Below are 56,593 nucleotides of genomic sequence, written 5' to 3'. Positions count from 1 at the left end.
GGCGGGGTCGTTGGCGAGCCGGGCCCGCAGCGTGGCCAGCAGGTCCTCGGCGCTCCGGCCGCTGGCACACACCAGGTAGACGTGCCCGAAGCGTTCCTCGTAGGCCCGGTTCCCCTCGGCCAGGGCGTCGAGGACCTGCGCGGACGCCGTGGCGACCGCGCCCTGCTCGCGCCGCGCCGTGCCCCGCGCCGAGCGGGCGCCGATGCGGGGGTGCCCGGCCAGGGCGGCGTCGAGGTCGTCCCCGGTGAGCGCGGCCCCGGCTGCGTGCTGCAGCGCGGCGAGGCTGCCGTAGGGCCGCCCGGCGGCGACCTGCCGCGCCCACCGCGGCGCGGAGCAGACCTCGCGGAGCAGCTCCTCGGCGCGGGCGGCGGGCAGGTCGTCGAAGCCGCGGACCGTCAGGGGCTCGAGGGCCGTCATCGGGCGCTCGACCCGAAGGCCCCGGCCCGGGCCGTCGCGATCGGGTTGGCCTCGGCGACCAGGTCCTCGAAGCGGCGGTTGGCCACCTTGGCGATCTCGATCAGTGCGGCGGCATGTTCCTGGGCGGGCGAGTTGCCCAGCCGGCGCCGGCCCTCGCGCAGGATCGCGGCGCGGTCCGGGTGCTCGCGCACGCAAACGATCAGCGGGATCCCGAAGCGCTCCCGGTAGGCCGCGGCGAGCTCGGCGAACTCGGTGCGGTCGTCGTCGGAGAGCCGGGTCAGGCCGGCCGACGCCTGGTCCTCGCGGGAGTCGTCGCCCTCCTCGCCCTCGGCGACGCGGTCGCCGCCGAGGTCGGGGTAGACGGCCATGAGCGCGCGCTGCTCCTCGCGCGGCGCCGCGAACAGCGCCTCTTGGAAGGCGGTGCGCAGGGCCGCCGTGTCGGCGAACGGCTTGCGGTCGTACGCCCGGGCGACGACGTCCGTCGGGCCCTGGAACAGCCGGTCGAAGGCGGCGACGAACTCGTCGCGGCTCATGCGGTTGACCTGGTCGAGCCGGATCGTGGGGGTGCCCGGCGCGCCGGCGACGGCGGGGCCGAAGTCCTTGCCGACGTGGTGGAACACCAGGTTCAGCACGATCGCGGTGATGCTGCCGACGGTGATCCCGGAGCCGAACACGATCTGGGCCCAGGGGGGCAGGGCCTTCGCGACGTCGGGCTGCGCGGTCACCAACATGGCCAGCCCGAGGCTCGTCCCGACGATCACGACGTTGCGGTGGTCGTGGAAGTCCACGCGCGAGAGCGTCTGGATGCCGACGACGGCCACGGTCGCGAACATCGCCAGGGCCGCGCCGCCGAGCACCGGGTGCGGGATGCCCGCGACGACGGCACCGGCCTTGGGCACCAGGCCGATCAGGATCATGAACACGCCCGCGGCGGCGACGACGTACCGGCTCTTGACGCGGGTCAGCCGGACCAGCCCGACGTTCTCGGCGAAGCAGGTGTAGGGGAAGGAGTTGAGGACGCCGCCGATGGTGGTGGCCAGGCCGTCGGCCCGCAGCGCCCGGGCGATGTCCTCGCGACCGACCCGCTTGTCGACGATCTCGCCGGTGGCGAAGACGTCGCCGGTGGTCTCGACCGCGGTGATCAGCATGACGACGATCATCGAGACGATCGCGGCGCCGGCGAACTTCGGCCAGCCGAAGTAGAAGGGCGTGGTGACGCCGAGCCAGGAGGAGTCGCCGACGGCCGCGAACGACGCGTCACCCAGCAGCCAGGCGACGCCCGTGCCCAGGACCAGCCCGATCAGCACGGCGACGGTGGCGGTGAAGCCGCGGAACACCCGCTGGATCACGACGATCACGGCGAGCGTCCCGAGGGCGTAGGCGAGGTTGCGCGCGCTGGTGGGGTCGGGCGTGGAGCCGCCGCCGACGGCGTCCTGCGCGGCGACGGGCAGCAGCGCGAGGCCGATGATCGTGATGACCGTGCCCGTGACGACCGGCGGGAAGAAGCGGATCAGCTTGCTGAACCAGGGGGCGATGAGGAAGGTGAACAGGCCGCCGACGATCACCGCACCGTAGATCACCAGGAGGCCGTCCGTGCCGCCGCCCGCCGCGAGCCCGATCGCGATCATCGGCGACACCGCGGTGAACGTGACGCCCTGCAGCAGCGGCAGCCGCACGCCGATCTTCCAGAACCCGAGGGACTGGATGATCGACGCGATACCGCAGGTGAAGAGGTCGGCGTTGATGAGGTGGATCAGCTCGCGCTCCGACAGGCCGATCGCCGAGGCCAGCAGGATCGGCACGATGACGGCGCCGGCGTAGAAGGCGAGCACGTGCTGCACGCCGTAGACGGCGAGCTTGCCGGCAGGCAGCACCTCGTCGACCGGGTGCGGCCTGCGGCCGGTCTTGCGCGGACGGGATCGGGCGGTAGCGCGCACGGGCACCTCGCAGGGTGTGATGTGGGACGCGTCATACCTTCCGTCGCCGGTCCCCGTCCCGGCAGGCACCGCGAACACGAACGCGCCGCGCTGCTCCGCACCGTCCTTTGTGCGATCCGACAGTGCTCCCGGAGCCCGGCGACGAGGTCGGTACGGGCGCCCACCGCCGCATCGCCCTGCGCGCCGACCGGGATCAGTCTCCGTCGAGGCCGGCGAGCCGCCCGTAGACGGCGACGAGCTCCGCCGCGGTCCGGTCGAGCGACGACGGGTCGGCGGCGACCTCCTCCGCCAGGTGCAGCAGCGCTGCGGTCACCACGGTCGCCACCACGGTGTCGCCGGCTGCGGGCTCGGCGCCCCGCGTGCGCCGGAGATCGGCCAGGAACCGGGCGTCGATCTCCGTGGGGACGTCGACGAGCTCCCGCCAGAGCGCGGCGGCCTCCGGATCGTGCAACGCCTGGTGGCGGATCACCGTCAGCAGGCGGGCCTTCCGGGCGTAGACGGCGAGGGCGGCGCGGATCGAGGTCTCCACCACCACGCGCGGATCGGCCGAGGCCCGCCCGGCCTCGCGCTGGACTCGGGTGATCTCGTCCCGGACGCGGTGCGCGAGGGCGTGGAACACCTCCGCCCGGGAGGCGAAGTAGACGTAGAAGGTGGCGCGGGAGACCTCGGCACGCTCGGCGATCTGGCCGACGGGGGTCTGGTCGCAGCCCTGCTCGGCGAAGAGCTCCTCGGCGGCGTCGAGCAGCGCGGCGCGGGTGGCGCTGTCCTGGCGGTCCTTCGCCGTCCGGGTGCTCCACTCGCGTCGGGCCGGCCTGCTCATCCGCCGATCCTCCCGTGTCGGCCGGGCATGTCAGCCGGCCGTACCGACGGTGTCGGCGGGACCCCGGTACGGCGCGCGGATCTCCCGCTTGAGCAGCTTGCCCGAGTGGGCGCGCGGGAGGGCGTCCACCACGGCGTAGGACTTCGGGCGCTTGTAGCCGGCGAGGCTCGTGGCCGCGGCCTCGCGGGCGCGACCCTCCCAGTCCTCGGCGTCGGTACCGGACGCGAGGACCGCGACGGCGTGCACGGCCTCGCCCCACCGCTCGTGCGGGATCCCGACCACGGCGACCTCCTCCGTCCCAGGGACGGCGAGGAGGACCTCCTCGATCTCGTTGGGGTACACGTTCACCCCGCCCGAGATGATCATGTCCTTCTGCCGGTCGACGAGGTAGAGGTAGCCCTCCTCGTCGAGGCGCCCGAGGTCGCCGGCGGTCGCCCAGCCGGCGGCCCCGATGATCTCCGAGGTCAGCTCGGGATGGTCGAGGTACTCGCGCATCAGGACCAGGCCGCGCTTGCGGACGAGCCCGATCTCGCCGACCTCGCACGGGGTCCCGTCCTCGCGCACGACCTGGAGGTCGACGCCCGACATCGGCTGCCCGACGCAGCGGTGCTTGCGCAGCTGGTCCCGCGGCTCCAGGAGCGTGGTCCAGCCGGTCTCGGTGGCGCCGTAGTACTCGTAGAGGTTCGGGGTGAGGACGTCGAGCAGCCGCTGCTTGGCCTCCGTCAGCAGCGGTGATCCCGCCGAGATGCAGAAGCGCAGCGTCGAGAGGTCGGCACGGACCTCGGGCTGGGCGCGGACCAGGTCGCCGTAGATCGTGGGTACGGCGGCGAGCCAGGTGACGCCGTGACGCTCCAGGGCCGGGAGCACCGCCCGGGCGTCGAACTCGCCGAGGACCACGACGGTCCCGCCGCAGTAGAGCTGCATCAGCGAGAAGTAGAGCGGCAGCATGTGGCCGTAGGACCCGCAGGCGAGGGTGACGTCCTCGCGGCCGAACCCGAACTGCAGCGAGCAGAACAGGATGTTCTCGGTGAAGGTGCCGGCGTCGACGACGCAGGCCTTCATCGTGCCGGTCGTGCCCCCGGTGAAGGCCAGCCAGATCGGCGCCTCCGGGTCGTCGGGCACCGGGAAGGGCACGGCGCCCGCCCTCGCCGCGCGATCCACCAGGTCTCCGTCCAGTACGGTGAGCAGCGGGGCCTCGGCCCCCTCCGCCCCGGCCAACTCCGACACCGCGGCCGCCGCGACCGTGACGTGCTCGGCCGACGCCACGAGGACGGCCGGGCGCACGTAGGCCACCGCCCCGGCGACCTCCGCCGCCGTCCACCGCGGGCTCATCGGCACGGTCGCGGCGCCCAGCGCGGACACCGCGGCGAAGAGCACCAGGTAGTCGGCGCTGTTGCTGGCCAGGACAGCGACCCGGTCGCCGGGGCCCGCCCCGAGCTCCCGGAGGGCGCGGGCGAGGCGCCACATCCGGTCCGCCGTCTCCCGGTAGGTCCAGCTCGTCGTGGGCCCGACGAGGGCGGGCTTGTCCGCCTCGTGATGACGCCGTGCGGTCTGCTCCAGGATGCGGGCCAGCGGAACCACGATGTCCGTCCTCTCCGTCGGGAGGAGCAGTGTGCGGGCTCGTTGACAGAAGTGTCAATGCAGGTGAGGATCGGGCACGATCGACCGGCTCGGGTCGACGGACGGGGAGGTCGCGGTGGTCGGTGCGGAGCGCCCGGAGATCGAGGAGCTGCGCCGGCGGCGCGCCCTCGTGCAGGACCTCGGGCGCCCCGAGGCGGTCGTGCGGCAGCACGCCCTCGGCAAGCTGACCGCCCGTGAGCGCATCGACCGGCTCGTCGACGAGGGGACCTTCCGCGAGTTCGGCGCCCTGGTCGACGCCGCCCGCGGGACGCCCGGACAGGAGCGGCTGGCGGCGCCCGGGGACGGGGTGGTGACGGGCGTCGGAGAGCTCGACGGCCGGCCCGTCTCGATCATGTCCTTCGACTTCAGCGTCTTCGGCGGGTCGAACGGCACCACCGGCGGCCTCAAGGTCGCCCGCTGCTGCGAGCGGTCGCTGCAGGAGGGTATCCCGCTGGTCATGCTGCTCGACGGCGGCGGGCACCGGATCCAGGAGGGCCTCGACAGCCACCATTTCGCGTTCGGCTTCGACGTCTTCCAGCAGATGGTCGACCTGTCCGGGTACGTCCCCGTGGTCGCGGTCATGCTCGGACCCGGTTTCGGCGGCCCGACGAACTTCGCCGCGCTCGCCGACTACACGGTGATGGTGCGGGGCATCTCGACCATGGGCATCGCGGGTCCGGCGCTGGTGGCGGCGTCGACGGGGGAGAAGCTCACCAAGGAGGAGCTCGGCGGCGCCGACCTGCAGGCCCGGCTCGGGCTGGCCGACCTCGCGGTGGACATCGAGGGCGAGGCGCTCGACGCGGTGCGGGTGTTCCTGGGCTACCTGCCCTCCAGCGCCGACCAGCGGCCACCTCACGACGAGGAGCCTCAGGAGGGCGACCCGCCGGTCGCCCACCTCGTCCCGGCATCGACCCGGCAGGCCTACGACGTCCTGGAGGTCGTCGACGCGCTCGCCGACCCGGAGACGGCCTTCGAGGTCAAGCCGGAGCACGCGCCGAACATCGTCACGGCGCTGGCCCGGATCGGGGGCCGGCCGATCGGGATCGTGGCGAACCAGCCGATGCACCTCGGCGGCGCGCTCGACAGCCCGGCGTGCGAGAAGGCGGCGCACTTCGTGTCGTTGTGCGACGCGTTCGGGGTGCCGCTGCTCTTCCTGATCGACGTCCCGGGCTTCCTCGCGGGGACCGAGTCGGCGACGACCCAGCTCGGGCGCCGCAGCGGCCGGCTGCTCTTCGAGCTGGGCCAGGCCACGGTGCCGCGGTTCAGCGTGGTGCTGCGCAAGGGCTACGGCGCCGGGTACATCGCCATGTGCGGGGGCCGCAGCTTCGCCGCCGACCTGGCGCTGGCCTGGCCGACCGCCGAGATCTGCGCGATGTCCGTCGAGGGGGCGGTCGACATCGCCTACCGGCGCGAGGTCGAGGCCGCCCCGGACCCGGCGGCCCGCCGCGCGGAGATGATCGCCGGCTTCCGCGAGCAGATCGGTCCGTTCCTCGCCGCGCAGGGCTTCGGGATCGACGACGTCGTGGACCCGGACGAGACCCGGGCGCTGCTTCGCGCGGCGCTGCGCCGGGCCCAACACCGCCGCAAGGCCCGCGCGCCGCGCAAGCAGCACGCCGTCTCGCCGATCTGAGGAGGAACCGGTGCGCAAGGTCCTCGTCGCCAACCGGGGCGAGATCGCGGTGCGGATCGTGCGGACGTGCGCCGAGCTGGGCATCGCCTCCGTCGCCGTGCACTCCGATGCCGACGCCGCGGCTCTGCACGTGCGCCTCGCCGACGAAGCCGTCGGGCTGCCCGGCGTCGCGGCGGCGGACACCTACCTCGACGCCGGCCTGCTCGTCGACGCCGCGCTGCGGTCGGGTGCCGACGCCGTGCATCCCGGGTACGGCTTCCTCGCCGAGAGCGCCGGCTTCGCCGCGGCCGTCGAGAAGGCCGGCCTCGTCTTCGTGGGACCGCCGGCGTCGGCGGTCGAGGTCCTCGGGGACAAGTCCCGGGCCCGGGCGCTCGCGGAGGCGGTGGGGGTGCCCGTGGTCCCGGGCAGCACGGAGGTGTCCCCCGAGGCGGTGCGCGCGCTCGGCGCGGCGGTCGGGTGGCCGCTCGTCGTCAAGGCGGCCCGGGGCGGCGGCGGGCGTGGCATGCGCGTGATCCCCGGGCCGGAGCAGGTCGAGGAGGCCGTGACGGCGGCCCGGTCGGAGGCACGGGCGGCGTTCGGCGACGACACCGTGCACGTCGAGCGGTTCCTGCCGGCGCCGCGCCACGTCGAGGTCCAGGTCCTCGCCGACACCCACGGCACGGTGCTGGCCCTCGGCGACCGCGACTGCTCGGTGCAGCGGCGGCACCAGAAGCTGGTGGAGGAGGCTCCAGCACCCGGGCTCGACGCCGGGGTGCGGTCGGCGCTGGCCGACGCCGCGGTCCGGCTCGCACGCGAGGCCGGCTACGTCGGCGCCGGCACGGTCGAGTTCCTGGTGCAGGACGGGGAGTTCTGGTTCCTCGAGGCCAACACCCGGATCCAGGTCGAGCACCCGGTGACCGAGCTGGTGCTGGGCGTCGACCTGGTCCGCGAGCAGCTCCGCGTCGCCGCGGGGGAGGCTCTCGAGGAGGCCGGGCCGACCCGGGGCCACGCCGTCGAGTGCCGGATCAACGCCGAGGACCCCGGGGCGGGTTTCGTCCCCGCCCCGGGCCGGCTGTCCGCGCTGTCGGTGCCCTGGGGGCCGGGTGTCCGCTTCGACGGCGGCTACGAGGCCGGGGACACGGTCCCGCCCGACTACGACAGCCTGGTCGGCAAGCTCCTCGCGTGGGGGCCGACCCGGGAGATCGCGCTGCACCGGCTGCGGGGGGCCCTCGCCCGGACCGTCGTGGCCGGCGTGAGCACGACGGTGCCCGCGGCAGTAGCCGTGCTCGGGCACCCGGACTTCGTGCGTGGAGGCGTTCCGACCAGCTGGTTCGACGCGGTCGTCGCGCCCGACCTCGCCGGGCCCGCCGAGCGGCCCTGCCCCGGGCCGGAGCCCGACGACGAGGCCGCCGATGCCGCAGTGGTCGTCGCCGGACGGCGCTATCGCGTCCCCCGGCCCGCGGGCCCGGGAGCGGTCCCGGTGCGGCGACGGACCGGCTCGCGGGCGTCGGCCCCGCGCCGGGTGGTCCGCACCGAGGGCCCGGATCTCGTGAGCCCGATGCGGGGCACCGTCACGGCCGTGTTCGTGGCCCCCGGCGACCGGGTCGCCGCCGGCCGGACACTCGTGACGATCGAGGCGATGAAGATGGAGCACCCGCTGCGGGCGGCCGCCGACGCCGTCGTCGAGCAGGTGCTGGTGCGGGCCGGGGACGGCGTCGCTCCCGGCGTCCCCGTCGTCCGGCTGCGGCCGGACGACCGACGACCCTGACCGGACGGAAGGACATCGCTGATGCTGCCCTCGGACACCGTGCTGCCCGTCCTGCTCGGCACTCGTGCCGCCGAGCGCCCGGACGCCCCGTTCGTCGTGGTCGCCGAGTCCGGCGACACGTGGACCTACGCGCAGGCGCACGCCGACACCACCCGCTGGGCCGCCGCGCTGGCCCGGGCCGGCGTCGCCGCCGGCGACACCGTGCTGACCATGCTGCCGCCGTGCACGGAGGCCGTGGCCGCATGGCTCGGGACCGGACGCCTACGGGCGATGGAGGTCCCGGTCAACACCGGCTACATCGGCACGATGCTGCGCTACCTCGTCGACGACTCCCGGGCCGCGATCATGATCGCCCACGTCGACCACCTCGCCGCGATCGCCGACGCCGCGGCGGGCCCGGGCCGGCTCGGCACGGTCGTGGTGGTGGGTGCGCGCGGGCCGTTGCCGGAGAGCCCGTTCGAGCTGGTCCACGCCGCCGACTTCCTCGCGGCCGCGGCGGACGACCCGGCGCCGGAGGGCCCGCTGCCGACCGGCCGGGACATCGCGTCGATCCTCTACACGTCCGGCACGACCGGGCCGTCCAAGGGCGTCCTCGTCACATGGCGGCAGGCGGAGCTCACGGCGACCGGCATCATGCCGTCGGAGCTGTTCGACGCGACCGACGCCTTCTACTCCGGGTTCCCGCTCTTCCACATGAGCGGGAAGGGCCCGCTGTACGCGTGTGCCCTGGTCGGGGCCAGGGTCGTGATGCGCCGACGGTTCGACACCAAGGCCTTCTGGGACGACGTCCGCACCTACGGCGCGACCACCACCATCCTGCTGGGGGCGATGGCCAACTTCCTGTACCAGCAGCCCGCGCGGCCCGACGACGCCGACTCGCCGCTGCGCGACGCGCTGTTCCTGCCGCTCATCCACGACCTCGACGGCTTCCGCAGCCGGTTCGGCGTGCAGGCGCGCACGACGTTCAACATGACCGAGACGGCCTGCTGCATCCTGAGCGACGGCGCGGACCTGGCGAACGCCACGAGCTGCGGTCGCGCGCGGCCCGGCTTCCACGCCCGCGTCGTCGACGCCGACGACGTCGAGGTCGGGCCCGGCGAGCTTGGAGAGCTGGTGCTGCGCGCCGACGAGCCCTGGACGCTCATGGCCGGGTACTGGCGCAAGCCCGAGGCCACGGTGGAGGCCTGGCGCAACCAGTGGCTGCACACCGGCGACGGCTTCACCCGCGACGCGGAGGGCAACTTCTACTTCGTCGACCGGATCAAGGACGCCATCCGCCGCCGGGGCGAGAACATCTCGTCCGCCGAGGTCGAGGCCGAGGTCAACGGCCATCCCGCGGTCCTGGAGAGCGCCGCCGTCGCGGTCCCGTCGGAGTACGGCGAGGACGAGGTGAAGATCGTCGTGGTGCCGCAGCCCGGCCACGACCTCGACCCCGCCGAGCTCGTCGGGTACCTGTCCGCGCGGATGGCGCGGTTCATGGTGCCCAGGTACGTCGAGATCGTCGACGCGCTCCCGAAGACCCCGACGGAGAAGATCCGCAAGGTCGAGCTCCGCGCCGCGGGGATCACGCCCGCCACGTGGGACCGCTCGGCGGCCCGCTGAATCCGGCGCCGCTTCGTACGAACGCGCGATGTGGCGGGCCCGCCCACCCGGCATGCTCGGGTGCTCCGAGGAAGGGGGCGCACGATGGCTGTGGTGTCGCGGGTGTTCCACGGACGCGGGCGGCGCGACCGGCGGCTGCCTCCCGGACAGCGCGACATCGGCGACAGGTTCCCGGTGCTCACCGCCGGGCCGACGCCGCACACCCCGCTCGACGCGTGGGACTTCGTGGTGCAGGGACAGGTCGACGGGCTGCACCGGTGGACCTGGGAGGAGTTCCGAGCCCTGCCGCACGAACCGGTCACGGTCGACATCCATTGCGTGACCAGCTGGTCGAAGCTCGACACCCGCTGGTCCGGCGTCCCGGCGCCCACGACCTCTATCCCGACGCCCCGGCGCTCGTGGTGCGCTGCCCGTCCTGCACGGCGGTCGTGCTGCGGTTCGGGAGGGGCGGCGGCCGGCTGCGGCTCGACCTCTCCGGGACCCGGCTGCTCACGGTGACGGTGCCGGAACCCTCGGCGGGCTGAACGGCCGCGACCTGCTCAGGTGTCCGCGCCGTCGGCGGCCGGCACGGCGGTGGGGACGGGGGCGGGTGCCGTCGCCCGCGCCGCCACGACCGCCGAGCCGACGAGGCCGGCCACGAGCTGGGCGAGGGCGACCCGCCACCCCGAGCGCTCGATGCCCAGCGCGTGGTCGAGCGACAGCCCGCCCGGCCCGGTGTCGGCGATCGCGAACGCCGCGGCCAGGATCACGGCGTTGTACTCCCAGCCGCCCTGCGTCGCCCACGGCCCCTTCGGCCCGTGCACGTGGTAGACAGCGGAGCCCATCGTCCCCGTGATCAGGCCGGTGGCGAGCGGGGTGGCGAGCCCGGCGGCGAGCAGGGCGCCCCCGGCCGCCTCCGAGACGCCCGCGGCCATGGCGTTCTGCCGGCCCGGGCGCAGGCCCATGGCCTCGAACCCGGCCGCGGTCTGCGTGAGGCCGTGCCCGCCGAACCGCTCGGTCAGCTTCTGCAGCCCGTGCCCCAGGAACAGCAGCCCGATCACGGCCCGCAGGACGAAGATCCCGATCTTCATGCGCCTACCTCCCTGTCGTCGAGAGCGACAGGTTCCCGCTCAGCGCCGCTCCAACCCGCCCGGCGCCGTTCGTCCGCTCAGCCCGCCTGCGACTCCGGGCCGCGCCGGACGACCTCGTCGAGGCCGCGGCAGAGGCCGAGGACGTCGGCGACGCCGGTGAGGTGGAGTGGCCGCAGGACACGCGGGTTCTCGCCGGCGACGAGGTGCAGCGCCGTTCCGGTGGACGCGGCACTGCGCCGGGCCAGCAGCAGGTCGGCGATGCCCTGGGAGGCGAGGAGCGTGACGCCGGTGAGGTCGACCACGACGGTCGGCAGGCCGGTCGCGAACGCCTCGGCGAAGGCGGCCCGGACCCGACCGCCGGTGTCGTCGTCGATCTCGCCGACGATCCGGACGACCACGGCCTCGTGCCCACCGAAGCCGTGACGGTGCACGGTCACCTGGACCTGCGGTCCCCTCCACGGTGACGACGACATGAACGACCACGGTACAGAAGGGGTGCCGGGACCTCGCGACTCAGTCCGTCCTCAGCAACCGATTTCCGGCCCGGCTCCGCGTGGGATCTACTCGCGTTCCCGCTCCCCGCCCCGGAAGGCCTCGATGACCTGGCTCGCCCGTCTCAGCCTGCGCAACCGGGCGATCGTCGCGCTCGTGACGATCGCCCTCGTGGTCTTCGGTGTCGTCAGCACGACCTCGCTGCGGCAGGAGCTGTTCCCGTCGCTGGACGTGCCCGTCGCCTCGGTGGCCACGCAGTACGTCGGGGCCTCGGCCGCCACCGTCGCGGATCAGGTCACGACCCCGATCGAGAAGGCCGTCGGTAACCTCACCGGCGTCACGGGCACCAGCTCGACGAGCAGCTCGGGCTCCTCGGTCGTCACGCTGTCCCTGGACTACGGGACCGACCAGGACACGTTCCGCTCGCAGCTGCAGCGCGCCCTCGACGGTGTGAAGCTGCCCACCGACGTCACCCCGCAGATCGTGACGGGCGGCCTCGACAACCTCCCGGTCGTCCAGCTGGCGGTCTCGTCGAACCTCGGCCCGGACCGGATCGGCGAGGTCCTCCGCGACGAGGTCCAGCCCTACCTGCAGGGCCTCGCCGGGGTGTCGTCGGTCGGGCTGACCGGGCTCGCCCAGGACCAGGTGGTGATCGACGTCGACCCCGCCGCGGCCGCCGCGCGCGGTGTCGCGGTCGCGTCGATCGGCCAGGTCCTGCAGGCCAATGGCGTGCGCATCCCCGCCGGGCAGCTCACCCCGGACACGAACCCCCTGACCGTCGAGGTCGGCAGCCCGATCACCTCGCTCGACGACGTGCGCAACCTCTACGTCGGCGGCCCGGGTACGGGCGCCACGGGCCGCGGTGGCGCCCCGGTGCGCCTCGGCGACATCGCGACCGTGACCTCCCAGCCGGCCCCGGCCACCGGCTACACCCGTACCAACGGGCAGCCCAGCATCGGGATCAGCGTGGTCAAGCTGCCCGACGCGAACACCGTGTCCGTGTCCGACGAGGTCCGGAACGACCTGGGCCGGATCACCGACGCGCTCGGCGGCGCCGCGCAGAACGCGCAGGCCACCGTCGTGTTCGACCAGGCGCCGTTCATCACGCAGTCCGTCGAGTCGCTGACCACGGAGGGCCTGCTCGGGCTGGCCTTCGCGGTGCTCGTCATCCTGCTGTTCCTGCTGAGCGTGCGCGCGACGCTGGTCACCGCGGTGTCGATCCCGCTGTCGGTGCTGATCGCGATGATCGTGCTCTACCTCGGCGGCTACACGCTCAACATCCTGACCCTCGGGGCGTTGACCGTGGCCGTCGGGCGCGTGGTCGACGACTCGATCGTCGTGATCGAGAACATCAAACGGCACGTGGGCGCGCGGAGACCGACCGCGCGGCGCGTCGTGGAGGCCGTGCGCGAGGTGGCCGGGGCGATCACCGCCTCGACCCTGACGACCGTCGCGGTCTTCGCGCCGATCGGGCTGGTCGGCGGGCAGGTGGGGCAGCTGTTCCGGCCCTTCGCCGTGACGGTCTCGGCCGCGCTGCTCGCCTCGCTCGTGGTCTCGCTGACCGTGGTCCCCGTGCTGGCCTCGGTGGTGCTGCGGTCCCGCGAGGCGCCGGTGGACCCCGCTCCTGATTCCGAGTCCGATCCCGCCTCGGCCGCCACGGACGCCACACCCGAGAAGACCACGCGCCTGCAGCGGGGCTACCTCCCGATCCTGACCGGCGCGCTGCGCAGGCCGGTGCTGTCGCTCGGGATCGCCGTCCTGATCCTCGCCGGGACCGTGGCCCTGGTCCCGCGGCTGACCACGAACTTCCTCGGCGACACCGGCGGCAACACCGTCTCGGTCACCCAGGAACTGCCCGCCGGGACCGGGCTGCCCGCCGCCGACGCCGCCGCGAAGCGGGTCGAGGGTGTCGTCGAGGGCACGCCGGGGGTGGCGAGCTACCAGGTCACGGTCGGCTCGACGGGCGGCGGCCTCGGCCGCGCGGGCCCCGCCGGCGGCACCTCCCCGACGCGCTTCTCGATCACCCTCGCCGACGGCGCCGACGCCACGACCGTGCAGGACGACCTGCGTACCCGGATCGCGGGCCTCGGCGGCACGGACCAGATCGGTGAGATCACCGTGTCCGGCGGTCAGGGCGGGCTCGGCTCCGGCAACCTGCAGGTCTCGGTGCGGGCCGACGACCCGCAGGTGCTCGCCGACGCCGCCGGGCAGGTCCAGCAAGCCGTCGCCGGCATCGCGGGCGTGACCGACGTCCGCAACGACCTCGCCGCGGACCAGCCCGCGATCGACGTCCGGGTCGACCGGCAGAAGGCGGCCGCGACCGGGCTGACGGAGTCGCAGGTCGGGCAGGCCGTCACGGCGGCGCTGCGGGGCAGCAGCGCCGGGCAGGTGACGATCGACGGTGTGGCCCAGGACGTCGTCGTCCGGACCGGGCAGGCCCCGGCGGACGCCGGGCAGCTGCGGGCGCTGACCCTGCCGACCGCCCGCGGCCCGGTGCCGCTGTCGGACCTGGCGACCGTCATGGAGACCACGACCCGCCCCACGGTGACGCATACGGACGGCGTGCAGGCCGCGACGATCACCGCCCGGCCCACCGGTGACGACGTCGGCGCGGCCAGCCGCGACCTGCGGACCGTCGTCGACGGCCTGCGGCTCCCGTCGGGCGCGACCGCCGAGATCGGCGGGGTCAGCACCCAGCAGAGCGACGCCTTCCGGCAGCTCTTCCTGGCCCTCCTCGCCGCGGTGGCCGCCGTGTACCTGGTGATGGTCGCGACCTTCCGGAGCCTCGTGCAGCCGTTGCTCCTCCTGGTCTCGGTGCCGTTCGCGGCGACGGGCGCGATCGGGCTGCTCCTGCTCACCGGCACCCCGCTCGGCGTGCCCGCACTGATCGGCATGCTCATGCTGGTCGGGATCGTGGTGACCAACGCGATCGTGCTCATCGACCTGGTCAACCAGCGCCGACGGGCCGGGCTCGGCGTGCGCGAGGCGGTCGTCGAGGGGGCGGTGCAGCGGCTGCGGCCGATCATCATGACGGCCGTCGCGACGATCTGCGCGCTCGTCCCGATGTCCCTCGGCCTGACGGGCGGAGGGGTGTTCATCTCGCAGCCCCTGGCGGTCGTCGTCATCGGCGGGCTGATCTCGTCCACGCTGCTGACGCTGGTCCTCGTGCCGGTGCTCTACCTGCTCGTGGAGCGGGCGCGCGGGCGGCGGAGGGCCGTCCCGGGGGACGACCTCCAGGACGAGGACGCCGGGGCTCCACCCGCGGTGGCGGGACCGGACGACCCGGAGACCGACACCGAGACCAACACCGACACCAACGCCGACACCGACACCGACCGGGCCGGCATCCCGGTCGTCGTGCCGGCGCAGAGCGGGAACGGGCGCCGTCCCGCCCACGCACGGGAGACCTGGACCGTCGGCGCGCCGCTGACCTCGGCGCCGCCGTCCAGCTCTGTCCCGTCCACCTCCGTGCCGTCCAGCTCGGCCCCGGCTGTTTCCGCCCCCCGGCACGCCGCCGGACCGGTCGTCGCCTCCGTCGTCGAGCGACGCCCGGTCCCGGCACCGCCGACGGACGCACCGGGCGTGCACGGAACGGTGCGCGACGCCGACGGCGTGCCTCTCCCGGGCGCCACCGTGAGCGTGTTCGACCCCACCGGCCAGCAGATCGGTCTCACGATCGCGGACGGCCGCGGCGAGTTCGCCCTCGCGCTCCCCCCGATGGCCGAGTACCTCGTCGTGGTCCACGGCGGCGGACGCGAGCCGGTGGCGACGTGGGCCCGGGGATTCCGGCGGTCGACCTGGCACGACGTCACGGTGGGGTGAGCGCGGGCGAGCGGCTCAGTCGCCCGCCACGGCCACGGGCGCAGGTCGGTCGGCGTCTCCCTTCAGCTCGTCGTCCACCCGTTCGCAGGCGGCCAACGCGTCGACGAGGTCGTTCAGCTCCTGCTCCCGGGCGCCGGGGAAGCCGAAGCCGATTCCGTCGACGGCCGCGATCGAGCGGTCGACCTTCGCTGCGCCGCTCTGGGTCAGGACGGCGAGGGTGCTCCGGCCGTCGGCGGGGTGCGGCTTGCGCTCGACCCAGCCCTCACCCTCGAGCCGGTTCACCACGTAGTTGCAGCGGGCGGGGGAGATCAGCAGGCGCTCGGCCATGCGACTGAGCGGGCTGCTGTGGTCGGGGGCCATCGCAAGGTGCAGCAGCGCCGAGTGCTCGGTGATCGAGAGCCCGTGCTGCTTGAGGGCCTTGCGCACCGTCTCGAGGACGCGCTCGTGCGTCCGGAACAGCGACATGAAGGCGCTCATGGCGGTCGGCTGAGGCCATCCGAGTTCGCCCCAGCGCTGCCGGTCCTGGGCCACGATCGGGTCGACGGGCCGGGCGGCGGCTCCGGTGCGGGCGGTCACAGGGCGGGCGGAGTCACCGGTGTCGGTGGTGTCGGTCGCCCGGCGTCCCAGCTGGTCGATGAGGTCGGCCGCGTCGCCGTCGAGGTTGGTGATGGCGAGCATCGGCGTCGTGATCCCGGCGTCGACGTAGTCCTGGATGCGCGAGCGGCAGGCGGCGGCGTCGCCGTGGATGAACAGCTCGTCGACCAGCGAGTCCGGGATGGCGGCCAGTGCCGCCTTGCGGTCGCCGGCCCGCCAGGCGCCCCACATCTCGGCGAGCTCGTCGCCACGCCCGAGCCACTCGTGGAACTTCGCGTAGGCCTCGACGTTGAGGTACGCGGCGATGGCGCGCTTGGCGTGTTCCCGGACCCTGTCGACGTCCGACGAGCAGACGACGAACAGCCTCGCGACGATCTCGGGGGCGGTCGAGCGGCCCTCGTACACGTAGGGCACCACCGTGCGGACGTCGTCGGGCGAGAGCCAGTTGAGGATCGCCCCGTCCGACCGACGCCCGGCGAGCCGGAGCATCCCCGGTCGGAGGCCTGCGACCAGGACCTTCGGCCGGTTCTGCGGAACCACGCCGAGCCGGAAGCCCTTGATCGTGAAGCTGGGCGTCTCCATGTCGACCTTCTCGCCGGTGAGGGCGCGGTCGAGGAACGACACCACGTCCCGGACGCGGCCGTAGGGATCGTGGAAGGGCACGCCGTTCCAGCGCTCGACGATCACGTCGGACGACGAGCCGACGCCGAGCAGGACCTGGCCGTCGGTGGAGTCGGCCAGCGAGGCCGCGCTCATCGCCAGCAGCGCGGGCGACCTGGTGTAGGCGGGGGTGATCGCCGTGCCGAGCCGGAGTCCGGGGTAGCGCTGGGCCGCGAGGGCGAGCGGGGTGAAGGCGTCGTGCCCGTTGACCTCGCTGCTCCAGACGTCCGTGTAGCCGGCCATCACCGCCCGGTCGAGCACGGCGGCGTGGTCCTTCAGCGTCCGGCCGCCGAGGGGGATCGACAGTCCGTAGTTCACGAGGGCTCCTCGATCAGGTCGGGGGTCCGGGTTGCCGGCCCGTGCAGTACGTGCGCTCTCTCGAGCTCGTCGATCCGCGCGTCGTCGAGGTCCAGGACCTCCCGCAGCACGGTTCTATTGTCGGCGCCCAGCTCCTGGGCGCGCAGGTCGCGTTCGGTCATGCCCGCGAAGCGGATCGGCAGACCGGGGACCGTGAGCGATCCCCACACCTCGTCCGGGACCTCCCGGACGACCCGCCGCGCGAGGTTGTGCGGGTGCGTGAGGGCCTCGGGGAGGGTCCGGATGAGCTCGCAGGCCACGCGGTGCTCGGTGAGGACGCGGATCGCCTCCTCCGGGTCGGCGAAGGTCGCGAGCCAGTCCTCGATGAGGGCGTTGACCTCCTCGCGGTGGGCTGCCCGCTCGTCGTTGGTCGCGTACCCGCGTGCCTCTGAAAGCTCGGGTCGTCCGATCGCGGTGGCGATCCGCGGCCAGTCGCCCGGCGAGACGCAGGCGACGAACAGGTACCGGTCCCGGCACCGGAAGAAGCCGGCGGGGCACACGGTCGCGTGGTAGTTGCCGCTCGCCTCGGGCACCTGGGTGCCGCGAGACCCGCTGTACGCCTGGATGTTGATCTCGTGGAAGGCGATGTAGGTGTCGAGCAGGGAGACCTGGACCCACTCACCGAGCCCGGTCCGTTCGCGCTGGAACAGGGCGGCCGCAACCCCGCCGAAGCCGTAGACACCGGTGGCGGCGTCCCCCATCGCGGGGCCGGGCAGCATCGGTGGGCCGCCGACGGGTCCGCTGACATGGGCGACCCCCGACATCGCGGCGCCGATCGTGTCGTAGCCCGGCTTGTGCGACAGGGGCCCCCCGTAGCCGAGCCCGGTCACGGAGCAGAGCACCAGGCGCGGGTTGACCTCGCGGAGCACCTCCCAGCCCAGGCCCATCTCGGCCAGCACCCCGGGCCGGAAGCTCTCGACGAGCACGTCGCTGTGCCGCGCCAGGTCGAGGATCAACGCCTTGCCCTCGTCCGAGCGGAAGTCCAGGCAGACGCTGCGCTTCCCCCGATTCGCCTGGATGTAGTAGCCGGACCGGCCGTCGCGGAGGTAGGGCAGCCCGCGAGCGGGGTCCCCGGCGGGTGCGGGCTCGACCTTGATGACGTCGGCACCGTACTCGGCCATCAGCTGCGCCACCGTCGGCCCGGCGAGGACCCGCGCCATCTCGACGACCCGGACGCCGTCCATGGGCCCGCTCACGAGCCACCGATCCGGACGCCCTGGCGGCCCACGTGCACGTCCGCCGCCTCGCGGTCCCAGGCGTCCGCGACGCCGTCCTCGCGGAGCGGTCGTTTGCGGATCTTCCCGCTGGGGGTCCGCTCGAGCTCGTCGACGACGCGCACGTAGCGGGGCACCATGAAGTGCGGCAGGCGTTCCGCCGCCCAGACGATCAGATCCGTCCTGTCGAGCTCGTGCCCCGGCCGCAGGACCACTGCGGCGAGGACCTCGTGCTCGGACTCGCCCGGGACGCCGACGACGGCGCACTCGAACACCGCGGGGTGCGCGTTCAGGGCCGACTCGACGTCGGCGGAGGGCACGTTCTCGCCCCGCCGCCTGATCGCGTCGCCGAGCCGGTCGACGTAGACGTACTGGCCGTCGGTGTCGACGTACATGGCGTCGCCCGTGTGGTACCACCCGCCACGCCAGGCGTGCGCGGTCTCGTCGGGCAGGCCGAGGTACTCGCTCATCATGATCGCCGGCTCGGAGGTGCGCACGACGAGCTCGCCCGTCTCGCCGTCGGGCAGGGGTCGGTCGTCCGCGTCGACGATCCGGGTCTCCAGCTCGGGCCGGGGCCAGCCACAGCCGCCCGGTCGGGCCTTGCCGAAGTCCGCCGTGAAGACCGTGCCGGCCTCGGTGGAGCCGTACCCGGTGCCGATCTCGACGTCGAACCGCGCCGCGAACTGCTCGGCCTCGCGGAGCACCGGTGCGACGAAGAGCCGGGTGAAGGTGTTGTCGGCGTCGTCCGGGCGGGGTGGTTGCTGATGGAGGTACTGCGCCATCGCCACGACGAGCAGCGCGTAGGTGCAACCGTGCTCGCGGGCCTCGTCCCAGAACGTCTCGCCGGCGAACCGCGGTGCGATGTACGCGGCGCCCCCGCCGATCAGGGCGTTGTAGGCGCCCGCCCATTGCCCACCGACGTGGAACAGCGGCAGGACCACCATGGCGGTGTCGTCGGGGCCCGCGGCGCCGAGCAGCTGCGGCGCGCCGTAGGTGTAGGCGTGGGCCTGCGTGACCACCACGCCCTTGGACCGTCCCGTGGTGCCCGACGTGTACATGAGTGCCATCGGGTCCGTGCCGGTCACCGGGGGCAACGAGGTGGGCAGGGAGGCATCGTCGAGGAGTTCGCCGCCCGCGACGGTGATCCCGTTCGACCCGGTGCGTCCGCGCCCGCGCACGACGACGGTCCGCACCGCGCTGCCGTCGGCGGCCTCCAGGAAGCGGTCGAGGCACTCGGCCTCGACCACGGCCGCGGTGGCGCCCGAGTCCTGGATCTGCCGGGCGAGCACCGCGCCGCGGTAGGCGGTGTTGACCGGTACCTCGGCCATGCCGCCCGACGCCAGGCCGAGCCAGGTCAGGGCCCCGTCGACAGTGTTGTCGGTCATGGTCAGGACGCGCCCGCCGATCCCGACGACGTCGAGCAGTGCCGAGGCCCGGCGCCGCGCGATGTCCCAGACCTGGCCGTAGGTGAGCGAGGTGGTGCGGTCGAGGAGGGCGAGGCGATCGGGTGTCCGGAGCGCGGCGCCGGCGAGGACCTGGGGGACGGTGCGTTCCCCGATCGGCGGCAGCACCATGCCGGACGGGGACGGTTCCGGTGTGGTCGTCGGCGGGGTCATGCGCTGCGCTCCGCCGCGAAGGCCGCGTGCCGCTCCTTCTTCTCCGCCGTGTCGCTCAGCATGAACAGGCGGTACTGGTCGACCCGCAGCGCCGCGGCGAGCGGGAGATCCGCCGCCTGGAGCAGCGACTCCTTCGCGAGCCGCTGCGCGGCCGGGGGCGCGGCGGCGAGGACCTCGGCGATCTCCGCGGCCCGCTGAGCGAGGGTGTCGCGAGGCACGATCTCCGAGACGAGGCCGATCCGCAGGGCGACCTCGGCTGGCAGCTTCTCGCCGAGCATCACCAGGCGGTGCGCCCACGTCGGCCCGACCTTGCGCAGCAGCCTGCTCATCCCGCCCGCTCCGGGCACGATGCCGAGGGCGACCTGGGGGAGGAAGAACTTGGCGTCGTCCGCCACGACGGCGATGTCGGCGGCCAGGACGAGCTCCACACCGGCGCCGACGCACCAGCCCTGGGCCGCGACGACGACCGGTTTGGGGCAGGCCGCGACCGCCCCCAGGCCGCTGCCCTCGGCGGGCTCGAGATGGGCCAGCAGGTCGTCCCCGGAATGCGTGTTCGGGTCCTTGAGGTCGGCGCCGGCGCAGAAGGCGCGGCCTTCCGCGTCGAGAATCACGACCCGGACCGCCGGGTCGGCCACGGCCCGACCGAACGCGGCGCCCACGCCCCGGGTCAGCTCGGCGTTGACCGCGTTCAGGTTGTCGGGGCGGTTCAGGGTCACGCGGGCGACGGAACCGGAGACGTCGTAGGACACGAGGGACATGCGCAGGGCCGCCTTTCGAACGGATCGCGGGAGATCAGAAGGTCTGTTGGCGCGGGTCGAGCTCGCGCCGCAGCGCGTCCCCGACCGCGATGAAGCAGTAGGCCGTCACGACGATCGCGATGCCGGGCGCGAACACCTGCGTCGGTGCCTGGGACATGTAGCCGTAGGCCTGGCCGAGCATCGAGCCCCAGCTCGCGGTCGGCGGCTGGACGCCGAGCCCCAGGAAGCTCAGGCTCGCCTCGGCGAGCAGCGCCGTGCTCATGAGCAGTGACATCTGGATCACGACGGGAGCGACGGCGTTCGGCAGGACGTGCCGCACCGCGACCCGGAGCGGATGGGAGCCGTAGGTGACGGCGGCCGGGACGTACAGCCGTTCCCGGGTGGAGAGCGTCTGGCCGCGGATGAGCCGGGCGACGCTCGGTGCGAAGACGATGCCGATCGCGCACATCGACGTCACGAGCCCGGGCCCGACTACGCCGGTCACGCCGATCGCGAGCACGATCGCCGGGAAGGCCAGGACCGTGTCGAGGACCCGGCGGAGGACGGTGTCGACGACGCCGCCCGCGAAGCCGGCGGCCAGGCCGAGGGGCAGCCCCACGAGCACGGCCACCCCCATCGCGAGCACCGACGCGACCAGCGAGGCCCGTGCGCCGAAGAGCAGCCGGGACAGGACGTCCCGTCCCAGGTCGTCCGTGCCGAGCAGGTGCGCGGCGGACGGCGGGGCGAGCCGGTCGGCGATCTCCTGCGCGTTCGGGTCGTGCGGTGCGAGCACGGGGGCGAGCACCGCCACGAGGACGAGGACGACGAGGACGATCGAGGCGACGAGCGCGGCCTTCTCCTCGTGCCGCCAGCGGTCGAAGGCACGCCGCAGGCCTTCGGCGCGTGGGGACGTCGCCGCGGCGACGGTGTCGACGGTGGTCACGACAACCTGATCCTCGGGTCGATGCGGCGGTAGAGGATCTCCACGATCGCGTTGGCGACGAGCACGATCACGGCCATGACCAGCACGACCGCCTGGATGACGGGGTAGTCGCGCTGTTTGACGGCGTCGACGACGAGCGTGCCCATGCCCGGGATGGCGAAGACGACCTCGACGACGACGGTGCCGCCCACGAGCCGGTTGATCAGCAGCCCCAGCACGGTGACGACGGGGACGCCGGCGTTGCGCAGGGCGTGCCGGACGAGCAGCGCCGTCCCCGAGATCCCCTTGGCACGGGCCATCCGGATGTAGTCCGCGGTGAACACCTCGAGGAGCGCACCGCGGAGCTGCCGCGCCACCTCGGCGACCCCGGCCGCGCCGAGCGCGAGCGTCGGGAGCACCGCGAACCGGAGGAACTCCCCGGCGCCGTCACCGGCCCGGGAGAACCCGGTCGCGGGAAGCCACGGGTTCCAGATCGCGAACACGGTCACGAGGACCAGCCCGAGCCAGAAGTTCGGGATCGCGATGCCGAGCGTCGCCGCGCCGGTGACGACACGGCCCTCGGGGCGCTTGTTCCGGACCGCACCGACGATGCCGGCCGCGACGCCCACGACGACGGCCAGCAGGAGCGAGCAGAACACCAGGGACAGGGTCACGGGCAGGCGCTGGGCGAGCAGCCCCGCGACGCTCTGGCCCGAGTAGAGCGAGGTCCCGAAGTCGCCGTGCAGGACCCCCGCGGCCCAGTCCCCGTACTGCGCGAGCAGGGGCTTGTCGAGGCCCAGCTGCGCGCGGATCTCCGCCAGCCGTTCCGGCGTGGCGTTCTCGCCGGCGATCGCGGTCGCCGGATCACCGGGAACCAGCTTGATCAGCCAGAACGCCACGAAGGTCGCCATCACGAGCGTGGCGAGGAAGGCTCCGGCCCGGAGCGCGACGGTCCGTGCGGCTGCCGCGCGGCGGCCGGGCGGCCGGGCCGCCCCGTCCCGCTGCGGGCGCAGCGGGACGGGCGACACCGAGACCGGTGCGGTGGACATCAGGCCCCGCTCGACTTGTTCAGGAAGGCGACCTTCGGCTTGCCCAGCAGGCTCGCCGTGTAGCCGGTCACCGACGTCGAGTAGGCGGTGACGTCGCCGCGGAAGTACAGCGGCGCGTAGGGGGCGAAGTCGGCGATGAGCTTGTCGGCCTGTGCGTAGGCCGCGGCACGCTGTGTCGTGTCCTCCGTCGACACCGCCTGCGTGAGCACCTGGTCCAGACCGGGGACCGCGACCTTGCCGGGGTTCTGGTAGCTGTTCTGCGCGAACAGCCGGTTGTAGGTCTGACCCGGGTCGGGACGCCCGGACCAGGCGTACTGCGCCGCGTTGGTGCCCTGCTTCTCGAAGTACAGCGAGACGCCCTGGTTGGTGTCCATCGGCGTGACCTTGTAGTCGATGCCGATCTGGGCCAGCTGCGACCGGATGATCTCGTTGCGGCGGATCTCGAGCGGTGAGGCCGTGGCCACCGAGGTGAGCGTGACGCCGCCGGCATAGCCCGCATCGGCCATGAGCTGCTTGGCCTTGGCCACGTCGTGGGGCCAGATGCCGTCGTTGGCCTTGTCGTAGGCCCAGTGCGAGGTCGGCAGCGGCTGGCGGGCCGGCTCGCCCTGCCCGTTGACGGTCCCCTGGATGATCTCGTCCCGGTCGAGCGCCAGGTTGATGGCCTGGCGGACCCGGACGTCGTCGAGGGGCTTCTGGGAGAGGTTGAAGTAGATCATGTCGAACCACAGTCCGACCGGGCTCTCGACGGTGAGCTTGCCGCTGTTCTTCAGCTGCGGGATGTCGTTGGCGTCGAGGTTGTCGGCGAAGTCGATCTGGCCGGAGAGCAGGGCGTTGGCCGCGGCCTTCGGATCGGTGATGATCCGCATCTCCAGGTTCTCCATCGGGGCCGCCGTCCCGAAGTAGTTCGGGTTCCGCTTCAGGACGAGCCGGTCACCGGGGCTGTAGCTGACCAGGGTGTACGGGCCCGCGCCGACCGGCTTCTGGGCGAAGTCGGCGTTCGCGGCGGTGGGGCCGACGATCATGCCCGCGCGGTCCGCCAGGACCAGCACCAGCGAGCTGTCCGGAGTCTTCTCCCGGATGACCACGGTCGTCGGGTCGGGCGCGTCGACCGCGGTGACGTTGGAGAGATCGGCCTTGTTGGTCTGGGTCCGGTACCGCTCCAGGCTCGCCTTGACCGCGGCGGCGTCGAGCGGGCTGCCGTCGGAGAACTTCAGCCCGGACCGGAGCTTCAGCTGCAACGTGGTCGGATCGGTGAAGGACCACGACTCGGCCAGGCCCGGGGTGGCCTTGAGCGTCGCCGGGTCGAAGTCCACCAGGGTGGCGTAGATCGGGTACAGCGCCACGTGGTCGGTGCCCGACGGTCCGGCCTGGGGATCGAGGGAGGACGGGTTGTTGCTGATGGCGACCGTCAGGGTGGTGTCGGTGGTGCCGCCACCCTGCGCGGGTGCGCCGCACGCCGCTGTCACGAGCAGCGCCACGCCCAGCAGGCCGAGCAGTGCGCGCCTGACGACAGCGGACGCCGTTGTCCGGTTCGGGGTCACGATCGTGCCTTTCTGAGGAGGGACGACGGGGGCGGGACGAGCGGGTCCGCGGTGCGGCCCGGCGTCTCGGACTGCGGGCCGAGCAGGTGGCAGGCGGCCGAGTGGGCCGGTGACACCGCGACGGCCGCGGGCTCGAACTCGGGACAGCCGTCGACCGCCACCGGGCAGCGCGGGTGGAACCGGCAGCCGGTGGGCGGGTTCGCCGGGTCGGGGATCTCCCCGCGGACGGGGCGGTCGGCCCCGCCCGCGGCGTGGGCGCCGGGCAACGAGGACAGCAGGCCCTGCGTGTACGGGTGCTGTGGATCGACGAGCACGTCGCGGGCCGGGCCCGACTCGACGACCTGACCGAGGTAGAGCACCCCGACCCGATCGGCGACGTAGGGGAGCAGGGCGATGTCGTGGGTGATGAAGACGTACGTCAGATCCCGCTCGGCCCGCAGCTCGACGAGCAGGTTCACGATCTCGGCCTGCAACGAGACGTCGAGCGCCGACACGGCCTCGTCGCAGATCACCAGTCGGGGACGCGAGACGAGGGCGCGCGCGATGGCGACCCGCTGCCGCTGCCCGCCGGACAACTGGTGCGGGAAGCGCTCCTGCAGCGGTCCCTCCAGGCCGACCCGGTCGAGCATCGTCCCGGCCTGCTCCCGCGCCTGCCGCAGGGGCTTCCCGGCGACGACGAGCGGTTCGGCCACCGATTCCCGGACCCGCCACCGCGGGTCGAGCGAGGAACCGGCGTCCTGCGGCACGAACTGCATGCGGTGCCGCTCCCGGCGGAGTGCGGCACCGCGCAGCGACGCCCAGTCCAGGCCGTCGAACTCGACGGACCCGCCGGCCACCGGAACCAGCCGGAGCAGTGCGCTCGCGATGGTCGACTTCCCGGACCCGGACTCGCCGATCACGGCGAGGGTCTCGCCCTGCTCGAGATCGAGGTCGACGTGGTCGACGGCGCGGAGGCGCCCCCGGCCGACCCGATAGTCGACGGTCAGTCCGCGGACGCTCAGCAGCGGGGCCGTCATCGGATCCCCGCCCCTGCTGCGACACCCGAGTCGTGCAGGTCCGCGGCGCGCACGCACCGCACGCTCCGGCTCGTCCCCAGGGCCACGAGCTTCTGCGGTTCGACGCACTCGTCGCGCGCCTCGCGACAGCGCGGCCGGAACAGACAGCCCTCCGGTGAGGCCGACGGGGAGGGCACCCGCCCGGGGATGACGTCGAGGTGCTCGCCCCATCCGTCCACCCGCGGACGGGCGGCCATCAACCGCGCCGTGTAGGGGTGACGGGGCTGGTCGAGGACCCGGGTCGTCGGTCCGATCTCGACGACCTCACCGGCGTACATCGTGACCACGTCGTCGCAGACGGCGCCCACGGCGCCGAGATCGTGCGTGATCAGCAGCACGGACATGCCCTCCTCGTCGCAGAGGGTGCGGAGTAGACGGAGGATCTGCGCCTGAATGGTGAGGTCGAGGGCGGTCGTGGGTTCGTCGGCCACCAGCAGCCGCGGCCGGCAGGCGATGGCCGCGGCGATCATCGCCCGCTGCCGCAGGCCGCCCGACAGTTCGTGCGGGTAGCGGCGGTACCGACCGGCCGGGTCGGGCATCCCGACGCGGGCGAGCACCTCGATCGCCTTGTCGCGTGCGGCGCGACGGTCGAGTCCTTCGTGCGCCCGGATCGTCTCGCTGACCTGGGTGCCGATCGTGAGCAGGGGGTTCAGGGCCGTCATCGGGTCCTGGAAGATCATCCCGACCGCGGAGCCGCGGAGCCGGTCGGCCGCGGCGGGGGAGAGGCCCAGCAGATCGACGTCGCCGAATCGCGCGCGGCCGCCGACCGTCGTCGTCGCCGGGTCGTGCAACCCGAGCAGAGCCAGCCCGGTCGCCGTCTTCCCGCTGCCGGACTCGCCGACGAGGCCGACCATGCGGCCGGCTCCGACCTCGAAAGAGGCGTCCCTGACCGCGGCATGAGTGCCGGTGCGAGACCGAAAGACCACTGACAGGTGATCCACGACGAGGTCGTCGCCCCCCATAGGGCCTCCTCATGATCTCAATCACTTCAGACTTTAAAGATATTCGTTCAAGAGTTCAGGAGTGTCAACGTGCGGGTGAAAGTTGGCCCGGCGTGTGACCGGCGCGGGCAGCATCGACAATTCGTTGACAGTGTGTCAAGCGAAGCGTTGACACTCTGTCAAACCACCCGTAGAACAGGAATCGAGGTTCGCGCCACCGGTGTTCGCGGCCGGTCGTCGCGCGTCCGCCTCACTCGCGTACCCCCAGTCCGACCGGACCGAGGAGATGTCCTGTGCTGACCGGTGAGGAGTACCTCGCGTCCCTGAACGACGGGCGCGCCACCTTCTTCGAGGGCGAGGAGGTGAAGAACATCCCCGAGCACCCCGTCATGGGTACCGCGGCGCGCCTGACCGCGGCGACGTACGACCGGTTCCACAACCCGGAGCCGGGGGCGGTGAACCTGCTGATGACGCCGCCCCGCAGCCCCGGCGACCTGCGTGACCTCATCCCGGTCCTCAGCGAGGCGGACATCGTCACGCGGGTGACCTTCGGGTCGCTGATGGCCCTGTTGACCGCGGCGGACCGGCTGGCGGAGGCGGGCGCGGGGCACGTCGACGCGATCCTCGCCTACCACGAGCAGGCGAAGAAGGCGGACGTCCGGATCACGGAGTGCATCACGGACGCGAAGGGGGACCGGGCCCGTCCCCCGCAGAAGCAGACCGATCCCGATGCCTACGTCCACGTCGTCGACCGGTCCGACGAGGGCGTCGTGATCCGGGGTGCGAAGCTGCACATCACCGGCGCCTCCTACGGCCACGACCTGATGGTCATGCCGACCAAGCGGATGGGCGCCGAGGCCGGGGAGTACTCCATCGCCTGTGCGGTCCCGGTCAACGCCTCCGGGGTCAGCATCATCAACTCGTCCTACGCCCCGCGGGGCGAGGACGTCCGACACTTCCCGCACACCAGCCACGACCACATGCCCGACGGGTTCGTGGTGTTCGACGACGTGTTCGTGCCCCGGGAGCGCGTCTTCCTCGACGGCGACCCGCAGTACGCCGCGGTGTTCGCGCACTCGCTCGGGCTGTGGGAGCGCATCGGCGGGGTGTCCCAGATGACGCGCAACGCCGAGCTGCTCGTCGGGTTCGCCCACCTGATCGCCGACGCGAACGGGCTGCTCGGCGTGGCGCACATCAAGGACAAGCTCGCCGAGATGATCATCCACGCGACGATGCTGCGGGCCGGGCTCGAGGCGGCCCTGCACAACGCCGTGGTCACGCCGCAGGGCTTCGTGCACCCGAACGAGCTCTACACGAACGCCGCGAAGTACCAGGGTGCGGCGAACTACAGCCTCATGGTCCGGCACCTCCACGACATCGCGGGTGGATCGCTGCTCACCGCACCGACCATCGGTGACCTGGAGAACCCGCAGACCGGCGACTACGTCCGGAAGTACATGCAGGGTCGCCCGGGCGTGCCGGCCGAGAACAGGCTCAAGGTCTTCCACGCGATCCGCGACCACACCGCCGACGCCTACGGCGGCTGGCACGCCGCGACCAACGTGCTGTCCGGCGGTGGTCTCTACGCGCAGCGGAGCGTGGCGTCGAACCACTTCGACGTCGAGGCCGCGCGCGAGATGGCGCTGGCCGACGCCGGCATCGAGAGCTGGACGGCGTGACCCCGCGCCTGGCCCCCGTCGCGCCCGACGAACGGATGCGCACGGACCTGCAGCGCGGCGCGGAGCCGCTCAACATCTTCCGCACCCTCGCCCACAACCCCGAGCTCATGCGCAAGGCCATGTCCCTGGGCAACCGGTTCCTGTTCAAGGGGAACCGGCTCGACCCGCGGGCGCGGGAGATCATGATCCTGCGCAGCGCCTGGCGCACCGGGTCGGTCTACGAGTTCGGCCAGCACACGCTGATCGGACAGAGGTGCGGGCTGTCCGAGGCGGAGACCGCCCGCCTCGCCCGGCCGGACGCGGGGGAGTGGCCGGGCGAGGAGGGGCTGCTGGTCACCGTCGTCGACGAGCTTTCCGGCACGGACACCCTGGCCGACGACACCTGGGCCCGGCTCCGAGCGGCCTTCGACGAACCGACGATCGTCGAGATCCTGCTGCTGCCCGGCTTCTACCGGATGCTCGCGGGGTTCCTCAACGCCACCGGCGTGGAGCGGGAGACCGACACCCCGGGATGGCCTTCGTGAGGCTCGCGGGAGAGGTGGCGGTGATCGCCGGAGCAGGCCAGGCACCGGGGGAGACCATCGGGAACGGTCGGGCGATGGCCGTGCTGTTCGCCCGTGAGGGCGCGGACCTCGTGCTGATCGACGTCGACGAGGCGTCCGTCGCCGAGACGGCCCGGCTGGTCGAGGCCGAGGGCGGCAAGGCCCGGGTGGTGCTCGGCGACGTCACGACCGAGGAGGTGTGCGCCGAGGCGGTGCGGGTGGCCGACGAGGAGGCCGGCGGGTTGGACGTCCTGGTCTGCAACGTCGGCACCAACCGCGGCGACGGCGGCGTCACCTCGGTGGACCTCGCGGTGTGGGAGCGGATCATGGCGCTCAACACCAGGTCGATGCTGCTCATGTGCCGCGCTGCGCTGCCGGTGATGCGTCGGCGGGGCGGAGGCGCGATCGTCACCATCAGCTCGGCCGCGACGCGGGTCTCGCTGAACCAGATCGCCTACAAGATGAGCAAGGCGGCCGTGGAGCAGGCCACGACCGCGGTGGCCGACGCCAACGCACGGCACGGGATCCGGGCCAACACCATCCTGCCCGGCCTGATCGAGACGCCCATGGGTGTCGACCAACAGGCTCCGGAGGTCGGTATGAGCCGGGCCGACTGGGCCGCGTTGCGCGACGCCAAGGTCCCGCTCGGACGCCGGATGGGCACGGCCTGGGACGTCGCCCACGCAGCCCTCTACCTGGGGTCGGACGAATCCCGGTTCGTGACCGGTGTGACGCTGCCGGTCGACGGTGGCCAGTCGTTGAGGGTCGGGTGAGCGAGGTGACCGGGGTGGCTGTGCAGACGCCGGCCGGGCGGGCGGAACCGAACCCGGGTCCGGTCCGACCCGTGGCGAGGATGGGCGACTGGATCCGGCTGGGCGCCCAGCGCGGCGCCGACCGGCCGGCGGTGCTCCGCGACGACGGCTCGACGGTCACCTTCGGAGAGCTGGAGTCCCGGGCCAACCGCCTGGCCCGGACGTTACGGGCCCAGGGTGTCGACCGGGGGGACCGGGTCGCGATCCTGGCCATGGACGGGTCCGGCTACCTCGAGACGGTCTTCGCCTGCCTCAAGCTCGGGGCCGTCTACGTCCCCCTCAACTACCGGTTACGGGCAGGCGAGCTGCGCACCCTGCTGGACCGCGCCGGGGCCGGCGTGCTCATGGTCGACCGGCGCTACGCACCGATCGTGGCGGAGATCCGGGCCGAGCTCCCCGCGCTGCGCCTCGTCGCGTGCTTCGACGGGCCGTGCGACGGTGCGGACGTGGCCCACGAGGACCTGGTGGCCGCCGGGGCCGACGTGGATCCCGGCGTGCCCGTACGGGACGACGAGATCGTCGCCCTGGCCTTCACCAGCGGCACCACCGGGCTGCCCAAGGGCGTCCTGCAGTCGCAGGGGATGCTCAAGGCGATGGTCGCGGGCCGCCATCAGCAGTACGACCTGCAGGACCACGACGTCCGCTACGGGTCCTCGCCGATGTTCCACATCGCCGGGCAGATGATGCTCTACGGACACGTGATGCGGGGGATCCCCTCGGTGGTCCTCCCGAAGTTCGACGCCGACACGGTGCTGCGCTGGCTGGGCGGCGGGCGGGTCACGGCGGCGTTCCTGGTCCCGACGATGATCAGCGCATTGCTCGACCACCCCCGGATCGCCGAGGCCGACTTCACGGCGTTGCGCACGATCCTCTACGGCTCCGCGCCCATGAGCCCGGCGTTGCTGCGCCGCGCGAGCGACCGGTTCGCCTGCGACTTCGTCAACGCGTTCGGGGCCGGCACCGAGGCCGGTCTGCAGACCGTGCTGACCGTCACCGACCACCGCCGCGCCCTGGCCGGCGACGAGCACCTGCTGGGCTCGATCGGACGAGCCGCCGTGGGGGTCGAGCTGCGCGTGGTCGACGACGACGGCCGGGACGTCGCCGACGGCGAGGTCGGGCAGATCGTCACGCGGTCGGACACGCTGATGAGCGGGTACCTGGACATGCCCGAGGAGACCGCGGCGGCCTTCCGCGACGGCTGGTTCTGGGGCGGCGACCTGGCCCGCCGGGACGCCGAGGGCTACCTCTACCTCGGTGGCCGGGCGAAAGACATGATCATCCGCGGCGGCGAGAACGTCTACCCGGTCGAGATCGAGTCCGTGCTCGCCGCGCACCCGGCGGTGGCGAACTGTGCGGTCGTCGGGCGGCCGGACGACCACTGGGGCGAGATCGTCGTCGCCTTCGTCGAGCGCCGGCCGGGTACGACCGTCGGCGCCGACGAGCTGCGCGCGCACTGCCGCTCGGCGCTCGCGTCGTACAAGGTGCCGGTGGAGTTCCGCTTCGAGGACATGCCCCGCAACGCGAGCGGGAAGATCCTCAAGCGGTCGCTGCGGGAGCGGCTGGGGGAGGTGCGGGTATGAGGTTCGCGGGACGGACGGCCTTGGTCGTCGGCGGGGGCACCGATGGCCCCGCCGCCCCCGGCGAGACGCTGCCGATGGGCAACGGCCGGGCGATCGCGCTGCGCCTGGCGGCCGAGGGGGCGTCGGTCGCGGTCACCGACGTGTCGGCGGAGCGGGCGGAGGAGACCGTCGCGGCCCTCGGCGGGCCCGGGCTCGCGATCGAGGCCGACGCCGCGGATCCCGAGGCGTGCCGGGACGCGGTCGACCGCGCGGTGGCCGGGCTCGGGCCGCTCGACGTCGTCGTGTGCAACGTCGGCATCGGCGGGGGCGGACCGATCGGCCGCCAGACCGTCGAGCAGTACGACCTCGCGATGGACGTCAACGTGCGGAGCCACTGGGTCACGGCCGAGCGGGCGTTGCCGGGCATGGTCGAGCGCGGCCGCGGGGCGTTCGTGTTCGTCGGCTCGGTCGCGGGCTCCTGGAGCAACGGGTTCGCGCTGAGCTACGAGACGTCGAAGGCCGCCCAGCTCGCGCTGGCCCGGCACATCGCGGTGCGCTTCGGCAGCCGCGGCGTCCGCGCCAACACGGTCGTGCTGGGCCTCATCGCGTCGGCCATGTCGCGGCGGGAGCAGGGCACGGACGGCGGCACGCTCGGCTGGCGGGCCGCGCTGCCCGCGCTCGCCCGGCAGGGGTCGCCCGAGGAGGCCGCGGCGGCCGTGGCCTTCCTGGCGTCCGACGACGCCGCCTACGTGACCGGGACCGAGCTCGTCGTCGACGGGGGATTGACCTGCCGGAGCCCGGACTCGCTGTTCCGCGGCCGGGACGCCGTCGTCGCACCTCCGGGTGGCTGAGCCGATGGGCGGCCGGTTGTACGGTGACGCCCGCGCGCGGGAAGAGGAGGCGGTCGTGCCGGATCCAGCAGCGGGTGCACCGGAGCCCCGGCAGGGCCGCGCGGGGCGCCCGGCGCAGTCGCGGGCGGCGACCGAGCAGCTCCTCGTCGACGCCGCCGTCGACCTGCTGCGCGAGCGGGGCGTGCTCGCCGGGATGAACCTGCGGGAGATCGCCGATCGCGCCGAGGTCCACCGCGCGCTCGTCTACCACTACTTCGGGTCCCGCCAGGAGCTGCTGCGGGCCGCGGCCAAGCGGGAGATCGCCCGGCCGCGGGACGAGGTGCCGGGCGAGGAGGACATGGGCACCGCGGAGTGGCTCACCACTTCGCTCGACGCCTCCCTCCGCTACCGGGAGGCGATCCGGCTCATCGTCATGCTCGTCCTCGACCACGACCACACGGTCCGCACGCTCACCACCCGCCGCGCGATGATGAGCCGGCTGGACCCCGAGCCGGGCGCGCGGGAACCCGCCGTCGACGACCCCGCCGCGCTCTACGCCGTCTACGCCTCGATGTCCTACGGCTTCGGGCTGCTGTCGGAGCGGTTCGCCGCCGAGCTCGGTCTCGACCCCGACGACCTCGAACGCCGCTTCCTCGACCTCGCCTCGAGGATGTTCGACGCGGTCGCACGGGACGGGGAGTAGCCGGGCGGGCCGTTCGTCGATGCGGTCGCGCGGGCTCGCGGCCCGAGGTGCTCATCGGCCCTGGGACCGCGGGCAGGTCGGCCCTCGTGGCGCTGCGGACCGCGGAGGAGGGTCGCGGCCCGGGAGAAGGGGGCGGTCGTGAACGAGGCGAAGCGGTGGACCGTGTCGATCGACATCGAGGAGCACGAGGGGAAGACCCGTGCGGTGGCCCGGCTGGGCGCGCGCGAGGGGGACGCGGTCGTCGGCGTGGGAGTGGCGAGGCTGAACCCCACCGACCGGGACGTGCCCGTGATCGGTGACGAGCTCGCGGCGGCGCGCGCCCTCTCGGAGCTCGCGCACCACCTGCTCGACGTCGCCGCCGCGGACCTGGAGCAGATGGGCACGCCCGCACGGCCGCGCGCCTGAACGTCCGGTTCCGGGAGGGATCACATGATCGAGATGCTGGCCGGTCTCCCCGCGGGCGTGGTCGGCCTGCGCGTCGGCGGGCTCCTCACCCCGCAGGACTTCGACGACGTCGTCGCGCCGATGATCGAGCAGGCCAGGGCGGGCGGTGCTCGGCTGCGGTGCCTGATCGAGATCGACGACGACTTCCGCGGGCTGACGCCGCCCGCGGTCCTCGCCGACGTCCGCCTCGGGCTGCAGACCGTCGGCGCCTACGACGGGGTCGCGGTCGTCACCAACCTCGGCTGGGTCGCCCGCCCCACCCAGTGGGCGGGGTTCGTGGTGCCGTTCCCGATGCGCGTCTTCCCGAGGACGGACCGCAGCCCGGCCGCGGACTGGCTCGCCGCGCTCCCCGCCGGGGCCCGGATCCAGGTCGCCCTCGACGAGACCACCGGCGTCGCCACCGCCGAGGTGAGCGAGGCCCTGCGCATCGAGGACTTCGAGTCCCTCGCCGCGGCGGTGGACCCCTGGATGGCGCGGCACGGCGAGCTGCGCGGCCTGGTCCTGCACGTCCGCAGCGTGCCCGGCTGGACGAGCCTCGGCAGCGTCGTGCGGCACGTCCAGTTCGTGGTGGGGCACCAGGGCAAGATCGGGCGGGTCGCCCTGGCCACCGACATCCCCGTGGCTCCGGCGGTCGCCTCGGTGGCCGGGTACGTCGTGCACCCGCAGGTCCATGTCTTCCCGTATGCGGACCTCGCCGCCGCACAGGTCTGGGCCGCGGCGTCCTGAGGGGCGGGTCGGTCAGGTCGCGCGGGGCACGACCAGCACCGAGCACGACGCGTGCACCACGGCGGTGAGGGCGGTGAGCCCGAGCTCGGCCGGACCGCTCGGGCGCGCACCGCCGACGACCAACAGGTCGGCCTCGAGGGTCTCGTCGAGGACCTCGTGCGGCCATGCCCGGACGAGCTCACCGCCGATCGTCACGCCCTGCTCCCCGGCCGCGCCGATGCCGGACACCAACCGTCGCCCCCGGTCCACCGCCTCGTCGAGGCCGACGCTGCGCTCGCCGAACGACCGCGGTACGGCGTGCAGGACCCGCAACCGGCCGTGGCACGCCCTGGCGGCGGACACCGCTGCGTCGACGACGGGTCGGTCGGCGTCGTGCTCCTGTACGGCGGCGACCACCCGGTACGGGGGGGAGGCGGCGTCGGGACGGAGCACCAGGACCGCACGGTGCCGGCGGAGGGCCGCACCGGACACGGCAGCGCCCGGGCCGGCGCCCCGCGCGATCTCGAGGGCCGCGCCGGAGTCGTGGACCCAGCTCCGCACCCAGTCCGGGGGCTGCCGGCCGGGCGGGTCCGTCCCCTCGGCGAGCAGGACCACCAGCGAGTCCCAGCCGGTCAGCGCCCCGTGGTCGACCAGGGTCATCATGTGCTCCGCAGCGGGTCGGGTCTGCTCGCGTGCAGGCTGCCGCAGGACCGGCCGACACGGCAGGGCCGGTGGACCCGCTGGGCCGTGCTGGACGGCGTACCGGCGGCGGCCGGACGGGGCCCGCCGCGGAGCCGTCACGGACCTTCGGCCCTGCCGGTCGCGGCGGACCGACCGGACCCTGGCCACCATGCCCCCACCGTCGACGGTGCCCGACGCGGACGAGGAACAGCACGTCCTGTCCGCCCTCTACGGCGACGAGGCCGATCCCGACTCGGTCGTCGACACCCCCGCGCCGTCGGCCGACGCGCCGGCGGCCGCGGCGCACACCGTCAAGGACGACCCGAAGGAGTCCTGATGCGCGCCGGCGAGCACGCCCACGCCTCGCCGCCCGGCCGGCGGCACCCCCGGCCGGCGCGGCGCCGCTCGGACCGGGCCGCCGACCTCGCCCGGTGGGTGGTCTGCGCGATGGTCCTCGGGCTCCTCGCGGCCACGGCCCTGGTCGGGCTGGGCGTCCACCGGAGCCTCGCGGACCGGGCGGCCGTCGAGGCACGGGACCGCACCCCGATCGCGGTGGTCCTCACCGAGAACGTCCCGGTCCTGCCCGAACGCGGCAACCGGTTCCCGGCCGGGGTGCGGTGGACCGACCGCAACGGGATCACGCACGTCGGGCGCACGGAGGTCGCCGGCCCGAAGCAGGCCGGGGACCGGGTCGAGGCGTGGGTCACCGCGGACGGGCAGCTCGTCCGTGCCCCGCTGACCGGTCCGGAGACGGTCTTCGTGACGATCGCCAGTACGGCCGTCGTGCTGATGGTCGGGGGGTTCGTCGTGGCGGTGCTCGCGCACGCCGCGTTCGCCGGGGTCGCGCGGCTGCGCGCCGCGGAGTGGGAACGGGAGTGGTCCGAGGTCGAGCCGCACTGGCGCAGCGGGCGATGAACGCCCGGCACCCGCGCGCCGGTCAGTACGGGGTCGGGATGTACCGGTACGCCAGTGTCGGTGCGGCGGACTCCTCGGGGACGTCCCGGCGGGGCAGGGTGACCTTCGTGCGGTGGATGTGTTCGTAGGGCACCTGGCCGAGCAGGTGGGTGATGATGTTCAGCCGGGCGCGCTTCTTGTCGTCGGAGTGGGCGACGTACCACGGCGCCCACGCGGTGTCGGTGGCGGCGAACATGTCGTCGCGCGCCCGCGAGTACTCGGCCCACCGGTTGTAGGACTCGAGGTCGAGCTCGGACAGCTTCCAGATCTTGCGCGGGTCGTCGATGCGGCTCTCCAGCCGGCGGGTCTGCTCGTCGCTGCTGACCTCGAGCCAGTACTTGACGAGGATGATCCCGGAGTCGACCATCGCGCGCTCGACGGCGGGTGCCTGTTCGAGGAAGCGTCGGGCCTCCTGCTCGGTGCAGAAGCCCATCACGCGTTCGACCCCGGCGCGGTTGTACCAGCTCCGGTCGAAGATCACGACCTCGCGGGCGGCGGGGAAGTGGGGGACGTAGCGCTGGATGTACATCTGCGACTTCTCGCGCTCGGTCGGGGCCGGGAGCGCGACGACGCGGAACACCCGCGGGCTGACCCGTTCGGTGATGGCCTTGATGGTGCCGCCCTTGCCGGCGGTGTCGCGGCCCTCGAAGACCACGCAGACCTTGGCGTCGGTCGCCTTGACCCACTCCTGCAGCGCGACGAGCTCACCGTGCAGGTGTCGCAGCTCGCGGCGGTACTCCTTCTGCTTCATTTGCGGCGGTGAACCGCCGGACGCCGGTGCCTCGTCCGGCAGCACCGCCACAGCGCCGTCGTCGGCGGCGGTGGTCGCGTGCTTCTTGACCTTCTTCTTGTGTTTGCCCATGGTGCTCCTCGCCGGCCTCGGCGTGATCACGCCACGCTGGTCGCGGCCGACCCGGGCACGGAGGACACCCGCCGCCCGACCGCCTTGCCCGCCTCCCAGAGCAGCAGCAGGCCGACGGGGGGCACGGCCGCCCAGAGGAACTGCACGGCGGTGATGTCGACGGTGTTGAGCAGCCGGTTGAACACGTCGGTCTGCGTGACCAGGACAGCGAGCACGATCTCGGCGACCGCCGCACGGTTCATCTGCTTGCTGTCGAAGGTGTCGAGCGTGAACACGGTCGCAGTGGCGCTGCGGCACTCGAAGGCGGCGACGACCAGGCAGAGGGCGAACGAGGTGAACGCGATGGACTGCCCGATCCGGAGATCGCCGAAGGTCTGTTGGCCGAGCACGATCAGGCTCAACAGCGCGATGCTCATGAACAGCCCGGCCAGGCCGACGGTGACCATCAGCCCGGTGGTGAGCACGGACTCCCCGCGCGGGCGCGGCTGCAGTCGCATGAGTCCCGGTGTTTCGCGGTCGAAGCCGAGGGCGAAGCCGAAGGCGGCGTTGACGAAGAAGTGGATCCACAGCACCTGCGCCGGGGTGAACGGCTCGCCCGCGGCGATGTTGAACAGGCTCGCCCCGAGGAAGGTGAGGACGAAGACCACGAGCAGGAGCAGGACGAACCGGATGTACTTGGTCAGGTTGTCGTAGATCTTGCGGCCCTGTTCGACGGCGAAGACGATGGTGGCGAAGTTGTCGTCGGAGAGGATCATGCGGCCGGCGTTCTGCGCGACGTCGGTGCCCGAGCCCATGGCGATGCCGATGTCAGCGGCCTTGATGGCCGGGGCGTCGTTCACCCCGTCGCCGGTCATGGCGACGACGTCGCCCTTCTTCTTGAGCGTGTCGACCAGGAGCACCTTGTGTTCGGGGGCGACCCGGCCGACCACGCCGATCTCGTCGATCCGGGCGAGTCGCACGTCCTCGGGCAGGGCGGCGAAGTCGGCGCCGAGGATGGCGGTGCCCGTGATGCCGAGCTGCTCGGCGATCGCGGCGCCCGTGGTCACGTCGTCGCCGGTCACCATCCGGACCCGGATGTTCGCCGCCTGCGCCTCGGCCACCGCCTGCTTCGACTCCGCCCGGGGCGGGTCGACCATGCCGACCAGGCTCGTCACCTGCAGGTCGGTGACGTGCGCGAGCAGGTCGCCCTCCGGGTCGAACCCGGCCGGGTCGAGGTCGCGCACGGCGGCCGCCATCACCCGCATGCCGGCGCGTTCCATGCGCACCATGTGCTCGGTCGCCCGTGCCTTCAGCTCGGCGTCCCACCGGACGGGCCCGTCGGCCGAGTGCGCCGAGGCAGCCTGGTCCATCACCGCGGGCGCCGCACCCTTCACGAAGCAGCGCACCACCGGGCGTCCGCCCCCGTCGGTGGCGGTGTGGAAGGTGGCCATCATCTTGTAGGTGGGGTCGAACGGCAGGGTGGCCAGCCGGGGCAGGGCCGCGCGAGTCGCGTCGATGTCGAGGCCGGCCTTGTGCCCGAGCACGAGCAGGGCGCCTTCGGTGGGGTCGCCGACCACCCGGCCGTCGACGAGGTGGGCGTCGCTGGCGACGACGTAGGGCAGGATCGCCGGTTCGATCGACGCCGCGCGCCCGGCCGCGTGGTGGACCTTGCCCTCGAGCTCGTAGCCGCTGCCGGAGACGGTGTACCGGTCGCCGGCGTCGACGATCTCGACGGCGGTCATCTGGTTCATCGTCAGGGTCCCGGTCTTGTCCGAGTTGATCGCCGACGTGAAGGCCAGGGTCTCGACCGCGGGCAGCTCCTTGACGATGGCGTTGCGGTTGGCGAGGTCGACCCCGCCGACCGAGAGGATCCACTGGGTGACCGTCGGCAGGGCCTCGGGGATCGCCGCGATCGCCAGCGCGACCGCGCTGATGAACAGCGCGTCCCAGGCGTCGCCGCGGGCGCGGCCGAGGACGAACATCACGACCATCGTCAGGCCCGCGGCGCCCGCGATCCACAGGGTGAGTCGGTCGAGCTCGCGGGTGAGCGGGGACTTCTCCTCGGCCGTCGCGGCGAGCATCGAGGAGATCCGGCCCAGCTCGGTCCGCTCCCCGGTGCCGGTGACGATCATCGTCCCGCTGCCGTGTGTGACCGGGGTGTTCATGAAGGCCATGTTCACCTGGTCGCCGGGCCCCAGAGCCCGGCCGGCCAGCGTGGTGGGCTCCTTCGACGCCGGCGTGCTCTCGCCGGTCAGCGCCGACTCGTCGATCTGCAGGGCGCTCGCGGCGACGATGCGCCCGTCGGCGGGGACCTGGTCACCGGCGGAGATCAGCACGACGTCGCCGGTCACCACGTTCTCCGCAGGGATCTCGCTGGTCGTGCCGTCGCGCCGGACCCGGGCGGTGGCCTTCATCATCGACCGCAGCGCGTTCATCGCGCTCTCGGCCTTGCCCTTCTGCCGCAGCCCGATCACGGCGTTGAGCACGGTCAACACGACCAGGAGGACAGCGGTGCCCCACTCCGCCACGACCAGCGACACCACGGCGGCGGCGAGCAGGATGATCTGCATGTAGCTGCGGTACTCCTCGAGGAACCGCAACCAGCCCGCCTTCGGCTTCTCCTCGGGCAACGCGTTCGGCCCGTGGATCCGCAGCCGGTCCGCGGCCGCGTCCGCCGTCAGCCCCCGACCCGGGTCGACGCCCAACGCCTCGGCCACCGCCACCGGCGTCCGGGCCCACCAGTCCTCGCCCCGGTCCGCCCGCTCGGTCCCCGTGCCCTCCGGAAGGTCGGTCCGCATGGCCAATCCTCCGATCCGACGACGCGGCCCCCCGCGCGCCCAGCACCGGAATCGTCGCGATCCGGGTGTTCCGTCACCTCACCTCGGGCAGGTGAGCGATGCGCGTCAGGAGGTCGGCGGGATCGAGACCGGCGGCACACCGCTGCACCCGGTGCGGACACTGTCGACGATGGGTTCGGCGGCTGCCTCGACCTGCGCCACGGAGGCTGTGAGAGCCCCCAGCTTGCTCGACAGGCTCGTCTGGTCGGTGAGCTGGCCGATCGTGGTCTGCAGGGAGCCGAGTGCCTGCTCCAGCGCCGCGACCTGCGGGGCGAACTGCGCCTTCGCCGCCGTCGCCAGGTTCCGTCCGGCGTCGCCCAGGTTCTGCAGGGCGGTCTTGACGCCGTCGGTCCCGACCTTCGTGGCGTCGAGCTGGACGAGCGCGTTCGTGGCGGTCTGGAACTGCGTCGCCGCCGCACACAACTGCGGCGAGTAGGCGGTCGACGGCGGCGCCGCGGTGGACGGAGGCGCCGGGGGCGCCGGCGACGGAGACGGCGGAGCGGCAGGGGCCGAGGAGCAGCCGGCGGCGACCGCGGCGGTGAGCAGCCCCGCCGCGACCGCGCGCCCCCAGCGGTTCGTGTGCACCGTGTCGCCTCCCCGTTCCCCGACCTGCAGACGCCGGGGCCGATAGAAGCCGGTCGTCCGCGACCCGGGCCCCACCCGCGGAGGGTGAACGGGGTCGAGCACGAATGCCGCGGGGCGATCGCGCCTCGACCCGCGCCGCTCGGCTCCTGCGCGACCGGGCCCGGGCGGGGTGCTGGCCTACGAGTCTCGGGCGGCACCGACCGGACCGCGCGGCCCCGGGGAGCGGAGGCCGCGCGGCCGGGTCAGGCCTCGTCGATCACCCTCGGGCGGGTGAGACGGCCACGGGCTCGCGATGGGCCTTGTGGTGGTCGGCGTTCTTCGGGGTCGCGAGGACCTCGCGGGTGCGGGCGTCGACGTCCGCGTCGGACAGCACGCCGTTGTCCGCGAGGACGGTCTCCAGCGCTGTCAGCCAGTGCTCGTAGTAGCTCCACGGCTCACCGCTCGCGCCCTCCTCCCACTGCCGGATCGCCTGGATCAGCGAGAGCTGGAACTCGCTCCACTCGTACTTCCCGTCGTGGTAGGCCGCGACGGCCATGGCGAAGGCCCGCAGCTCCCACGGTTCGTTGAACATCCGGTCGTCCACCCCGCCGCCGGGCAGGTCGCAGACCAGGGCCTCGACCCGGCGTCGGGCGTCCCCGAGCTCGGTGGCGTCGGTGCGCATCACGGCGTCCCCACCGGCCCGACGCCGATCATCGAGTCCCGGGTGACGAGCGCGGCGAGCTCGAACGCCCCGAGGTCCTCGGTGCCGGCAGGCCGCTGCGGCAGCACCCAGTAGCGCAGCTCCGAACTGGAGTCCCAGATCCGGATCTCGACGTCGTCCGGGATCGGGAAGCCGAAGTCCTCGGCCAGGACCTTGCGCGGCTCCCGCACGATCCGCGCGCGGTAGGCCGGGGCCTTGTACCAGTTCGGGGGCAGCCCGAGCACGGGCCACGGGTAGCAGGAGCAGAGCGTGCAGACGATGGCGTTGTGGACGGTGGCGGTGTTCTCGACGACCACCATGTCCTCGCCCTGCAGCCCGCCGATGCCCATCTCGGCGCAGGCCGCCGAGGCGTCGGCGAGCAGCCGGGCCTTGAACTCGGGATCGGTCCACGCGCGGGCGACGACCTGCGCGCCCAGCTGCGGACCGACCTCGTTCTCGTAGATCTCGGCGAGGCGGTCGATCGCCTCCGTGGTCATGATCCCCTTCTCGATCAGCATCGACTCGAGGGCCTTGACCCGCGCGGCGATCTCCTCCTGCGTGCGCAGGCGGGTGTCGGTGGGGGAGGACGGTTGAGCCATGGGAGCTCCTCGGTACGGGCGGGCGGTCAGGACGCGAGGGTCAGGTAGGGCTCCCAGACGTCGAAGTAGACGACGTCGTGGGGCTCCGCGGCGTCCGGTCCCCACAGCTCCTGGGAGGTGAAGCGGACGGTGTAGAGGTGCTCCGGGGCCTCGGGGCCGCCGTTGCCCGCGCTGTCCGGGTAGATGTAGGTGCCGTGCGCGCCGGTGATCTCCCCGGTGCGGCCGCGGATGTAGCGGGCCCGGCGGGTGTGCCCGTACGGGCTGTCGGCGGTCACGGTGACCGTGTCGCCGACCGAGAACTTCGCGATCTTGTCCGACTCACGCTGTGCGGGCGCTCCGGCCTTGACCACGGCGTCCACGAACGCCAGCAGCTCGGGGTCCTTCCGCTCGGGCAGCGGGGCGTCCGGGTTGTCCAGGAAGTACCGGGTCCGCTTCTCCAGCTCGGCGACGTCGATCACGCCCTTCTGCGCGCCGAAGTCCTCGATCACGTGCACCCAGTGCTCGTAGTAGTTGGACAGGAGGTACTCGGCGGCATCCATCTTCTCGATGCTGTGCCGGAACGAGTCGATGCCGAAGAACCCGGCGCGGAAGCAGTTGGAGAACATCGCGAACGCGGCCTTCTCCCACTCCGCGCGGAAGACAGGTTCGTCGGTGTCGGTGACGACCCTGCCCATCCCGTCCGTGCCGCCGAGGTCGAAGACGCCGTTCATGCGGGGGCTCCCGTCGTGGTGAGGGTCGGCGGGGCCGGGAAGCCACCGCGCGCCTGTTCGTAGGCGTGGGCGACGCGCAGGACGGTCGCGTCGGCGAAGTGCCTGCCGACGATCATCAGACCGGCGGGCAGGCCGTCGACCAGGTCGGTGGGAACGCTGCAGGCCGGGTGCCCGGTCACGTCGAAGGGCGCGGTGTTGGTGATCATCGACAGCGCCGTGTCGAGGTAGGTGCCCAGGTCGCCGTCCGGCGCCGGGATCTCGCGCGCCGTGTAGGGCAGGGTCGGCATGACCAGGACGTCGAACTCGGCGAGCGCAGCGTCGTAGGCCGACCGTGCTTCCGGCACCAGGTTCTGCGCCATCGCGTAGTACGCCCCGCCGCCGACGGCGAGCGTGTGCCTGCCCGACATCGCGACCAGCTTGACCGTCTTGGACAGCTCGGCCCCGCGCTCGGCGCGCCCGCGCCGGTAGTGCGCGATCAGCTCGGGATCGTAGAGCCCGGACCAGTTCATCCCGTACGCGTTGCCGTCGATCATCTGGTGCGCCGCGCCCTCGGTGGCGATCACGTTCCACACGTGCATCGCGTCGAGGTGCCAGGGGATCGAGACCTCGCCGACGGACAGCCCCGCGCCCCGCAGTACGTCCACAGCGGCGCGCACCGCCGCGTCCACACCCGGGTCGGAGTGCGGGTGCCCGAAGCCTTGGGTGACGACGCCGACGCGCAGGCCGGCCGCCGACTCGTCCAGGACTGCGGTGTAGTCCACCGGGTCGATCACGGTGGGCTGACGCGGGTCCTGCCCGTCCGGGCCCGCGAGCACGCCCAGCATGAGCGCCGCGTCGGCCACCGTGCGGGTGATCGGCCCGAGGTGGTCGATCGTCTGCTCGATGGGGAACGCGCCGGTGTAGGGCACCAGTCCGAAGGTCGGCTTGTGCCCGACGGTCCCGCAGAACGAGCTGGGGATCCGGACCGAGCCGCCCTGGTCGCCGCCCAGCGCGAGATCCACCTCGCCCGTCGCGACCAGGACCGCGCTGCCGCTGGACGAGCCGCCCGCGTTGCGCGCGGAGTCCCACGGGTTGCGCACCGCGGCGGGCTTCGAGGTGAAGCTCGCCCCGGAGAAGCACAGGTCCTCGCACACGGACTTACCGGTGATCACCGCACCGGCGGCGAGCAGCCGCTGCACCGCGGTGGCGTCCCGGACCGGGACGAAGCCCTCGACCGTGGCCGACCCGTTCATCATCGGCACGCCCGCGACCGAGACGTTGTCCTTGATCGCGACGGTGCGGCCGACGAGCGGGCCGTCCGTGGCGGCGGGATCGGAGATCTCGGTGGTGACGTACCAGGCGCCCAACGGGTGCGCGCCCGCATGCCACTCGCGGGAGGGGGCAATCGGGGCCGTGCGCCGGTACAACGCCTCCACTGCCTCGGAAGACGCGAACGTGGCGGCGACGGCGGGCGCGAACTCCTCCAGGTCGGCGCTCGTCAGGCCCAGGTCTCCGGCGAGCTCGGCCAGGCGTCGGGCATCGGGTGGGGGGACAGCCATATCCGGCCTCCAGTGCGAGCGAAGGTGCAGCGAATCTACGGAGGGGCGATCAACATGTCAACGGGTCGCGACATGTTGACTGATCTCACCCTGGCGTGATCACCCGGAGCTCGGTGCCGACGGCCTCGGAGACGTGGATCCGCTGGCCGACCAGGCCGTTCCCGTCGAGGGTGACGGTGCCGCGCGGCAGGTCGAAACGGGCGTCGTGCATGGCCCGGGCGACGGAACGGGGGTCGTCCGTGCCGGCGCGGACGGTGGCGGCGAACCAGATGTGGGCGCCCTCGAACACCGACTCGCTGAGCGTGGACAGCGGTGGCGCCCACCGGCCGAAACGCTGTCGGTAGCGGCTCAGCAGGGCGCAGTTGCCGTCCGTGTCGAGGGTCTCGACGTAGCCGGAGACGGTGTGCAGGCCCGCGGTGGCGCCCGCGCCGATCCGGGCGAGCGTGGACTCGTCCATCGCGGGGGCGAGGGTGAGGCAGCGGTGGTGGAGGCCGTGCTCGTGGCACTGGCGTTGGAACGCGGCCGCGTCCGCGCCGACGAACGTCGAGAGCGCGACGTCCGCGCCGGACCGTTCGACGGCCTCGATGACGTCGGCGAAGTCCGTGGTCCCGAGCGGGGCGAACCGTTCGCCGACGAGACGGCCGCCGAGCCGGGGGAGGAGCTCGCGGGCGACGGCGTGCGTCCTGCGTGGCCAGCAGTAGTCGTTGCCCGCCAGGAACCAGCGGTGGCCGCCCGCGGAACGCATCATCGGTCCGGCCGCCGCGGCGAGCTGGGCGGCGGGGCGCTCGCCCAGCTGGATCCGCAGCGCGTCGTCGATCCCGCCCTCGTTCATCAGTGTCTGCACGAGCAGGACGTCGGTGTCCACCATCGCCTCCGACACCGCGACGAAGGTGGCGGACGTGGTCGCCACCAGGATCGTCCGGCAGCCTGCGGCGGCGAGCCTGCGCGCTTCCCGGGCGCCGGTCGCGGGATCGGTGGCGTCGTCCCCGATCACCAGGTCGACGGGGCGCCCGCGCAGGCCGCCGTCCGCGTTGATCTCCTCGAGGGCGAGGGTGGCCATGTTGTCCGACGCCGCCGCGAACAGGTTGCCGGGCCCGGACTTCGAGGTCAGCAGCCCGAGGGCGGGGTTCTCGCCGGGACTGCTGCGCAGGGCGTGCCCGCGCCGGCGCAGCAGCCACTCGAAGCCCGGCTGGTCCAGTTCGGACTGCAGGCGTACCCGGGTACCGCTGCCGTGCGCGGCGAACCGCAGCACGGTCCGGCCGCGCCAGGGCTGGTCGTGCACGATCTCGATCAGCCGTCCGGGGCGCAGGGTGCCGATCCGGCCGAGGATCTCCACCGGCTCGCCGGCCGGGTCGAGTGGCGCGCGCAGCGTCACCGCCGCACCCGGGGCCACTCTGTCGCACACGGCGTCGAACACCCAGCCCGCGCCCGCACCTGCGCCGAACAGGCCGAAGACCACGCGCGGTGGCGCGGACACCTCTTCCTGCGCGGTCAGCGTGAGGACGGACATCGAGCCCCCGGGGGTCGGTCGTGCCTGGGGAGTGCCGGGAAGGCGTCAGTGTGGCAGCGGCCCCGGGCGGGCAGAAGGGCGCTGAGTGCCAGATCCGGGGGTCAGGCCGGGCGGTCGCCCGATTCGGCCGTGCTCTCCGGCACCCCGTCGTTGACGCTCTCCGGCACCCCGTCGTTGACGCTCTCCGGCACCGCGTCGTTGACGCTCTCCGGCACCGCGTCGTTGACCGACTGCAGTCCGGTGCGGAAGACCTGGTGGAGCACGGCGAGCACGTCCTTCGCCGACCCGGACGGGTCGACGGAGTAGTACCGGAAGCGGCCCGCGCGCCTCTCGGAGACCAGGCCGGCAATCTTGAGCACGCGCAGGTGACTGGACACGGCGGTCCGGCCGACGGAGGTGATCCGCTCGGCGAGGGCCCCGGAGCTGCACTCCTCGGTCTCGGCGAGCACGGCGAGGATCTCCCGACGCACCGGATCGGCGAGGGCGTCGAACGCCAGGTCCGAGTTCACCGGCGGACCCCCTGAAGCCTGAACGTGTCAACCAGTAGCGACACGATGAACCATAGCGCACCGGATGCTCGGACCCCCCGCCGGTTCTCGGGGGCGACGCCTGGCCACGGGCCGGGCCGGACGGCCTGGTCAGATCGGCGACCGCGGTCCCGGCAGTTCACTCGTGGGGGTCGGGCTCCGATGAGCGTGCTGCCCGAGCGCTGATCACGCGCTCCTGCAGCGCCCGGGCCCGAGGGTGGCGGCGGCCGCGTCGGATGTGGATGCCCTGGACGAGCCGGAGCAGGTCCTCACGCGCCGCGATCCAGCTCCGACGCATGTCCTCGACCTCCACGTCGCTCAGCACCGTGCCGTCGTGGGCTGCGGCCTGCATCTCGCGCAGGGCCGCTCGCATCGTCCGCGAGGCGACGCGAATCGGGTGCGTGCGCCCGCCCGAGAGGAGCGAGACCACGTTCGACTTCCGTTCCGCCTCCTCGACGGCGTCGTCGGCCGCGGTCCGCACGGCGTCCCAGCGCTCCCCGTCGGGGGAGGTCTCGTGAAGCCGACGCAAGGCGCGGAATTCCGCGTCCGAGACCGTCAAGAACTCGGCGACGGCGTCGATCAACGCCTTCTCCCACCGAGTCTCGGATTCGTAGCGCCGCGTGCGCCGGTCGCGGACCGACTGCGCGGCGGCCGCGATCACGCCGCCGAGCACAGTGCCCGAAAGGGCCGAGATGGTTCCGATCCACGTCGGGTCCGCCACCCGGCGAGGGTACCCACCATTCCGCCGTTCGCCGGTCCTCGGCGCCATGCCCGGCAGTGAGACCCAGCGCTTTCGCCGAACTTTTCGACGCGGCACGGCGGAACGGTGGAGAGCCCCTCCGACCGGGGGAGAGAGGAATTGTCTCGAGTTCTATAGCTGCGAATCGCGGGGGAACCCGTGAATCCCCTTCAAGGTCGTCGCCGGCCGCACTACCGTCGGGTCATGTCGAGGGCGACGAGGCCGGCGGCGACCGTGGAGGAACTCGATGACTGCAGCGAACCGTCAGGCTCCACCGACAACCGGTGTGCACCACTTCTCGCCGACGGTCTCGGATGTGGAGGCCTCCGCCGAGTGGTACGTCCGTGTCTTCGGGCTCCAGCGGCTGCCCGTCACGTTCCCGCACCACGGCGACGAGTCGGGCGGCTTCGCCGTCCTGCTCGTCGACCCTCGGACCGGCCTGCTGATCGGCCTGCACCACCACGAGCGGCACGAGGACGGCGAGTTCGACGAGCGCCGGACCGGCCTGGACCACATGGCCTGGGGCGTGCAGGCGCGCGAGGACCTCGACACCTGGGCGGCGTGGCTCGACGAGCTGGGCGTCGCCCACTCCGGCGTGATCGACAAGACCGAGCCGATGCCGTACTCGGTCGTGGTCTTCCGCGACCCGGACGGGATCCAGCTCGAGCTGGTCCACTCGCCCGGCTGAGCCGAACGGTCTTGATCACCTGGTCGGCGCCTCGAGCCGGTCGTGGACCTCGGGCGCGCCGTCGCCGTGGATCTCGGTGAGTGCGGCCGTGCGCCCGGCGAACGTCGTGATGAGGGCCGAGGCGGTCGCGCGCACCTCGGGACCGGCGCCGATGGTCCAGTCGGCGTCGGTGGCGGTGTAGGTCAGGCCGTCGAGCAGGCCGGTGGGCACCAGGCCGCGGGCGCGGGGACCGGTCAGTTGGTCCAGGACGATCGTGGCGGCGGCCGCGCTCGGGCCGTGGGGCAGGCCCAGTGGCCGGTAGACGTCCTCGGCGTGGATCACGAGGTGGGACAGCGGCGCTTCGGGCGGCGCGCCGGGGACGCGGAAGGGCTGCCGCGGGGTGGTGCTCAGGGCCGCGATCACCTCCGCGCGGGGCCGGGTGTCGCCGGTGGCCCACCGGTCGGCGAGCCGGTCGAAGTCGAACCGCGCCGTGGCCATCCCGAGCAGGAACCGTGGCACGGAGAGCTCGTAGGGCATGAGCAGGTGGATCGCCACGTCCCGGATCCGCCAGCCCGCGCACAGGCTCGGGGCGCACCACTGCGCGTCGTCGAGGGCGTCGAGCGCTGTGACCAGTTGCGCGGTCTCGCTGTCGAGGAGCGACTGGATGTCGGACACGGGTCCTCCACTTCTCAGAAGGCGGACGGCAGCGGACTGCCGGTCTCGAGGACGGACTTGAGGTCGGAGAGCACGAACGGCCAGCCGCCGCCGGAGCGCACGTCGTCGCCGGCGACGAGACGGGCGTGCACGGGGGCGTCGTCGAGCTGGTGGACGACGGTCAGCCGGGTCACGTCGGCGCCGATCGGCTCGAGTTCCCAGGTGACGCGGGTGGGCGGCTCCGCCGCGGCAGCGGGATCGAAGAGCAGCCGGTAGGTCTGCACCAGGCGCCGTGGCGGGTCGGCTTCGAGCACCTCGCCGTCGACGACGACCTCGGCCACGCCCATGCTGCGCAGGCGTTCGTTGGTCTTGCCCCGGAACGCACCGCCGGGGCGCAGGTCGAACTCCATCGGCCCATAGCCGTAGCGGGCCGACCACTCCGGGGAGACGATCGCGTCCCAGACGTCCTCCGGGGTGGCCTTGATGTGCACGCGGAACACCTGAGTGACCGCGGTGGGGGCAGATGCGGACACGTCGCCGCCTTCCAGTCGGGTCTTGAGCTCGGTGAGCAGCGACACCCGCCGCTCGGTGTACTTGTCGATCCACCGGTCGTGGATCAGCCGTACCGGCACGGGGTTGAGGAAGTGCAGCTTCTCCCGTCCGGAGCGGCGCGTGACCACCAGATCGGCCTCTTCGAGCACGCGCAGGTGCTTCATGACGCCGAAGCGGGTCATCTCCAGCTGCGTCTCCAGCTCGCTCAGGGTCTGGCCGTCACGGGCCAGCAGCCGGTCGAGCAGCAGACGCCGGGACGGATCGGCCAACGCCTTGAACACGCGGTCGTCGTCCGGTCCCATGCGGGAATGATAGGTGACCATTCGGTCACATGTCTACGGTCACGTCGTCCCTCGGTCCAGGAGTGTGGGACTGACCGCACGCGGAGGTCGTCGCCGGATCCGCCGGACTTCAGCGGCCACGCGCGGCGATGCGCACCGCGTCGCGACGGTTGTCCACCCCCAGCTTGTCGAGCACCGCGCTGACGTGGTGGTTCACGGTCTTCACCGACAGGACGAGCCGCGTGGCGATCTCGGCGTCGGTCAGCCCCTCGCGCAGTAGCGCCAGGACCTCGAGCTGACGAGCGGTGAGGCCGGCGGGATTGGCCCGGGTGTCCGGCCGGGGGCCGCGCGGTACGCGCTGCGCGCCGCAGGCACGCAGGGTCGCCCGGATCCGGGACGCCAGTGGGTCGGCGCCGAGGCCGACGGCGAGGTCGAGCGCGGTGAGCAACGCCTGCTCGTCGTCGGAGTCGGCGAGGGTGCGCGCGCGTTCGAACGGGCACCCCGACCGGTCCCACACCGCCGCCGCTGCCCGCCATCGGCCCGCCGCTGCCAGGGCGTAGGGGTCGTCGGGGTCCCGGGCGCGGGTCTCGGCGGGTCGAGCGCGCCTGCGCGGCGCAGCCAGAACCCGAGCTCGCTCGCTACCTGCGCCAGACCCAGGCGCTGCGCGAGCGCCAGGGCGTCCCGCAGTGGCGTCACGACGGCGGCCCACTCGCCGGTCAGCTCGGCGTGCTCGGCCAGCGCGCAGGCGGCCGGGGCGACGTGCTGCACCATGCCGCACGTCTCCGCGACGGACCACAGCTCGCCCAGTACGGGCACGGCCTGCGGCAGGCGGCCCCGGCGCAGGTGCAGGAGGGCCTCGGTCTCCAGGGCGTGGACCCCGGTGATCCCCCTGCCCTCCGGCTGGGCCAGCACCCAGCCGGCCGTCCGTTCCGCACCGAGCCAGTTCCCCTCGGCGAGTTCCTGTGCCGCCTGCAGGCCGCGCAGGTACTGCAGGGGCCCCAGGATGTCCCGGACCTGGAGATAGTCGATGCCCTCGTCGACCCACCGACGGGTGGTCGCCCGGTCGCGGCGCAGCGCGGCGCCTGTGGCCAGGCCCTGGTAGGCCATCCCGGCGTCGAGACGCAACCCGGCCGTCCGGGCGCGCCCCAGACAGTCCCGCAGCAGAGCGTCGTCGGCGTCGAGCATCGCGTTCAGCAGGCCGATGCGGCCCTGGACGTGACCGAGCGCGGCCGGGTCGGCGCAGTCTCTCGCGAGGGCGACGGCGCGGTCGGCCGTGCGCCCGGCCTCCTCACGCCGACCGCCGTAGAGCCCGATGCGCAGCGCGAGGTCGCTGTAGGCCATGGCGCGCTCGGGGCCGGGTGGTTGGTCCTCCAGCGCCTCCGGCGGCGAGCCGACGTTCCATGTCCTCGCGGCGCCCCCGCAACCAGGACAGCTGGCCGAGCCGGCGCAGGTTGCGCCCGATCCCCGACGGCTCGCCCCGCGCCTCGCGCAGGGCCAGCGCCCGTTCGGCGGCGCGCAGCGCCTCGCCGATGTGGCACGTGGTCGACGCCTCGAGCGTGAACGCCTCCAGGAGGTCGGCGCGCTCGGCGTCGGAGTAGCGGTCGCCCAGCTCCAGCGCCCGCCGGTAGTGGGCGGTGGCCTCGCGGTGCGCGCCGGCCGCGGCGGCCGCGCGCGCCGCAAGCGGTGCGACCCCGGCGAGTGTGTCGAGGTCCGCGGTGCGCTCGGCGTGGTGCACGAGCCGGGCGGGATCCGCGCCGCAGGCCTGCAGCGCCGCCAGCACCCGGGCGTGCAGCCCGCGCGCCCGGGAGGCGGGCAACGCCTCCTCGACCGCGCGCCGGGCGAGCTCGTGCCGGAACGCCAGGCCGTCGCCCTGCCACTCGACCACCCCGCGCTCCTCGGCCGCCGCGGCCCGCTCCGGCCAGCCCGGGCACAGGACGTCGAGCAGCCCGGCCTCCGTCCGGGCGGGAACGACGGCGAGCAGGTCGAGCAACGCGCGGGTCGGGGAGGGGAGCCGCGCCACCCGCGCCAGCACCGCGTGGCTCACCGAGGCGGGCGTGCCCTCGTGCTCGGCGGCGAGCAGCTCGGTGACGAAGAACCGGTTGCCCCCGGCCGAGGCGTGCACCCGCTGCCCCGCCTGTCGGTGCCCCGCGAGCTGCACCACCGCGTCCGCCGAGAGCGGGGCGAGCTGGATCCGCACCGCGGCCGGGTTGCGCAGCCCGCCCAGCACGAGCAGCGCGGTGAACACCGCCTGCACGTCGCCCTCCGCCAGGGCGCGGGCCAGCGCCGGACCGGACTGGCGGCTCAGGTCGTGGACCGGGCCCAACGGGCGCGGGGTCAGCAGGTCGTCGCGGGCGCCCTCGCGTACCGCGACGCCGGGGTCCAACCCGGCCAGGAACGCCCGCACCACCGACGTCTTGCCGAGCCCGGCCTCGCCGCTGACGACCGCGCCGCGCCCCCGTCCGCTCCTAGCGTTCCGGCTGTTCGCAGGACCGATCCGAGGGAGCACACCATGACCACGTCCGTCGTCGACAACGGCGTCAACGTCGCCGCCCTGCTCGGGGCCCGGGAGGCGTTCGCCGACGCACCGGAGATCGCCCGCTTCCAGTGGCGGTCGAGCGTGTCCTGGGCGCACGGCACACACAGCACGGCCCCGGTGGACACGTTCTCGGGCTTCGGCGACGAACAGCGCCACTCGAGGACGTTCGCCTTCGACGTCGACCACCCGCTGCAGTTCGCCGCCGAGGACAACGGCATCACGCCGGTGGAGTACGTGCTGGTCGCCCTCGGCGGCTGCCTGACGGCCGGGATCGCGGCCGTCGCCCAGCAGCGGGGCATCCAGCTGCGCTGGGTACGCGCCGACGTCAGTGCCGAGATGGACCTGCACGGCATCCTCGGCGCCGACCCGGAGGTCCGCAACGGCTTCAGCGGTGTACGGGTCGACTACCACATCGACGCCGACGCCGACCGCGCGGAGATCGAGGCGCTGGTGGCGCAGTCGCAGAAGCGTTCGGCGGTCTACGACATCATGACCAACCCCACCGCCGTCACGGTCACGGTGAGCTGACCGTGCGGCACGCGACGACGGTGGTGATCGGGGCCGGCCACTGCGGACTGGCCCTGAGCCGCTGCCTCGCCGCGCACTCGGTGGACCACGCCGTCCTCGAGCGTGGCGAGGTGGCGCACTCGTGGCGCACCCAGCGATGGGACTCGCTGCGCCTGCTCACGCCGAACTGGATGACCCGGCTGCCCGGGCACACCTACCGCGGCGACGACCCGGACGGTTACCTCTCCATGCCCGGGGTGATCCGGCTCCTGGAGGAGTACGCGACCGGGGCGCCGGTGCTCACCGGGGTGACAGTGACCTCGGTGCAGCCCCTCGACCAGGGATACCTGGTGCGGACGAACCGCGGTGCGTGCGGGCACGGACCGTCGTCGTGGCGACCGGGGGGTCCGCCGCGGCGGCCCGGCCGTCCGTGCCGCTGCCGCCGGGGATCCCCACGGTGACCGCAGCGGGCTACCGCAATCCCGGCCAACTCCCCGACGGCGGCGTGCTGGTCGTGGGTGCCTCGGCGAGCGGGATCCAGATCGCCGAGGAGCTGTCCCGCTCCGGGCGTCCGGTGACCCTGGCCGTGGGCGAGCACGTGCGGCTCCCGCGCACCTATCGGGGCCGCGACATCCTCTCGTGGAGGACGCGTCGGGCCTGCTCGACGAGCGCTGGGACGCGGTCCCGGACCTGGTCCGGGCGCGAAACCTGCCGTCGATGCAGCTCGTCGGCGCGCCGCGCACCCTCGACCTGAACGCGCTGCGCAGGAAGGGGGTGGCGCTCGTCGGCCGGCTCGCCGGTGCCCGGGACGACGCGGTGCACTTCTCCGGGTCGCTGGCCAACGTGTGCGCGCTGGCCGACCTCAAGCTGGGTCGGCTGCTGGACACGTTCGACGCGTGGGCCGACCGGGCGGGCGTCGAGGCGGAGGCGCCGCAGCGCTTCGCGCCGACCGGTGCCCGCGCCGGCTCTGTCCGCGCGACTCGGCCGCGGGGGGATCGAGAGCGTCGTGTGGGCCACCGGCTTCCGCCCGGACCTGTCCTTCCTGGAGGTGCCGGTGTTCGACCGCAAGGGCCGGAGCGTGCACGACGGCGGCGTCGCTGCCGCACCCGGCCTCTACGTCATGGGGTTGCCGTTCCTGCGCCGCCGGAAGTCCACGCTGATCGACGGCGCCGCGAGCGACGGCCGCGACCTCACCGACCACCTCGTCGGCCACCTGGACACGCTCGTCCGGCGGGCGAGCTGAGAGGACCCGGCATGCGCTATCACCCTGTCGCCGCCGAGGTCGGTGCGCTGGTCGCTGCGCGCGACCCGGAGCGGCTGGCCACGGTGTTGACCGAGACCGCGCGGCTGCGCGCCCTTCTGCCCGGCGGCCCGATCGAGGCCCGCGGGCGCGAGGACGTCGCCGACCGCTTCCATGGCTTCTTCGCCGGCTTCGACACCGTGGAGCTCATGGAGGCCGCGGGCGAGGCCGTCGCCGACCGCCTGCTCATCCACTACCGCCTGCACGTCGCCCGGGGCACGACCCGCTGGGTGCGCACGCAGACCGCGATCTGCAAGACGGTCGACGGGCTCCTGGCGGTCATCGACCTGTTGTGCTCCGGCTTCCGGGAGGTTCTCGATGAGCACGCCGCTGCGTGACCCCGCGCTCGACGCCTGGGGGGACTCCGCCCACTACGACCGGGACGACCCGTTCCCGTTGTTCGCCCGCGTGCGGGCCACCGGTCCGGTGCACGAGGTACGGCTGGCCGACGGCCACCCGGCGTGGCTGGTCGTCGGCCACGCCGAGGCGCGTGCGGCGCTCACCGACCCGCGGCTGTCGAAGGACATGCACGCGGCGCTGGCCCGCAGTGGCGAGGTCGTCGCGGAGGGCCTGCCCGGTCCGGCGCTGGCCCGCCACATGCTCGCCGTCGACCCGCCCGACCACACCCGGCTGCGCCGGATGGCGACCCCGGCGTTCACCCGGCGTCGGGTGGAACGGCTGGAGGAGCGCGTCCACGCGATCGTGCACGGCCTGCTCGACGGCCTGGAGGTCCGCGACGGGGTCGTCGACCTCGTCGCCGGGTTGGCGTTCCCGTTGCCGTTCACGGTCATCTGCGAGCTGCTCGGGATCCCGCAGCCCGACCGCGCCGCCCTCGGCCGGTGGTTCCGGACCCTGCTCGCCCAGGACCAGGGGCCGGCCGCCGTGGCGGCGTCCGAGTCGATCGTCGGCTACCTGTCCGGGCTGCTCGACCTCAAGCGCGCCGAGCCCGCCGAGGACCTCGTCACCGATCTCGTCGTCGCGGCGCGGGACGGCGCGCTCACCCGACAGGAGATGCTCTCGACGATCTTCCAGCTGGTCGTCGCCGGGCACGACACGACCACCAGTCTCATCGGCAACGCCACCGTGGCGCTGCTGCGCCACCCGGCCCAGCGCGACGCGCTGGTCGCCGACCCGGATCTCGCACCGCGCGTCGTGGAGGAGACGATGCGCTGGGACGCCCCGGTGCCACACTCGACGTTCCGCTACACCACGGAGGAGATCCGGATCGGTGACGCCGTGATCCCGGCGTACGCGCAGGTCAGCGTGTCGCTGGGGGCGGCGAACCGGGATCCGGCGCGGTACCGCGACCCGGACACCTTCGACATATTCCGCGACGACGGCGGCCACCTCGCGCTCGGCCACGGCATCCACCATTGCCTGGGCGCGCCGCTGGCCAGGATGGAGGGGCACATCGCGCTCGCCGCGCTGTACACCCGCTTCCCGGCGATGCGGCTGGCCGTCGACCCGGACGAGCTCCGTTGGGGGCACAGCGACGGGCTGGTGCTCAGGGGCCTGTCAGCGTTGCCGGTCGTGGTGAGCTGATCAGCGGCGACGTGCTCCTCGTAGGCCGCGATGAGCGGGTCGAGTGTGGATTCGGTCGTTTCCGCGATCCGGTTGTACTCGGCCGCGCTGGAGAACCGGGACTCGCCGGCGCGGTAGCTCAGTGGCTCCTTCGCCGCTTCGAGCTTCCTCCGTACCTTCCCTCCGGCACCGGCACGCCCGCCTCGCGGAGGACCCGGCGCGCCACCGCGATGGCCGGGACCTCCGTGTCGATCACGACCGTGGTCAGGCCCGGCCGGGTGAGGGCGCGCCCGCGCGCGGCGAGATGGCGAACCTGCAGGTCGTGCCGAGCGGCGCCAGCTCCCGGGGGCCGCGTGTGCAGGACATACTCGACGGGGGGCGGTTACGGACGCAGCGAGTACCGGCGCCCGGTCGGTGTGGTGGTGGTCCGGGTGCTGCCTCGACGCTCGACCCTCCAACCGGGTTGTTCGCGGACGAGGTTGTGGAACGCGCAGGCGCCCCGCCCGTTGCCGAGTGTGGTCGGGCCGCCCTCGCTCCAGCGGTCGACATGGTCGAGATGCTGGATCGGGGCGTCGCAGCCGACCTCGGTGCAGCGTCCGCGGTCTCGAGTGCGGATGAGGTCGGCGAGGACCCCGGTGAAACCTCGCCGGCGGGAGTCCCCGCCGATGACGATGCCGTCCTTGGTGACCAGCCGCCGCCAACTGGCGCAGGTGGCGCGGTCGAGGAGGTCGGTGGGGCCGTAGCCGGGGATCTCGGCGGGAAGTGGGGCGTCCGGGTCGAGCAGAGACTCGACGGCTACCAGGACCTGCAGCTCGACCGCCACCGGGGTTGCCGCATCCACTCCGGTCAGGCGCTCGACGAGGGTGTCGGCCATGAGCTGCCCGCGGGTGCGGGTCACCGGGTCGGGGCTGACCCAGTGCTCGGTGACGGCCTTGCGCAGTGCCGCGTAGCAGGCGACTCCCCGCTCCACGGGCAGGACCGCGCTGAGCCGGACCATGCCGTCCTCGAGCGGCCGGATCGACACGTGCCGCTCGCGGGCGGCGGCGCGGGCGCGTTCGGCGAAGCGCTCCGGCGCCACTGCCGCGACGATCGACCGGGCCAGGTCAGCGACCCGCCGATGCCCCAACCCGGGCAGGTCCCGCTCGGACAACCGCCGGTCCACCTCGGCACGTTCACCCCGGTCGAGGTGGGAAGCAGCGGCGACGATGGCCGCGACCTTCCGCTCGTCGAGCTCCCCGGCGGCGAAGGCCGCCCGCACCCGCTGCAGCCCGGCATGCAGATCCCGGGCCAACCGCAACTGCACCCGGGCTCGCGTGGGGGAGACCCGCAGCGCCAAGCCGAGCTGCGCGACGATCCCCGCTTCCACCTGCTCGGGTGCGACCACGGCCTGATCGAGCCGGGCCTCGACCTCCTCCCGCGCGAACTCCCGCACCTCGGTCGCGATCTCCGCGTCGAGGGAGTTCCGGAGCCGCACCAGCTCCTCGATCCGCGCCACCCGCTCCGCCCGCGACGACACCCCGGACGCCGCGGGAGCGGGATCGTCGCGGAGTGCGGTCATGTCACGATCTTAGCAGCTAGAACATCATTATGCGAACACTTGTTCGATCTCGATGCGTCCACTGCGGTCCTCGAGTTGATATGTCTCAGGACATCGGTGACGAGTCTGTGTCAGGGACATCGGTGACACGGTGGGTGTTCTTGGTGGTGACACTTCAGCCGCGAGGCTGCCGCGGTGGCTGCCCGTGAACCCATCGATCCCCGTGTCCGCCTGGCGATCTCGCAGTGGCCTGATGACGCGCCGCGGGGGGCGGTCTCGACGTTCTGCGCCGAGCACGGCATCTCGCGCAAGTCGTTCTATGAGCTGCGGAAGCGCGCTCGACTCGACGGGCCCGCGGCTGTGCTCGAGCCCAGGTCCAGACGGCCGAGGACGAGCCCGTCGAAGCTGACCGAGCAGGTCAAGGCCCAGGCTGTCGCGGTGCGGGCCGCGCTCGAGGCGTCCGGGCTCGACCACGGCCCGATCAGCGTTCACGACAAGATGCGCGCGATGGGCCTGAGCCCTGTTCCGTCGACGGCGTCGCTGGCATGGATCTTCCGCGAGGCCGGCGTGGCCCGTCTGGAGCCGCGCAAGAAGCCCCGCTCGGCCTGGCGGCGGTTCGTCTACCCGGCGCCGAACGCGTGCTGGCAGCTCGACGCCACCGAGTACGTGCTGACCGGTGGTCGCAAGTGCGTGATCTTCCAGCTCATCGACGACCACCACTCCCGCTACGCGCTCGCCTCCCACGTCGCGGCCGGCGAGACCGCCCGCGACGCGATCGCGGTCTTCGACAAGGCCGTGGCCGCTCACGGCGTCCCGCAGCGGCTGCTGTCGGACAACGGGCTCGCGCTCAACCCGACGCGACGGGGCCTGGTCGGCCGGCTCGTCGGACATGTGGCCGCGCTGGGCGTCGAGGCGATCACCGGCAAGCCGCACAAGCCGACCACCCAGGGCAAGAACGAACGCTTCCATCAGACCTTGTTCCGCTACCTCGACAAGCAACCCCTCGCCGCCACGCTCGCGGAGCTCCAGGCCCAGATCGACGCGTTCGACCACATCTACAACACCGAGCGCCCCGCACCAAGGACTGCCCGGGCGGAATCACGCCGCTGGCCGCGTGGAAGGCGACCCCGAAGGCCGATCCACCCCGCCCGAAACCCGACCGGCCCGTCTACAGACCGCCGGTCCCCGCCCTGCGGCCCCGGCCGACCCCGCCCGCAGGCCCTACCCGCCGGCACACGCCTGCGAACGGTGAGCGCCAGCGGCGACATCGGCGTCGACATGGTGATCTACAAGATCGGTGGCGCCCACGCGTTCACACAGGTCCTCGTCGTCAGCGACGGCGACCAGCCCGGCGCCAAGATCATCGTCACCGACCTCGGCGGCGAGATCCTCGCCGAGCACACCAGGCCCGAGCCCGGCATCCGCTACGTCGGCAACGGCCGACCCCCAGGAAGACGACCGAAGAACCCGCGAAGGTCACCGAAGTCCTGACACACCAACCGTCACCGATGTCCTGACGCAGAACTGTCACCCATGTCCTGAGACATCACACTGCGGTCCTCGAGTAGAGGCCAGTGGTTGATGTCCGGCACAGGGAGGATGCACGCGACGAGTCGTGTCAAGAGCCATCGGGTGCCGGTGGAGCAGCGCGGGTGGATCATGCCCTCGGTGCCAGCCGGTGCCAGCCGGTGCCAGCCGGTGCCAGCCGGTGCCAGCCGGTG

The 56,593-nt window shown here is 73.2% G+C and carries 54 protein-coding genes and 2 pseudogenes (1 of these 56 cut by a window edge); 24 read left to right on the top strand and 32 right to left on the bottom strand.

Annotated features, from left to right (window positions below):
• The 4 genes from uraD (LWC33_RS24815) to LWC33_RS24800 all read right to left on the bottom strand — a co-directional run.
• A protein-coding gene (gene uraD, locus LWC33_RS24815; protein WP_233306971.1) for a 2-oxo-4-hydroxy-4-carboxy-5-ureidoimidazoline decarboxylase crosses the window boundary here: on the bottom strand, window positions 1–417 show its 5' portion. The gene continues 72 nt to the left of window position 1, outside the view; the window shows 417 of its 489 coding nt (coding positions 1–417); it begins with the start codon at window positions 415–417; the stop codon falls past the left edge of the window.
• Window positions 414–2,360 carry a 2-oxo-4-hydroxy-4-carboxy-5-ureidoimidazoline decarboxylase gene (uraD, locus tag LWC33_RS24810; protein ID WP_233306969.1) on the bottom strand — a complete coding sequence of 649 codons (1,947 nt, stop codon included), beginning with the start codon at window positions 2,358–2,360 and terminating at the stop codon, window positions 414–416. The genes uraD (LWC33_RS24815) and uraD (LWC33_RS24810) overlap by 4 nt, the downstream gene beginning before the upstream one ends.
• Window positions 2,361–2,547: 187 nt before the next feature.
• On the bottom strand, window positions 2,548–3,174 hold the full coding sequence (locus LWC33_RS24805; protein ID WP_233306967.1) for a TetR/AcrR family transcriptional regulator: 627 nt from the start codon (window positions 3,172–3,174) through the stop codon (window positions 2,548–2,550).
• Window positions 3,175–3,204: 30 nt separating this feature from the next.
• Complete coding sequence (locus LWC33_RS24800; RefSeq protein ID WP_233306966.1) at window positions 3,205–4,755, bottom strand: class I adenylate-forming enzyme family protein; 1,551 nt, start codon at window positions 4,753–4,755, stop codon at window positions 3,205–3,207.
• A gap of 115 nt (window positions 4,756–4,870) precedes the next feature.
• Between LWC33_RS24800 and LWC33_RS24795 the strand changes: the two genes are divergently transcribed.
• From LWC33_RS24795 to LWC33_RS24775, 5 genes and pseudogenes are all read left to right on the top strand, one after another.
• Window positions 4,871–6,424: an acyl-CoA carboxylase subunit beta gene (locus tag LWC33_RS24795; RefSeq protein ID WP_233306964.1), complete on the top strand. Its 1,554-nt coding sequence runs from the start codon at window positions 4,871–4,873 to the stop codon at window positions 6,422–6,424.
• A 10-nt stretch (window positions 6,425–6,434) separates the two neighbouring features.
• The gene (locus LWC33_RS24790; RefSeq protein WP_233306963.1) at window positions 6,435–8,171 is read left to right on the top strand and encodes an acetyl/propionyl/methylcrotonyl-CoA carboxylase subunit alpha; all 1,737 of its coding nucleotides are present in this window, start codon (window positions 6,435–6,437) and stop codon (window positions 8,169–8,171) included.
• A gap of 21 nt (window positions 8,172–8,192) precedes the next feature.
• Entirely contained in the window at window positions 8,193–9,773 is a 1,581-nt protein-coding gene (locus tag LWC33_RS24785) for an AMP-binding protein (protein WP_233306961.1), read from the top strand.
• Between the two features lie 84 nt (window positions 9,774–9,857).
• Window positions 9,858–10,079, top strand: a pseudogene (locus tag LWC33_RS36235) (sulfite oxidase-like oxidoreductase); the annotation flags it as partial.
• 8 nt (window positions 10,080–10,087) lie between these two features.
• Complete coding sequence (locus tag LWC33_RS24775) at window positions 10,088–10,297, top strand: DUF6510 family protein (protein ID WP_233306960.1); 210 nt, start codon at window positions 10,088–10,090, stop codon at window positions 10,295–10,297.
• 15 nt (window positions 10,298–10,312) lie between these two features.
• Here LWC33_RS24775 and LWC33_RS24770 read toward each other — a convergent pair whose 3' ends face one another.
• Both LWC33_RS24770 and LWC33_RS24765 read right to left on the bottom strand, forming a co-directional pair.
• Window positions 10,313–10,843, bottom strand: coding sequence for a DoxX family protein (locus LWC33_RS24770; RefSeq protein WP_233306958.1), 531 nt, complete (start codon window positions 10,841–10,843; stop codon window positions 10,313–10,315).
• Between the two features lie 77 nt (window positions 10,844–10,920).
• A complete protein-coding gene (locus LWC33_RS24765; protein ID WP_233306956.1) occupies window positions 10,921–11,316 on the bottom strand; it encodes an STAS domain-containing protein in 396 nt (131 codons plus the stop codon).
• A 124-nt stretch (window positions 11,317–11,440) separates the two neighbouring features.
• Here LWC33_RS24765 and LWC33_RS24760 point away from each other — a divergent pair, with 124 nt between their 5' ends.
• Window positions 11,441–15,157, top strand: coding sequence for an efflux RND transporter permease subunit (locus LWC33_RS24760; protein WP_233306955.1), 3,717 nt, complete (start codon window positions 11,441–11,443; stop codon window positions 15,155–15,157).
• 15 nt (window positions 15,158–15,172) lie between these two features.
• On the opposite strand, the gene LWC33_RS24755 is transcribed toward LWC33_RS24760, so the two are convergent.
• The 9 genes from LWC33_RS24755 to LWC33_RS24715 are packed head-to-tail and all read right to left on the bottom strand — an operon-like array spanning window position 15,173 to window position 25,864.
• On the bottom strand, window positions 15,173–16,729 hold the full coding sequence (locus LWC33_RS24755) for an LLM class F420-dependent oxidoreductase (protein WP_233306953.1): 1,557 nt from the start codon (window positions 16,727–16,729) through the stop codon (window positions 15,173–15,175).
• On the bottom strand, window positions 16,726–17,964 hold the full coding sequence (locus LWC33_RS24750; protein WP_233306951.1) for a CaiB/BaiF CoA transferase family protein: 1,239 nt from the start codon (window positions 17,962–17,964) through the stop codon (window positions 16,726–16,728). Before LWC33_RS24750 ends, LWC33_RS24755 begins: the two co-directional genes overlap by 4 nt.
• Window positions 17,961–19,598: an AMP-binding protein gene (locus tag LWC33_RS24745; protein ID WP_233306949.1), complete on the bottom strand. Its 1,638-nt coding sequence runs from the start codon at window positions 19,596–19,598 to the stop codon at window positions 17,961–17,963. The genes LWC33_RS24750 and LWC33_RS24745 overlap by 4 nt, the downstream gene beginning before the upstream one ends.
• The gene (locus LWC33_RS24740) at window positions 19,595–20,356 is read right to left on the bottom strand and encodes an enoyl-CoA hydratase/isomerase family protein (RefSeq protein WP_233306948.1); all 762 of its coding nucleotides are present in this window, start codon (window positions 20,354–20,356) and stop codon (window positions 19,595–19,597) included. Before LWC33_RS24740 ends, LWC33_RS24745 begins: the two co-directional genes overlap by 4 nt.
• A gap of 34 nt (window positions 20,357–20,390) precedes the next feature.
• Complete coding sequence (locus LWC33_RS24735) at window positions 20,391–21,278, bottom strand: ABC transporter permease (protein ID WP_233306946.1); 888 nt, start codon at window positions 21,276–21,278, stop codon at window positions 20,391–20,393.
• Complete coding sequence (locus LWC33_RS24730; protein WP_233306944.1) at window positions 21,275–22,306, bottom strand: ABC transporter permease; 1,032 nt, start codon at window positions 22,304–22,306, stop codon at window positions 21,275–21,277. Before LWC33_RS24730 ends, LWC33_RS24735 begins: the two co-directional genes overlap by 4 nt.
• Window positions 22,306–23,847 (bottom strand): ABC transporter substrate-binding protein, encoded by a 1,542-nt coding sequence (locus LWC33_RS24725; protein ID WP_233306943.1) that lies wholly within the window; start codon window positions 23,845–23,847, stop codon window positions 22,306–22,308. The genes LWC33_RS24730 and LWC33_RS24725 overlap by 1 nt, the downstream gene beginning before the upstream one ends.
• Window positions 23,844–24,863 (bottom strand): ABC transporter ATP-binding protein, encoded by a 1,020-nt coding sequence (locus tag LWC33_RS24720; RefSeq protein WP_233306935.1) that lies wholly within the window; start codon window positions 24,861–24,863, stop codon window positions 23,844–23,846. Before LWC33_RS24720 ends, LWC33_RS24725 begins: the two co-directional genes overlap by 4 nt.
• Window positions 24,860–25,864, bottom strand: a complete 1,005-nt coding sequence (locus LWC33_RS24715; protein WP_255692716.1) for an ABC transporter ATP-binding protein — start codon at window positions 25,862–25,864, stop codon at window positions 24,860–24,862. The genes LWC33_RS24720 and LWC33_RS24715 overlap by 4 nt, the downstream gene beginning before the upstream one ends.
• 272 nt (window positions 25,865–26,136) lie before the next feature.
• Here LWC33_RS24715 and LWC33_RS24710 point away from each other — a divergent pair, with 272 nt between their 5' ends.
• From LWC33_RS24710 to LWC33_RS24675, 8 genes are all read left to right on the top strand, one after another.
• Window positions 26,137–27,522, top strand: a complete 1,386-nt coding sequence (locus LWC33_RS24710) for a 4-hydroxyphenylacetate 3-hydroxylase N-terminal domain-containing protein (RefSeq protein WP_233306929.1) — start codon at window positions 26,137–26,139, stop codon at window positions 27,520–27,522.
• Window positions 27,519–28,046, top strand: a complete 528-nt coding sequence (locus tag LWC33_RS24705; RefSeq protein WP_233306927.1) for a carboxymuconolactone decarboxylase family protein — start codon at window positions 27,519–27,521, stop codon at window positions 28,044–28,046. The genes LWC33_RS24710 and LWC33_RS24705 overlap by 4 nt, the downstream gene beginning before the upstream one ends.
• Entirely contained in the window at window positions 28,043–28,837 is a 795-nt protein-coding gene (locus tag LWC33_RS24700; protein WP_233306926.1) for an SDR family NAD(P)-dependent oxidoreductase, read from the top strand. Before LWC33_RS24705 ends, LWC33_RS24700 begins: the two co-directional genes overlap by 4 nt.
• An 80-nt stretch (window positions 28,838–28,917) precedes the next feature.
• Window positions 28,918–30,456, top strand: coding sequence for a class I adenylate-forming enzyme family protein (locus LWC33_RS24695; protein WP_233306993.1), 1,539 nt, complete (start codon window positions 28,918–28,920; stop codon window positions 30,454–30,456).
• A complete protein-coding gene (locus LWC33_RS24690; protein ID WP_233306924.1) occupies window positions 30,453–31,286 on the top strand; it encodes an SDR family NAD(P)-dependent oxidoreductase in 834 nt (277 codons plus the stop codon). Before LWC33_RS24695 ends, LWC33_RS24690 begins: the two co-directional genes overlap by 4 nt.
• 55 nt (window positions 31,287–31,341) lie before the next feature.
• Window positions 31,342–31,968 (top strand): TetR/AcrR family transcriptional regulator, encoded by a 627-nt coding sequence (locus LWC33_RS24685; RefSeq protein WP_233306922.1) that lies wholly within the window; start codon window positions 31,342–31,344, stop codon window positions 31,966–31,968.
• 138 nt (window positions 31,969–32,106) lie between these two features.
• A complete protein-coding gene (locus LWC33_RS24680; protein WP_233306920.1) occupies window positions 32,107–32,373 on the top strand; it encodes a DUF1876 domain-containing protein in 267 nt (88 codons plus the stop codon).
• Between the two features lie 24 nt (window positions 32,374–32,397).
• The gene (locus LWC33_RS24675; RefSeq protein WP_233306919.1) at window positions 32,398–33,138 is read left to right on the top strand and encodes a SpoIIAA family protein; all 741 of its coding nucleotides are present in this window, start codon (window positions 32,398–32,400) and stop codon (window positions 33,136–33,138) included.
• Between the two features lie 12 nt (window positions 33,139–33,150).
• Here LWC33_RS24675 and LWC33_RS24670 read toward each other — a convergent pair whose 3' ends face one another.
• Complete coding sequence (locus tag LWC33_RS24670) at window positions 33,151–33,777, bottom strand: universal stress protein (RefSeq protein WP_233306918.1); 627 nt, start codon at window positions 33,775–33,777, stop codon at window positions 33,151–33,153.
• Window positions 33,778–33,967: 190 nt separating this feature from the next.
• Here LWC33_RS24670 and LWC33_RS24665 point away from each other — a divergent pair, with 190 nt between their 5' ends.
• The gene (locus LWC33_RS24665) at window positions 33,968–34,135 is read left to right on the top strand and encodes a hypothetical protein (RefSeq protein WP_233306916.1); all 168 of its coding nucleotides are present in this window, start codon (window positions 33,968–33,970) and stop codon (window positions 34,133–34,135) included.
• Window positions 34,135–34,713, top strand: coding sequence for an Rv1733c family protein (locus LWC33_RS24660; RefSeq protein ID WP_233306915.1), 579 nt, complete (start codon window positions 34,135–34,137; stop codon window positions 34,711–34,713). The genes LWC33_RS24665 and LWC33_RS24660 overlap by 1 nt, the downstream gene beginning before the upstream one ends.
• Window positions 34,714–34,735: 22 nt before the next feature.
• Here LWC33_RS24660 and ppk2 read toward each other — a convergent pair whose 3' ends face one another.
• The 10 genes from ppk2 to LWC33_RS24610 form a co-directional block, all read right to left on the bottom strand.
• Window positions 34,736–35,614, bottom strand: coding sequence for a polyphosphate kinase 2 (gene ppk2 / locus LWC33_RS24655; protein ID WP_308191000.1), 879 nt, complete (start codon window positions 35,612–35,614; stop codon window positions 34,736–34,738).
• A gap of 26 nt (window positions 35,615–35,640) precedes the next feature.
• The gene (locus LWC33_RS24650) at window positions 35,641–38,391 is read right to left on the bottom strand and encodes a cation-translocating P-type ATPase (protein ID WP_233306914.1); all 2,751 of its coding nucleotides are present in this window, start codon (window positions 38,389–38,391) and stop codon (window positions 35,641–35,643) included.
• Between the two features lie 105 nt (window positions 38,392–38,496).
• The gene (locus tag LWC33_RS24645) at window positions 38,497–39,015 is read right to left on the bottom strand and encodes a hypothetical protein (RefSeq protein WP_233306912.1); all 519 of its coding nucleotides are present in this window, start codon (window positions 39,013–39,015) and stop codon (window positions 38,497–38,499) included.
• Between the two features lie 256 nt (window positions 39,016–39,271).
• Complete coding sequence (locus LWC33_RS24640) at window positions 39,272–39,676, bottom strand: nitrile hydratase accessory protein (protein ID WP_233306909.1); 405 nt, start codon at window positions 39,674–39,676, stop codon at window positions 39,272–39,274.
• Entirely contained in the window at window positions 39,676–40,293 is a 618-nt protein-coding gene (gene nthA / locus LWC33_RS24635; protein WP_233306908.1) for a nitrile hydratase subunit alpha, read from the bottom strand. Before nthA ends, LWC33_RS24640 begins: the two co-directional genes overlap by 1 nt.
• A gap of 26 nt (window positions 40,294–40,319) precedes the next feature.
• Entirely contained in the window at window positions 40,320–41,003 is a 684-nt protein-coding gene (nthB, locus tag LWC33_RS24630) for a nitrile hydratase subunit beta (RefSeq protein WP_233306906.1), read from the bottom strand.
• Window positions 41,000–42,541: an amidase gene (locus LWC33_RS24625; protein ID WP_233306904.1), complete on the bottom strand. Its 1,542-nt coding sequence runs from the start codon at window positions 42,539–42,541 to the stop codon at window positions 41,000–41,002. The genes nthB and LWC33_RS24625 overlap by 4 nt, the downstream gene beginning before the upstream one ends.
• Before the next feature lie 85 nt (window positions 42,542–42,626).
• Window positions 42,627–44,051: a substrate-binding protein gene (locus LWC33_RS24620; RefSeq protein ID WP_233306903.1), complete on the bottom strand. Its 1,425-nt coding sequence runs from the start codon at window positions 44,049–44,051 to the stop codon at window positions 42,627–42,629.
• Window positions 44,052–44,152: 101 nt separating this feature from the next.
• On the bottom strand, window positions 44,153–44,560 hold the full coding sequence (locus LWC33_RS24615) for an ArsR/SmtB family transcription factor (protein ID WP_233306901.1): 408 nt from the start codon (window positions 44,558–44,560) through the stop codon (window positions 44,153–44,155).
• Between the two features lie 157 nt (window positions 44,561–44,717).
• The gene (locus tag LWC33_RS24610) at window positions 44,718–45,299 is read right to left on the bottom strand and encodes a hypothetical protein (RefSeq protein ID WP_233306899.1); all 582 of its coding nucleotides are present in this window, start codon (window positions 45,297–45,299) and stop codon (window positions 44,718–44,720) included.
• 265 nt (window positions 45,300–45,564) lie between these two features.
• Here LWC33_RS24610 and LWC33_RS24605 point away from each other — a divergent pair, with 265 nt between their 5' ends.
• The gene (locus LWC33_RS24605) at window positions 45,565–46,005 is read left to right on the top strand and encodes a VOC family protein (RefSeq protein ID WP_233306898.1); all 441 of its coding nucleotides are present in this window, start codon (window positions 45,565–45,567) and stop codon (window positions 46,003–46,005) included.
• A gap of 15 nt (window positions 46,006–46,020) precedes the next feature.
• Here the strand turns inward: LWC33_RS24605 and LWC33_RS24600 are convergent, their stop codons facing one another.
• From LWC33_RS24600 to LWC33_RS24580, 5 genes are all read right to left on the bottom strand, one after another.
• Window positions 46,021–46,659 carry a maleylpyruvate isomerase family mycothiol-dependent enzyme gene (locus LWC33_RS24600; protein ID WP_233306896.1) on the bottom strand — a complete coding sequence of 213 codons (639 nt, stop codon included), beginning with the start codon at window positions 46,657–46,659 and terminating at the stop codon, window positions 46,021–46,023.
• 14 nt (window positions 46,660–46,673) lie between these two features.
• Entirely contained in the window at window positions 46,674–47,492 is an 819-nt protein-coding gene (locus LWC33_RS24595; RefSeq protein WP_233306894.1) for an ArsR/SmtB family transcription factor, read from the bottom strand.
• Between the two features lie 109 nt (window positions 47,493–47,601).
• Window positions 47,602–47,721 carry a LuxR C-terminal-related transcriptional regulator gene (locus tag LWC33_RS24590; RefSeq protein WP_233306990.1) on the bottom strand — a complete coding sequence of 40 codons (120 nt, stop codon included), beginning with the start codon at window positions 47,719–47,721 and terminating at the stop codon, window positions 47,602–47,604.
• An 11-nt stretch (window positions 47,722–47,732) separates the two neighbouring features.
• Entirely contained in the window at window positions 47,733–48,812 is a 1,080-nt protein-coding gene (locus tag LWC33_RS24585) for a hypothetical protein (protein ID WP_233306995.1), read from the bottom strand.
• A complete protein-coding gene (locus LWC33_RS24580) occupies window positions 48,760–49,977 on the bottom strand; it encodes a hypothetical protein (RefSeq protein WP_233306893.1) in 1,218 nt (405 codons plus the stop codon). Before LWC33_RS24580 ends, LWC33_RS24585 begins: the two co-directional genes overlap by 53 nt.
• Window positions 49,978–49,980: 3 nt before the next feature.
• Between LWC33_RS24580 and LWC33_RS24575 the strand changes: the two genes are divergently transcribed.
• The 6 genes from LWC33_RS24575 (at window position 49,981) to LWC33_RS24550 (ending at window position 53,356) form a co-directional block, all read left to right on the top strand.
• Window positions 49,981–50,535, top strand: a complete 555-nt coding sequence (locus tag LWC33_RS24575) for an OsmC family protein (protein ID WP_233306892.1) — start codon at window positions 49,981–49,983, stop codon at window positions 50,533–50,535.
• Between the two features lie 2 nt (window positions 50,536–50,537).
• The gene (locus LWC33_RS24570) at window positions 50,538–50,975 is read left to right on the top strand and encodes a hypothetical protein (RefSeq protein ID WP_233306891.1); all 438 of its coding nucleotides are present in this window, start codon (window positions 50,538–50,540) and stop codon (window positions 50,973–50,975) included.
• Window positions 50,972–51,268, top strand: coding sequence for a hypothetical protein (locus LWC33_RS24565; RefSeq protein WP_233306889.1), 297 nt, complete (start codon window positions 50,972–50,974; stop codon window positions 51,266–51,268). The genes LWC33_RS24570 and LWC33_RS24565 overlap by 4 nt, the downstream gene beginning before the upstream one ends.
• Window positions 51,269–51,466: 198 nt before the next feature.
• Window positions 51,467–51,757, top strand: a complete 291-nt coding sequence (locus tag LWC33_RS24560) for an NAD(P)-binding domain-containing protein (protein ID WP_233306888.1) — start codon at window positions 51,467–51,469, stop codon at window positions 51,755–51,757.
• 11 nt (window positions 51,758–51,768) lie between these two features.
• The gene (locus LWC33_RS24555; RefSeq protein WP_233306886.1) at window positions 51,769–52,152 is read left to right on the top strand and encodes a nuclear transport factor 2 family protein; all 384 of its coding nucleotides are present in this window, start codon (window positions 51,769–51,771) and stop codon (window positions 52,150–52,152) included.
• Window positions 52,133–53,356, top strand: a complete 1,224-nt coding sequence (locus LWC33_RS24550; protein WP_233306885.1) for a cytochrome P450 family protein — start codon at window positions 52,133–52,135, stop codon at window positions 53,354–53,356. The genes LWC33_RS24555 and LWC33_RS24550 overlap by 20 nt, the downstream gene beginning before the upstream one ends.
• Window positions 53,357–53,717: 361 nt before the next feature.
• Here LWC33_RS24550 and LWC33_RS24545 read toward each other — a convergent pair whose 3' ends face one another.
• Window positions 53,718–54,893: a DUF222 domain-containing protein gene (locus LWC33_RS24545; RefSeq protein ID WP_233306883.1), complete on the bottom strand. Its 1,176-nt coding sequence runs from the start codon at window positions 54,891–54,893 to the stop codon at window positions 53,718–53,720.
• Between the two features lie 174 nt (window positions 54,894–55,067).
• On the opposite strand from LWC33_RS24545, the pseudogene LWC33_RS24540 reads away from it, so the two are divergent.
• Window positions 55,068–56,014: pseudogene (locus LWC33_RS24540) on the top strand (integrase core domain-containing protein); the annotation flags it as partial.
• Window positions 56,015–56,593 lie beyond the last annotated feature (579 nt).

The organism is Pseudonocardia terrae (genome assembly GCF_021343995.1).
Taxonomy (GTDB): Bacteria; Actinomycetota; Actinomycetes; order Mycobacteriales; family Pseudonocardiaceae; genus Pseudonocardia; species Pseudonocardia terrae.
The sequence above is the reverse complement of the archived record's forward strand: the minus strand, read 5'-3'. Positions and strand labels throughout refer to the sequence as shown.

Bases quoted from the DNA above. Each gene is read 5' to 3' on its own strand.
- LWC33_RS24805 (WP_233306967.1), bottom strand. From the start codon at position 3,174: ATGAGCAGGCCGGCCCGACGCGAGTGGAGCACCCGGACGGCGAAGGAC.
- LWC33_RS24785 (WP_233306961.1), top strand. From the start codon at position 8,193: ATGCTGCCCTCGGACACCGTGCTGCCCGTCCTGCTCGGCACTCGTGCC.
- LWC33_RS24770 (WP_233306958.1), bottom strand. From the start codon at position 10,843: ATGAAGATCGGGATCTTCGTCCTGCGGGCCGTGATCGGGCTGCTGTTC.
- LWC33_RS24765 (WP_233306956.1), bottom strand. From the start codon at position 11,316: ATGTCGTCGTCACCGTGGAGGGGACCGCAGGTCCAGGTGACCGTGCAC.
- LWC33_RS24760 (WP_233306955.1), top strand. From the start codon at position 11,441: ATGACCTGGCTCGCCCGTCTCAGCCTGCGCAACCGGGCGATCGTCGCG.
- LWC33_RS24745 (WP_233306949.1), bottom strand. From the start codon at position 19,598: ATGACCCCGCCGACGACCACACCGGAACCGTCCCCGTCCGGCATGGTG.
- LWC33_RS24740 (WP_233306948.1), bottom strand. From the start codon at position 20,356: ATGTCCCTCGTGTCCTACGACGTCTCCGGTTCCGTCGCCCGCGTGACC.
- LWC33_RS24730 (WP_233306944.1), bottom strand. From the start codon at position 22,306: ATGTCCACCGCACCGGTCTCGGTGTCGCCCGTCCCGCTGCGCCCGCAG.
- LWC33_RS24720 (WP_233306935.1), bottom strand. From the start codon at position 24,863: ATGACGGCCCCGCTGCTGAGCGTCCGCGGACTGACCGTCGACTATCGG.
- LWC33_RS24715 (WP_255692716.1), bottom strand. From the start codon at position 25,864: ATGGGGGGCGACGACCTCGTCGTGGATCACCTGTCAGTGGTCTTTCGG.
- LWC33_RS24695 (WP_233306993.1), top strand. From the start codon at position 28,918: ATGGGCGACTGGATCCGGCTGGGCGCCCAGCGCGGCGCCGACCGGCCG.
- LWC33_RS24690 (WP_233306924.1), top strand. From the start codon at position 30,453: ATGAGGTTCGCGGGACGGACGGCCTTGGTCGTCGGCGGGGGCACCGAT.
- LWC33_RS24675 (WP_233306919.1), top strand. From the start codon at position 32,398: ATGATCGAGATGCTGGCCGGTCTCCCCGCGGGCGTGGTCGGCCTGCGC.
- LWC33_RS24670 (WP_233306918.1), bottom strand. From the start codon at position 33,777: ATGACCCTGGTCGACCACGGGGCGCTGACCGGCTGGGACTCGCTGGTG.
- LWC33_RS24665 (WP_233306916.1), top strand. From the start codon at position 33,968: ATGCCCCCACCGTCGACGGTGCCCGACGCGGACGAGGAACAGCACGTC.
- LWC33_RS24660 (WP_233306915.1), top strand. From the start codon at position 34,135: ATGCGCGCCGGCGAGCACGCCCACGCCTCGCCGCCCGGCCGGCGGCAC.
- ppk2 (WP_308191000.1), bottom strand. From the start codon at position 35,614: ATGGGCAAACACAAGAAGAAGGTCAAGAAGCACGCGACCACCGCCGCC.
- LWC33_RS24650 (WP_233306914.1), bottom strand. From the start codon at position 38,391: ATGCGGACCGACCTTCCGGAGGGCACGGGGACCGAGCGGGCGGACCGG.
- LWC33_RS24640 (WP_233306909.1), bottom strand. From the start codon at position 39,676: ATGCGCACCGACGCCACCGAGCTCGGGGACGCCCGACGCCGGGTCGAG.
- nthA (WP_233306908.1), bottom strand. From the start codon at position 40,293: ATGGCTCAACCGTCCTCCCCCACCGACACCCGCCTGCGCACGCAGGAG.
- nthB (WP_233306906.1), bottom strand. From the start codon at position 41,003: ATGAACGGCGTCTTCGACCTCGGCGGCACGGACGGGATGGGCAGGGTC.
- LWC33_RS24625 (WP_233306904.1), bottom strand. From the start codon at position 42,541: ATGGCTGTCCCCCCACCCGATGCCCGACGCCTGGCCGAGCTCGCCGGA.
- LWC33_RS24620 (WP_233306903.1), bottom strand. From the start codon at position 44,051: ATGTCCGTCCTCACGCTGACCGCGCAGGAAGAGGTGTCCGCGCCACCG.
- LWC33_RS24605 (WP_233306898.1), top strand. From the start codon at position 45,565: ATGACTGCAGCGAACCGTCAGGCTCCACCGACAACCGGTGTGCACCAC.
- LWC33_RS24595 (WP_233306894.1), bottom strand. From the start codon at position 47,492: ATGGGACCGGACGACGACCGCGTGTTCAAGGCGTTGGCCGATCCGTCC.
- LWC33_RS24585 (WP_233306995.1), bottom strand. From the start codon at position 48,812: ATGGCCTACAGCGACCTCGCGCTGCGCATCGGGCTCTACGGCGGTCGG.
- LWC33_RS24575 (WP_233306892.1), top strand. From the start codon at position 49,981: ATGACCACGTCCGTCGTCGACAACGGCGTCAACGTCGCCGCCCTGCTC.
- LWC33_RS24555 (WP_233306886.1), top strand. From the start codon at position 51,769: ATGCGCTATCACCCTGTCGCCGCCGAGGTCGGTGCGCTGGTCGCTGCG.
- LWC33_RS24550 (WP_233306885.1), top strand. From the start codon at position 52,133: ATGAGCACGCCGCTGCGTGACCCCGCGCTCGACGCCTGGGGGGACTCC.
- LWC33_RS24545 (WP_233306883.1), bottom strand. From the start codon at position 54,893: ATGACCGCACTCCGCGACGATCCCGCTCCCGCGGCGTCCGGGGTGTCG.